The 54,186-nt window shown below is 65.8% G+C and carries 61 protein-coding genes and 1 pseudogene (2 of these 62 cut by a window edge); 31 read left to right on the top strand and 31 right to left on the bottom strand.

Features of this window, described 5'->3' with window-relative positions:
• The 5 genes from cobI to AIOL_RS20970 form a co-directional block, all read left to right on the top strand.
• On the top strand, positions 1-271 hold the final stretch of the coding sequence (cobI, locus tag AIOL_RS20990; protein WP_049644774.1) for a precorrin-2 C(20)-methyltransferase. The gene continues 431 nt to the left of window position 1, outside the view; the window shows 271 of its 702 coding nt (coding positions 432-702); its start codon lies beyond the left edge, outside the window; its stop codon occupies positions 269-271.
• Positions 262-2,067 carry a precorrin-3B C(17)-methyltransferase gene (cobJ, locus tag AIOL_RS20985; RefSeq protein ID WP_049644773.1) on the top strand — a complete coding sequence of 602 codons (1,806 nt, stop codon included), beginning with the start codon at positions 262-264 and terminating at the stop codon, positions 2,065-2,067. Before cobI ends, cobJ begins: the two co-directional genes overlap by 10 nt.
• The gene (locus tag AIOL_RS20980) at positions 2,064-2,576 is read left to right on the top strand and encodes a DUF6882 domain-containing protein (RefSeq protein ID WP_049644772.1); all 513 of its coding nucleotides are present in this window, start codon (positions 2,064-2,066) and stop codon (positions 2,574-2,576) included. Before cobJ ends, AIOL_RS20980 begins: the two co-directional genes overlap by 4 nt.
• Positions 2,573-3,343: a precorrin-4 C(11)-methyltransferase gene (gene cobM / locus AIOL_RS20975; RefSeq protein ID WP_049644771.1), complete on the top strand. Its 771-nt coding sequence runs from the start codon at positions 2,573-2,575 to the stop codon at positions 3,341-3,343. The genes AIOL_RS20980 and cobM overlap by 4 nt, the downstream gene beginning before the upstream one ends.
• A 101-nt stretch (positions 3,344-3,444) precedes the next feature.
• Complete coding sequence (locus AIOL_RS20970; RefSeq protein WP_049644770.1) at positions 3,445-3,792, top strand: hypothetical protein; 348 nt, start codon at positions 3,445-3,447, stop codon at positions 3,790-3,792.
• Between the two features lie 593 nt (positions 3,793-4,385).
• On the opposite strand, the gene tdh is transcribed toward AIOL_RS20970, so the two are convergent.
• From tdh to AIOL_RS20955, 3 genes are all read right to left on the bottom strand, one after another.
• A complete protein-coding gene (gene tdh, locus AIOL_RS20965; protein ID WP_200898797.1) occupies positions 4,386-5,417 on the bottom strand; it encodes an L-threonine 3-dehydrogenase in 1,032 nt (343 codons plus the stop codon).
• A gap of 8 nt (positions 5,418-5,425) precedes the next feature.
• Positions 5,426-6,616 (bottom strand): glycine C-acetyltransferase, encoded by a 1,191-nt coding sequence (locus tag AIOL_RS20960; RefSeq protein WP_049644768.1) that lies wholly within the window; start codon positions 6,614-6,616, stop codon positions 5,426-5,428.
• 116 nt (positions 6,617-6,732) lie between these two features.
• Positions 6,733-7,902, bottom strand: coding sequence for a MalY/PatB family protein (locus AIOL_RS20955; RefSeq protein ID WP_049644767.1), 1,170 nt, complete (start codon positions 7,900-7,902; stop codon positions 6,733-6,735).
• 99 nt (positions 7,903-8,001) lie between these two features.
• On the opposite strand from AIOL_RS20955, the gene def (AIOL_RS20950) reads away from it, so the two are divergent.
• From def (AIOL_RS20950) to AIOL_RS20910, 9 genes are all read left to right on the top strand, one after another.
• Positions 8,002-8,523 (top strand): peptide deformylase, encoded by a 522-nt coding sequence (def, locus tag AIOL_RS20950; protein WP_049644766.1) that lies wholly within the window; start codon positions 8,002-8,004, stop codon positions 8,521-8,523.
• Positions 8,520-9,023 carry a peptide deformylase gene (gene def / locus AIOL_RS20945; protein ID WP_049644765.1) on the top strand — a complete coding sequence of 168 codons (504 nt, stop codon included), beginning with the start codon at positions 8,520-8,522 and terminating at the stop codon, positions 9,021-9,023. The genes def (AIOL_RS20950) and def (AIOL_RS20945) overlap by 4 nt, the downstream gene beginning before the upstream one ends.
• Positions 9,020-9,526, top strand: coding sequence for a peptide deformylase (gene def, locus AIOL_RS20940; protein WP_049644764.1), 507 nt, complete (start codon positions 9,020-9,022; stop codon positions 9,524-9,526). The genes def (AIOL_RS20945) and def (AIOL_RS20940) overlap by 4 nt, the downstream gene beginning before the upstream one ends.
• A 153-nt stretch (positions 9,527-9,679) precedes the next feature.
• Complete coding sequence (fmt, locus tag AIOL_RS20935; RefSeq protein WP_049645592.1) at positions 9,680-10,591, top strand: methionyl-tRNA formyltransferase; 912 nt, start codon at positions 9,680-9,682, stop codon at positions 10,589-10,591.
• 3 nt (positions 10,592-10,594) lie between these two features.
• A complete protein-coding gene (locus tag AIOL_RS20930; protein ID WP_049644763.1) occupies positions 10,595-10,834 on the top strand; it encodes a hypothetical protein in 240 nt (79 codons plus the stop codon).
• 5 nt (positions 10,835-10,839) lie between these two features.
• A complete protein-coding gene (locus AIOL_RS20925) occupies positions 10,840-11,076 on the top strand; it encodes a GlsB/YeaQ/YmgE family stress response membrane protein (protein WP_049644762.1) in 237 nt (78 codons plus the stop codon).
• A gap of 11 nt (positions 11,077-11,087) precedes the next feature.
• Complete coding sequence (locus AIOL_RS20920; RefSeq protein WP_049644761.1) at positions 11,088-11,381, top strand: DUF1244 domain-containing protein; 294 nt, start codon at positions 11,088-11,090, stop codon at positions 11,379-11,381.
• Positions 11,382-11,467: 86 nt separating this feature from the next.
• The gene (locus AIOL_RS20915; RefSeq protein ID WP_152912623.1) at positions 11,468-11,788 is read left to right on the top strand and encodes a hypothetical protein; all 321 of its coding nucleotides are present in this window, start codon (positions 11,468-11,470) and stop codon (positions 11,786-11,788) included.
• Between the two features lie 28 nt (positions 11,789-11,816).
• The gene (locus tag AIOL_RS20910) at positions 11,817-11,996 is read left to right on the top strand and encodes a hypothetical protein (protein WP_049644759.1); all 180 of its coding nucleotides are present in this window, start codon (positions 11,817-11,819) and stop codon (positions 11,994-11,996) included.
• Positions 11,997-12,029: 33 nt separating this feature from the next.
• Here the strand turns inward: AIOL_RS20910 and rnhA are convergent, their stop codons facing one another.
• The 6 genes from rnhA to AIOL_RS20880 all read right to left on the bottom strand — a co-directional run bounded on the left by rnhA (position 12,030) and on the right by AIOL_RS20880 (position 16,096).
• Positions 12,030-12,509: a ribonuclease HI gene (gene rnhA / locus AIOL_RS20905; RefSeq protein WP_049644758.1), complete on the bottom strand. Its 480-nt coding sequence runs from the start codon at positions 12,507-12,509 to the stop codon at positions 12,030-12,032.
• A complete protein-coding gene (locus AIOL_RS20900) occupies positions 12,502-13,092 on the bottom strand; it encodes a class I SAM-dependent methyltransferase (RefSeq protein WP_049644757.1) in 591 nt (196 codons plus the stop codon). Before AIOL_RS20900 ends, rnhA begins: the two co-directional genes overlap by 8 nt.
• Positions 13,089-13,532, bottom strand: coding sequence for a DUF3429 domain-containing protein (locus AIOL_RS20895; RefSeq protein WP_049644756.1), 444 nt, complete (start codon positions 13,530-13,532; stop codon positions 13,089-13,091). Before AIOL_RS20895 ends, AIOL_RS20900 begins: the two co-directional genes overlap by 4 nt.
• Positions 13,529-14,143 carry a LysE family translocator gene (locus AIOL_RS20890; protein WP_049644755.1) on the bottom strand — a complete coding sequence of 205 codons (615 nt, stop codon included), beginning with the start codon at positions 14,141-14,143 and terminating at the stop codon, positions 13,529-13,531. The genes AIOL_RS20895 and AIOL_RS20890 overlap by 4 nt, the downstream gene beginning before the upstream one ends.
• A 77-nt stretch (positions 14,144-14,220) precedes the next feature.
• Positions 14,221-15,171, bottom strand: a complete 951-nt coding sequence (gene ispH, locus AIOL_RS20885) for a 4-hydroxy-3-methylbut-2-enyl diphosphate reductase (protein ID WP_049644754.1) — start codon at positions 15,169-15,171, stop codon at positions 14,221-14,223.
• A gap of 352 nt (positions 15,172-15,523) precedes the next feature.
• Positions 15,524-16,096: a LabA-like NYN domain-containing protein gene (locus AIOL_RS20880; RefSeq protein ID WP_049644753.1), complete on the bottom strand. Its 573-nt coding sequence runs from the start codon at positions 16,094-16,096 to the stop codon at positions 15,524-15,526.
• A 108-nt stretch (positions 16,097-16,204) separates the two neighbouring features.
• Between AIOL_RS20880 and folK the strand changes: the two genes are divergently transcribed.
• The 5 genes from folK (at position 16,205) to AIOL_RS20855 (ending at position 21,031) form a co-directional block, all read left to right on the top strand.
• Positions 16,205-16,813: a 2-amino-4-hydroxy-6-hydroxymethyldihydropteridine diphosphokinase gene (gene folK / locus AIOL_RS20875; protein WP_082152714.1), complete on the top strand. Its 609-nt coding sequence runs from the start codon at positions 16,205-16,207 to the stop codon at positions 16,811-16,813.
• A 92-nt stretch (positions 16,814-16,905) separates the two neighbouring features.
• A complete protein-coding gene (gene rpoZ / locus AIOL_RS20870) occupies positions 16,906-17,259 on the top strand; it encodes a DNA-directed RNA polymerase subunit omega (protein WP_049644752.1) in 354 nt (117 codons plus the stop codon).
• Positions 17,260-17,288: 29 nt separating this feature from the next.
• Positions 17,289-19,409, top strand: coding sequence for a RelA/SpoT family protein (locus AIOL_RS20865; protein ID WP_049645590.1), 2,121 nt, complete (start codon positions 17,289-17,291; stop codon positions 19,407-19,409).
• Between the two features lie 63 nt (positions 19,410-19,472).
• Entirely contained in the window at positions 19,473-20,072 is a 600-nt protein-coding gene (locus tag AIOL_RS20860; RefSeq protein ID WP_326973167.1) for a DUF2062 domain-containing protein, read from the top strand.
• A gap of 203 nt (positions 20,073-20,275) precedes the next feature.
• Entirely contained in the window at positions 20,276-21,031 is a 756-nt protein-coding gene (locus AIOL_RS20855) for a pyridoxine 5'-phosphate synthase (RefSeq protein WP_049644751.1), read from the top strand.
• Here the strand turns inward: AIOL_RS20855 and AIOL_RS20850 are convergent.
• The gene (locus AIOL_RS20850) at positions 21,028-21,480 is read right to left on the bottom strand and encodes an ORF6N domain-containing protein (RefSeq protein ID WP_053101330.1); all 453 of its coding nucleotides are present in this window, start codon (positions 21,478-21,480) and stop codon (positions 21,028-21,030) included. The genes AIOL_RS20855 and AIOL_RS20850 overlap by 4 nt on opposite strands.
• A complete protein-coding gene (locus tag AIOL_RS20845) occupies positions 21,467-21,781 on the bottom strand; it encodes a toll/interleukin-1 receptor domain-containing protein (RefSeq protein ID WP_235439115.1) in 315 nt (104 codons plus the stop codon). Before AIOL_RS20845 ends, AIOL_RS20850 begins: the two co-directional genes overlap by 14 nt.
• Before the next feature lie 168 nt (positions 21,782-21,949).
• Between AIOL_RS20845 and AIOL_RS20840 the strand changes: the two genes are divergently transcribed.
• Complete coding sequence (locus tag AIOL_RS20840) at positions 21,950-24,451, top strand: GcvT family protein (RefSeq protein WP_049644749.1); 2,502 nt, start codon at positions 21,950-21,952, stop codon at positions 24,449-24,451.
• A gap of 101 nt (positions 24,452-24,552) precedes the next feature.
• Here the strand turns inward: AIOL_RS20840 and AIOL_RS20835 are convergent, their stop codons facing one another.
• From AIOL_RS20835 to pyrF, 17 genes and pseudogenes are all read right to left on the bottom strand, one after another.
• On the bottom strand, positions 24,553-24,879 hold the full coding sequence (locus AIOL_RS20835) for a hypothetical protein (RefSeq protein ID WP_049644748.1): 327 nt from the start codon (positions 24,877-24,879) through the stop codon (positions 24,553-24,555).
• The gene (locus tag AIOL_RS20830; RefSeq protein ID WP_152912622.1) at positions 24,872-26,212 is read right to left on the bottom strand and encodes a Hint domain-containing protein; all 1,341 of its coding nucleotides are present in this window, start codon (positions 26,210-26,212) and stop codon (positions 24,872-24,874) included. Before AIOL_RS20830 ends, AIOL_RS20835 begins: the two co-directional genes overlap by 8 nt.
• Before the next feature lie 126 nt (positions 26,213-26,338).
• Positions 26,339-27,409 (bottom strand): NAD(P)/FAD-dependent oxidoreductase, encoded by a 1,071-nt coding sequence (locus AIOL_RS20825; protein WP_049645587.1) that lies wholly within the window; start codon positions 27,407-27,409, stop codon positions 26,339-26,341.
• 78 nt (positions 27,410-27,487) lie between these two features.
• On the bottom strand, positions 27,488-27,886 hold the full coding sequence (locus tag AIOL_RS20820) for a hypothetical protein (RefSeq protein WP_049644746.1): 399 nt from the start codon (positions 27,884-27,886) through the stop codon (positions 27,488-27,490).
• A 9-nt stretch (positions 27,887-27,895) separates the two neighbouring features.
• Positions 27,896-28,132: a hypothetical protein gene (locus AIOL_RS20815; protein WP_152912621.1), complete on the bottom strand. Its 237-nt coding sequence runs from the start codon at positions 28,130-28,132 to the stop codon at positions 27,896-27,898.
• A gap of 177 nt (positions 28,133-28,309) precedes the next feature.
• The gene (locus AIOL_RS20810) at positions 28,310-29,395 is read right to left on the bottom strand and encodes a BMP family ABC transporter substrate-binding protein (RefSeq protein WP_049644744.1); all 1,086 of its coding nucleotides are present in this window, start codon (positions 29,393-29,395) and stop codon (positions 28,310-28,312) included.
• Between the two features lie 47 nt (positions 29,396-29,442).
• Entirely contained in the window at positions 29,443-30,357 is a 915-nt protein-coding gene (locus AIOL_RS20805; protein ID WP_049644743.1) for an ABC transporter permease, read from the bottom strand.
• Positions 30,357-31,425, bottom strand: a pseudogene (locus AIOL_RS20800) (ABC transporter permease). Before AIOL_RS20800 ends, AIOL_RS20805 begins: the two are co-directional and overlap by 1 nt.
• A 141-nt stretch (positions 31,426-31,566) precedes the next feature.
• Positions 31,567-33,084, bottom strand: coding sequence for an ABC transporter ATP-binding protein (locus AIOL_RS20795; RefSeq protein ID WP_049644742.1), 1,518 nt, complete (start codon positions 33,082-33,084; stop codon positions 31,567-31,569).
• Positions 33,081-34,043 (bottom strand): xanthine dehydrogenase accessory protein XdhC, encoded by a 963-nt coding sequence (gene xdhC, locus AIOL_RS20790; RefSeq protein ID WP_049644741.1) that lies wholly within the window; start codon positions 34,041-34,043, stop codon positions 33,081-33,083. The genes AIOL_RS20795 and xdhC overlap by 4 nt, the downstream gene beginning before the upstream one ends.
• Complete coding sequence (gene xdhB, locus AIOL_RS20785; protein WP_049644740.1) at positions 34,040-36,385, bottom strand: xanthine dehydrogenase molybdopterin binding subunit; 2,346 nt, start codon at positions 36,383-36,385, stop codon at positions 34,040-34,042. Before xdhB ends, xdhC begins: the two co-directional genes overlap by 4 nt.
• The gene (gene xdhA, locus AIOL_RS20780) at positions 36,382-37,782 is read right to left on the bottom strand and encodes a xanthine dehydrogenase small subunit (protein ID WP_049644739.1); all 1,401 of its coding nucleotides are present in this window, start codon (positions 37,780-37,782) and stop codon (positions 36,382-36,384) included. Before xdhA ends, xdhB begins: the two co-directional genes overlap by 4 nt.
• A 193-nt stretch (positions 37,783-37,975) precedes the next feature.
• Entirely contained in the window at positions 37,976-38,620 is a 645-nt protein-coding gene (locus AIOL_RS20775) for an SDR family NAD(P)-dependent oxidoreductase (protein ID WP_049644738.1), read from the bottom strand.
• A gap of 5 nt (positions 38,621-38,625) precedes the next feature.
• A complete protein-coding gene (locus tag AIOL_RS20770; protein WP_049644737.1) occupies positions 38,626-39,546 on the bottom strand; it encodes a ribokinase in 921 nt (306 codons plus the stop codon).
• A gap of 1 nt (position 39,547) precedes the next feature.
• Positions 39,548-40,000, bottom strand: a complete 453-nt coding sequence (locus AIOL_RS20765; protein WP_049644736.1) for an RbsD/FucU family protein — start codon at positions 39,998-40,000, stop codon at positions 39,548-39,550.
• 60 nt (positions 40,001-40,060) lie between these two features.
• Positions 40,061-40,714, bottom strand: a complete 654-nt coding sequence (locus tag AIOL_RS20760) for an SGNH/GDSL hydrolase family protein (RefSeq protein WP_049644735.1) — start codon at positions 40,712-40,714, stop codon at positions 40,061-40,063.
• Between the two features lie 98 nt (positions 40,715-40,812).
• Entirely contained in the window at positions 40,813-41,529 is a 717-nt protein-coding gene (gene pyrF, locus AIOL_RS20755; RefSeq protein ID WP_049644734.1) for an orotidine-5'-phosphate decarboxylase, read from the bottom strand.
• A 177-nt stretch (positions 41,530-41,706) separates the two neighbouring features.
• Between pyrF and clpB the strand changes: the two genes are divergently transcribed.
• Positions 41,707-44,322, top strand: a complete 2,616-nt coding sequence (gene clpB / locus AIOL_RS20750; RefSeq protein WP_049644733.1) for an ATP-dependent chaperone ClpB — start codon at positions 41,707-41,709, stop codon at positions 44,320-44,322.
• Positions 44,323-44,375: 53 nt separating this feature from the next.
• On the opposite strand, the gene AIOL_RS20745 is transcribed toward clpB, so the two are convergent.
• Both AIOL_RS20745 and AIOL_RS24640 read right to left on the bottom strand, forming a co-directional pair.
• The gene (locus AIOL_RS20745) at positions 44,376-45,047 is read right to left on the bottom strand and encodes a flagellar hook capping FlgD N-terminal domain-containing protein (protein WP_049644732.1); all 672 of its coding nucleotides are present in this window, start codon (positions 45,045-45,047) and stop codon (positions 44,376-44,378) included.
• 15 nt (positions 45,048-45,062) lie between these two features.
• The gene (locus tag AIOL_RS24640; RefSeq protein ID WP_082152712.1) at positions 45,063-47,450 is read right to left on the bottom strand and encodes a flagellar hook-length control protein FliK; all 2,388 of its coding nucleotides are present in this window, start codon (positions 47,448-47,450) and stop codon (positions 45,063-45,065) included.
• A gap of 118 nt (positions 47,451-47,568) precedes the next feature.
• On the opposite strand from AIOL_RS24640, the gene AIOL_RS20735 reads away from it, so the two are divergent.
• The 6 genes from AIOL_RS20735 (at position 47,569) to AIOL_RS20710 (ending at position 51,412) form a co-directional block, all read left to right on the top strand.
• A complete protein-coding gene (locus AIOL_RS20735) occupies positions 47,569-47,889 on the top strand; it encodes a rod-binding protein (protein WP_082152711.1) in 321 nt (106 codons plus the stop codon).
• A complete protein-coding gene (locus tag AIOL_RS20730) occupies positions 47,876-48,229 on the top strand; it encodes a flagellar protein FlgN (protein WP_049644730.1) in 354 nt (117 codons plus the stop codon). Before AIOL_RS20735 ends, AIOL_RS20730 begins: the two co-directional genes overlap by 14 nt.
• Before the next feature lie 225 nt (positions 48,230-48,454).
• Entirely contained in the window at positions 48,455-49,726 is a 1,272-nt protein-coding gene (locus AIOL_RS20725) for a flagellin (protein ID WP_049644729.1), read from the top strand.
• 92 nt (positions 49,727-49,818) lie between these two features.
• Positions 49,819-50,196: a flagellar biosynthesis regulator FlaF gene (flaF, locus tag AIOL_RS20720; protein ID WP_049644728.1), complete on the top strand. Its 378-nt coding sequence runs from the start codon at positions 49,819-49,821 to the stop codon at positions 50,194-50,196.
• Positions 50,193-50,597 carry a flagellar biosynthesis repressor FlbT gene (gene flbT, locus AIOL_RS20715; protein WP_049644727.1) on the top strand — a complete coding sequence of 135 codons (405 nt, stop codon included), beginning with the start codon at positions 50,193-50,195 and terminating at the stop codon, positions 50,595-50,597. Before flaF ends, flbT begins: the two co-directional genes overlap by 4 nt.
• Positions 50,594-51,412 (top strand): DUF1217 domain-containing protein, encoded by an 819-nt coding sequence (locus AIOL_RS20710; protein ID WP_049644726.1) that lies wholly within the window; start codon positions 50,594-50,596, stop codon positions 51,410-51,412. Before flbT ends, AIOL_RS20710 begins: the two co-directional genes overlap by 4 nt.
• Before the next feature lie 2 nt (positions 51,413-51,414).
• On the opposite strand, the gene AIOL_RS20705 is transcribed toward AIOL_RS20710, so the two are convergent.
• Positions 51,415-52,731: a FliI/YscN family ATPase gene (locus tag AIOL_RS20705; protein WP_049644725.1), complete on the bottom strand. Its 1,317-nt coding sequence runs from the start codon at positions 52,729-52,731 to the stop codon at positions 51,415-51,417.
• 81 nt (positions 52,732-52,812) lie between these two features.
• On the opposite strand from AIOL_RS20705, the gene AIOL_RS20700 reads away from it, so the two are divergent.
• The 4 genes in view from AIOL_RS20700 to AIOL_RS20685 are tightly spaced (at most 12 nt apart) and all read left to right on the top strand, a layout consistent with a single transcriptional unit that may run on beyond the window.
• Positions 52,813-53,205 (top strand): FlgB family protein, encoded by a 393-nt coding sequence (locus AIOL_RS20700; RefSeq protein ID WP_152912620.1) that lies wholly within the window; start codon positions 52,813-52,815, stop codon positions 53,203-53,205.
• Between the two features lie 12 nt (positions 53,206-53,217).
• Positions 53,218-53,610, top strand: a complete 393-nt coding sequence (gene flgC / locus AIOL_RS25290; RefSeq protein ID WP_049644723.1) for a flagellar basal body rod protein FlgC — start codon at positions 53,218-53,220, stop codon at positions 53,608-53,610.
• Between the two features lie 9 nt (positions 53,611-53,619).
• Entirely contained in the window at positions 53,620-53,916 is a 297-nt protein-coding gene (gene fliE, locus AIOL_RS25285; protein WP_049644722.1) for a flagellar hook-basal body complex protein FliE, read from the top strand.
• Between the two features lie 4 nt (positions 53,917-53,920).
• On the top strand, positions 53,921-54,186 hold the 5' portion of the coding sequence (locus tag AIOL_RS20685; protein ID WP_049644721.1) for a flagellar biosynthetic protein FliQ. It continues 4 nt past the right edge of the window; the window shows 266 of its 270 coding nt (coding positions 1-266); the start codon lies at positions 53,921-53,923; the stop codon falls past the right edge of the window.

Raw genomic sequence — 54,186 nt, 5'->3', positions numbered from 1 at the left:
CGAGCGCGTGACCATACTGCCCGGGCCGCTGCCCGAGGCAGAGCTGCGCGCGCGCATCGAGGGCGCCGAGAGCGTCGCCGTGATGAAGGTCGGGCGGCACCTGGCCAAGATCCGCAGCGTGATCGCCGGGCTCGGGCTGCTGGACCAGGCGGTCTATGTCGAGCGCGCCTCGCTGCCCGAAGAGTGTGTGCTGCCCTTGGCAAAGGCGCCCGAGAAGGCGCCGTATTTCTCGATGATCCTGCTCACGAAAGGAGCCGATCCGTGGTTGTAGTACTGGCTTTGTCAAGGTCCGGAGAGGCCACGGCGCATCGCGTGGCGCAGGCGCTGGGCGCGCCGGTGCACGGTCGCGAGGGCCGCGTGGCGCAGGCGGACGCGTTCTTTGCCAACGCCTTGGACCACGCGCGCGACCTCTTCGCGGCGGGCACGCCGGTGGTGGGGGTCTGCGCGTCAGGCATCCTGATCCGGGCCGTGGCACCGCTGCTGAGCGACAAGACGACAGAGCCGCCGGTGCTCAGCGTCTCGGATGACGGGGCGGTCGTGGTGCCGCTCTTGGGCGGGCACCGGGGCGCGAACCGCTTGGCGGGCCAGATCGCCGACGCGCTGCAGGCCACCGCCGCGGTGACCACCGCGGGGGACGTGGCGCTTGGGGTCGCGCTGGACGAGCCACCCGCAGGGTGGCGCCTGGCGAACCCAGAACACGCGAAACCCGCCATGGCGGCGCTCTTGGCGGGCGACGGCGCGGCGCGGCGCGGTCCGGAAGCATCGCGCGCCGAATGGCTCGCCGCGCTTCCTCAGGGCGAGGGCGTGGAACTGCATTGCAGCATGGCCCCGGTCGAGACCGGGCCTGGGCTGCTGCATTTCGCGCCCCAGCGCGCCACACTGGGCGTGGGCTGCGCCCGCAACTGCCCGCCAGAAGAACTTTCGGCGTTGGCCCGCCGCATGATGGAAGAGGCAGAGCTGGCCCCGGGCGCGATACACTCGATCAACACGATCGACCTCAAGGCCGACGAGCCCGCGATCCTGGCATTGTCGCAAGAGCTTGGCGCGCCGATCCGCTACTTCACTGCTGCCGAGCTAGAGGCGCTGACCCCGCGGGTAGAGAACCCCTCGGACGTGGTCTTTGCCGAGGTAGGCACCCATTCGGTGGCAGAGGCGGCCTCTTTGGCGCAGTCCGAGGCCAGCACGCTGTGGCACCCGAAGGAGAAGACCGCCAACGCCACCTGCGCGATCTCCTGCGCGCCAGAGCCGTTGACGGAACTGAAAGGCCGCCGGCGCGGCAAGGTCTCGCTGGTGGGCATCGGCCCCGGTCAGGCCGCCTGGCGCACGCCCGAGGCCTCAAAACTGGTGCAGGAAGCCGACGAGCTGATCGGCTATGGCCTCTATATCGACCTGCTCGGACCGCTGGCCGCCGGCAAGCCGCGCCACGACTTCCCGCTGGGCGGTGAGGAGGATCGCTGCCGCTTTGCGCTGGAGCGCGCGGGAGAGGGGCGCAAGGTGGCGATCATCTGCTCAGGCGACGCAGGGATCTACGCCATGGGCGCGCTGGTGTTCGAGCTGATGGACCGGGGCGCCGACGAAAAGGGCGTGAGCGACGCCGCGCGGCGGGTCGAGGTCGTCTCTGCCCCCGGCGTTTCCGCCCTGCAGGGCGCCGCGGCACGGGCCGGTGCCCCTCTGGGGCACGATTTCTGCGCCATCTCGCTTTCGGACCTTCTGACCCCGCGCGCGGACATCCTGCGCCGCATCAAAGCCGCCGCCGAGGGCGATTTCGTGATCGCCTTCTACAACCCGGTCTCGAAGCGGCGCCGCGACCTCTTGGCCATCGCGCGGGACATGCTGCTGGAGCATCGCCCGGCAGACACGCCGGTTCTGCTGGCGTCGTCGCTGGGCCGCCCCGAGGAGGAGATCCGCTATCGCGCCCTCAGCGATCTGGAGGTCGACGAGGTCGACATGCTGACCGTGGTTCTGGTGGGCTCGTCGAACTCGAAACTGGCGCAGCTGGGCGAGGGCCCGCGCATGTACACGCCGCGCGGATATGCGCGCCGGATCGACGGGGACCTATCGGGATGAACGGCGTCCTGCTAGAATTCGCGGGCCGCATGGCGGACCAGGGCGCGACCATGCTGCCCGAGAGCTACGCGCAGCTTGTGGCCAACGCGCAGCTCTTTCTGGGGCCGCGGATGTCGGGCGCGTGCAAGGTGCTCGATTTCCGGCTGAACCTGCGCAAGGGGCGCGTGGTGCTGGCCTATGAGGACGGTGGCGAGGCCGCAGCGGACGCGCAAGTGATCGGGACGTACGCGAATGACGGCTCATTCATGTGGGGCTGGGGGCACCCGGAGGTGCCCGAGCCGATGCAGGCCGCCGCCTGGGCGGTGCAGCAGTTCGGCGACCGGCAAGAGATCGACGCGCTGCTGACCCGCGGCGGGCCCACAGACGCGGCGCGGCTGGCCGAATACCAGGCGATCTGCGCCTATATCTCGGACGCGGATGGGGTGTTCATCGGCGACCATGGCGGCGGCGGGCAGATCGCGTTCTGCTACTATTTTGGCGACCAGATCAAGAAAGCGATGCAGGTATGAAGGTCTATTTCATCGGGGCGGGCCCGGGCGACCCTGAATTGCTGACATTGAAGGCCGCGGATCGGATCGCGCGCTGCCCGGTCTGCCTCTATGCGGGGTCTTTGGTGCCGGCGGAGGTCGTGGCGCGCGCGCCCGAGGGCGCCTTGGTGCGCGACACCGCGCCCATGACTTTGGATGAAACCCATGCCGAGATACTCGCGGCGCGCGACCGGGGCGAGGACGTGGCCCGCGTGCATTCGGGCGATCCGTCGCTCTATGGCGCCACCGCCGAGCAGATCCGCCGCTTGGAGGCGGATGATATCGCGTATGAGATCATCCCCGGCGTGCCCGCCTATGCCGCCGCCGCAGCCGCCTTGGGGCAGGAGCTGACCATCCCGGAGGTCGCGCAAAGCATCGTACTGACGCGGGTCTCGGTGACCTCGACGTCAATGCCCGAGGGCGAAACGCTCGAGAACTTCGCCCGCACCGGCGCCACGCTGGCGATTCACCTCGGCGTGAAGGCCCTGCGCGACATCGAACGCACGCTGACGCCCTATTACGGGGCGGACTGCCCAGTGGTCGTTGCCTACCGCGTGGGCTGGCCGGATGAGATGTTCATCCGCGGCACATTGTCGGACATTCGCAAGAAGGTCCGCGCCGAAAAGATCACCCGCACCGCGCTCACTTTGGTCGGCCCCGCGCTGGGTAAGGTGCGCGATTTCCGCGACAGCGTTCTGTACGATCCGGCCTATCCGCATGTGTTGCGCCCAAGCGTCACCTCCGAGTAAGCTTGGCCCCTCGTCACAAAAAAGCCGTCTTGGATAACAATCCTTAACTTGACGGTGCGATGATTTGCGTCATCCTGTGCAGCGGTGAGGGGGAAACTAACATGTCAGAATTTCTGCCAAAAGAGGTGCGGGAAGGGCTGGAACTGGCCCGCAAAGCAGACCTAAAGCGTAGGAGCCGCCTGCGGGTGCAAGTGGGCGAAGATGCGTATCCGATTCTGCGCTCGTGGGAGACCGGCTTTGCATTGGATGCGGAGAACGCGCCGCATCTGCGCGGGTTGGTGGATCTCTATAACGGCGGCGTGCATCTCTATCAGTGCCTGATCGTGGCCAGCTCGGAAGAGGCCGGCGAGATGATCTATGAGTTCAAGCGCAACACTGCCGCCGTGGACAAAGCGCCCCTGGATTTCTACCGCGACGAGACCGCGCCCATTGCCTTGCTGGGGCGCTAAAGCGCGCGACCGAGGCCTGCATTTACTTGACTCGCTGGTGGCGCGGTAGGCTCCGCGCGGTAGGTTAATCGAACCCTAACTGGTCTGGAGTAGTTTCGGCACCGAAGCGCTTCAACCGCGCGGGATTGGCACCCCGCGCATCCACGACCCAAGGCGGCACCGCCGACCTTAACTCTGCCACGACAAGATGGGGCCATCGGGGCCCAGCCTCACGAAACCCGCGACATCGAAACAATCCGTGATGAGATTAACTTTTTCTCAACCCGGCCCGGGGCAAAATGCCAGGGCGGCGGGCGGGTCACCTATTTTGATAGGTTAAACCCCCATCCTCCCGCCCTTATTATCCGGGCCATCCCACTAAGATTCGGTGAACGCCGCTAAGCGCCTTGGCGCTACTGAAACATTTCTGATGCGCTGGTTGGCGCGAACCGGTGGGCGGAACGAACCGCTTGGCGGAACGAAACGGTGGGTGGTGCGAAACGGTGGGCGAGCCGCTGCGCGACCGAGGTCCTTGCCGTGGACCTACCGAAGGAAGTCAGCATCTGCGCGGTGCGCCCGCGGCGCCGGGTCGCCCCCCAAACGACCCAAAGATACTACGGCGCGTCCCAGTCCATCACCACCTTGCCCGCCTCGCCAGACAGCATGGCGGCGAAGCCCGCCTCGTACTCGTCGATCCCGATGCGGTGCGTGATCAGCGGGCTCAGGTCCAGCCCCGACTGCACCAGCGCAATCATCTTGTACCAGGTCTCGAATATCTCGCGGCCATAGATCCCCTTCACCTGCAGCATCTTAAAGATGATCTCGTTCCAATCCACGGCGAATTCCGTGGGCGCGATGCCCAAGAGGGCGATCTTGCCGCCGTTGTTCATTCGGGCGATCATCTGGCGCATGGCGGCGGCGGCGCCGGACATCTCTAGCCCGACGTCGAAGCCCTCGGTCATGCCGATGTCGCCCATCACGTCGCGCAAGGACTGATCGGACACATCCACCACATGCTGCACGCCCATGGCGCGCGCCAGGTCCAGCCGGTAGGGCGCGATGTCGGTGATCACCACCTTGCGCGCGCCCACGCGCTGCGCCACCAGCGCGCCCATGATCCCGATGGGCCCCGCGCCGGTGACCAGCACGTCCTCGCCCACAAGGTCAAAGCTCAGTGCCGTGTGCACCGCGTTCCCGAACGGGTCGAAGATGGCGGCGATCTCGTCGGGTATGTCGTCGGGGATCGGCACCACGTTGGCCTCGGGCAGGCAGAGATACTCTGCGAAGGACCCGGGCCGGTGCACCCCCACGCCCAACGTGTTGCGGCACAGATGCCCGCGCCCGGCGCGGCAGTTGCGGCAGATGCCGCAGGTGATGTGCCCCTCGCCCGAAACGCGCTGCCCGCGCTGGAACTTCACCGCCGCGGCGCCGGTCTCGACGATCTCGCCGCAGAACTCATGCCCCACCACCATGGGCACGGGCACGGTCTTGGCCGACCAGTCGTCCCATTTCCAGATATGCGCGTCGGTGCCGCAGATCGCGGATTTGCGCACCTTGATCAGCACCTCATCCGGGCCGGGCTGGGGCACCGGCACGCGCTGCATCCAGAGGCCCTCGCGGGCTTCGGCCTTCACCAGGGCGCGCATCTCGTTGCTCATTGGATCAGCCCCATCTCGCGGCCCACGGCGATGAAGGCGTCGATCGCCTGGTCAAGCTCGGCGCGGCTATGCGCCGCGGACATCTGCGTGCGGATGCGGTCCTGGCCGCGCGGCACCACGGGGAAGCTGAAGGGCGCGACATAGACCCCGCGCGCGTCCAGCCGGGCGGCCATGTCCTGCGCCAGCTTCGGGTCGCGCAGCATGACGGGGATGATCGGGTGCTCGCCGGGCAAGAGGTCGAACCCCGCCGCCCCCATGCGCGCGCGGAAATGCGCGGCGCTCGCCATCAGATTGTCGCGGCGCTCGGTTGAGGCCTCTAGCATCTCGATCACCTTGATCGACGTGGCCGTGATGACCGGCGCCAGCGTGTTCGAGAACAGATAGGGCCGCGAGCGCTGCCGCAGCCAGTCCACAACCTCGGCCCGCGCGCAGGTATAGCCGCCCGAGGCCCCACCCAGCGCCTTGCCCAGCGTGCCGGTCAGGATGTCCACCCGGCCCATCACGCCGCAATGCTCATGCGTGCCGCGCCCCGTCGCGCCCATAAAGCCCACCGCGTGGCTGTCATCGACCATCACCAGGGCGTCGTAGCGCTCCGCCAGGTCGCAGATCTCGTTCAGCCGCGCCACATAGCCGTCCATCGAGAACACGCCGTCCGTGGCGATCAGCCGAAAGCGGGCACCGGACGCGCGTCGAAGCTGCGCTTCAAGATCCTCCATATCGCTATTGGCATAGCGATAGCGCTGGGCCTTACACAGGCGCACCCCGTCGATGATCGAGGCATGGTTCAGCGCGTCCGAGATGATCGCGTCCTCCGGCCCCAGCAGCGTCTCAAACAACCCCGCATTGGCGTCAAAGCAGCTTGAGTAGAGGATCGTGTCCTCGAACCCCAGGAAGGCCGAGAGCCGCGCCTCAAGCTCTTTGTGCACGTCCTGCGTGCCGCAGATGAACCGCACCGAGGACATGCCGTAGCCCTGTTGCGAAAGCGCCTCTTGCCCCGCCGCGATCAGATCCGGGTTGTCGCTGAGCCCCAGGTAGTTATTTGCGCACAGGTTGATCACCCGCTGGCCGGTGGACAGCCCCACCGTGCCGGATTGCTTGGAGGTGATGACGCGCTCGGACTTATAAAGCCCGGCGGTCCTCAGGCCGTCGATTTCGTCCCGCAGATGACTGACAAAGCTATCGCTCATGGGCCCCTCTTTGAACTGGCGGCACGCCGCATGGTGTGCCCAGGCATTGCCCGGGCATCATGCAGGTCCGCGTGGGGAATTACCACATCGGCGGCGCTCCTCGCGCCGCCCGGTGGTTATTGCAGGTCGCCGAAGGCGTTTTGCAGGCGCGCGACCGCGTCCTCGATCACCGAGCGCGGCGCGCCGAGGTTGAAGCGCATGAAGCTCTCGCCGCCCTTGCCGAAGGTCGGGCCGTAATTGGCCGCGATCTGGGCGGTCTCGGTGACGCGGCGGGTGAACTCCTCGCGCTCCATGCCCGTCCCGGCGAAATCCACCCAGGCGAGGTATGTGCTCTCTAGCGCCATCGAATGCAGCCCCGGGATCGCGTTCACGCCCGCGTCGAACACGGCGCGGTTCCCGTCGATATAGGCCACCAGAGCGTCCACCCAGGCCGCGCCCTCGGGCGAATAGGCAGCCTCGACCATGTTCAGGCCAAAGCTGTTTGGGCCGATGCCCAGCCCGGCCATCCGCGCGGCGAAGCGCGCCCGTAGGGCGTCATCGGCGATGATCACGTTGCCGGTATGCGCGCCCGCGAGGTTAAAGGTCTTGGACGCGGCGGTCATCATCACCTGCCGGTCCTCGCAGCCAAGGATCTTCGCCATGGGGATGTGCTTGTGGCCGCCAAAGACTAGGTCGTTATGGATCTCGTCGCTGACCAGCACCAGGTCGTGGCGCTTGGCGAAGGCGGCGACGCCCTCCAGCTCTTGTTGGGTCCAGACCCGGCCGCCGGGGTTATGCGGCGAGCAGAGGATCAGCATCTTCTCGCTGCCGTCCATCTGCGCGTCCCAGGCGTCGAAGTCGAGCGCATAGCGCCCGTCGTTGTTTTGCATCTGGCATTCCACCACGCGCCGCCCCGCGGCGCCGATCACCCGCGCGAAGGCGTGATAGATCGGCGTGAACAGCACCACGCCGTCGCCGGGCTGGGTGAAGGCGTCCAGGCACAGCGCGGTGCCGTTCACCAACCCGTGGGTGGTGAAGATGTGGCTGGGGTCGACCTGCCAGCCGTGGCGGTTCGCCATCCACCAGCAGACCGCATCGCGATAGGATCCGTCCTCGCCGTAATAGCCGTAGGTGCCGTGCTCGACCATCTTGGCCAGGGCCGCCTGCACGCAGTCCGGCGACGAGAAATCCATATCCGCCACCCACATGGAAATACCCGTATCCGGAGACACGCCATAGAGCCGGTTCATCGAATCCCATTTGACGGAATGGGTGCCGCGGCGGTCGATAATCTTGTCGAAGTTCATGGGTCTTCCAGTTGCTGTGGTGTTAAGCATTGCTAGCGTACTCGCCGCCGAGCGCAAGCGGATTGCGCCCCGCGCGTCAAAGGCTTACATGAGCGCCCCATGAGCCTGCTGAACATCCTCATCCATCCCGACCCGCGCCTCAAGAAGATGTGCCCGCCCGTTGCTGACCTGACGCCCGAGCTGCGCAAGCTGGCGGATGATATGCTCGAGACGATGTATGCCGCACCCGGCATCGGGCTGGCCGCGCCGCAGGTGGGGCAGATGACCCGCTTGTTGGTGATGGATTGCGTCAAGGAAGACGACGCCCCCGCGCGGCCGATGGCTTTGTTCAACCCCGAGGTCACCTGGTCCTCGGAGGAGACCGGCGTCTACGAGGAGGGCTGCCTGTCGATCCCCGAGCAATTCGCCGAGGTGACCCGCCCCGCGCAGGTCCGGGTCGCCTGGACGGATGTGCACGGCAAGCGCCAGGAGGAAGAGTTCGACGGGCTCTGGGCCACCTGCGTGCAGCACGAGATCGACCACCTCAACGGCAAGCTCTTTATCGACTACCTCAAGCCGCTGAAGCGGCAGCTGATCACCCGCAAGATGGTCAAGCTCAAGAAAGAGCGGGCCCGGGGGTGAGCCTGCGCGAGATCCTGCACTGGCCGGATCCGCGCCTGGCCGAGATCTGCGACGCGGTGCCAGAGATCGGGGCGCATATTGCGGCGCTGGTCGCGGACATGTTCGAGACCATGTATGACGCCAATGGCCGCGGGCTGGCCGCGCCGCAGGTCGGCGAGCTGGTCCGCGTGTTCGTCATGGATGCGGGCTGGAAAGAGGGCACAAAGACCCCGATTGCGATGATCAACCCGCAGATCCTGACCTCAAGCGACGACAGCGTCGAGATCGAGGAGGGCTGCCTCTCGATCCCCGACTTCCCCTTGACCGTGCGTCGACCCGCTCGGGTCAAGATGCTGTGGCAGGACCTGCAGGGCGCGCCGCACCAGGCGTGGCTTGACGGCGCCGAGGCGCGCATCGCCCAGCACGAGCACGCGCATCTTCTGGGCCGGGTGATCTTTGACGAATTCGCCCCGGAGGAAGCCGGGCGGCTGCAAGCGCGATACCTGGAGCGCCGCACATGACCGCCCGCCTCTGCATCCCCTGGCCCGACAAACGGCTGCGCAGCGCCGCGGCGCCGGTGGAGGAGATCACCGACGAGATCCGCGCCATATGGGACGACATGATCGACACGATGGAGGCCATGCCCGGCGTCGGCCTCGCCGCGCCACAGATCGGCGTGATGCTGCGGCTGGCCGTGGTGGACGCCTCTGACACGCGCGGCAAAGCGGTGCGCATGGCCAATCCCGAGGTGATCGACGCCGGGCGCGAGCTGCGCGCGCATAACGAGGCCAGCCCTAACCTGCCCGGCGTCTCTGCGTCGCTCAAGCGCCCCGCCAAGGTCATGGTGCGCTTCCTCAACCCGCAAGGCATGATGGACCGCCGCGAATTCGAGGGGCTCTGGGCGACCTCGGTGCAGCACCAGATCGACCACCTGAACGGGCGAATGTATTTCGACAACCTGAGCAGTCTCAAACGCAAGATGCTGCTCAAGAAGGCCGAGAAGGCGCGGGCAAGTTCGAGCTGAGGCTGCGGGCTTTGAGCGGGCTCTTATCAAAAGGGGCCCTACCGGGCGCTCTTTCCTAAGCGAGACGCGAGGCGACGCCCCAACGCCAGCCGCGCGCTTTGGTTTGCGGTCGCGCCATTTTCCGTATTTATGGCCAAGAAGAAGGAGGACCGGATGCGCATCATCTTCATGGGCTCGCCAGAATTCTCGGTTCCGGTTTTGGACGCGCTTGTGGCGGCCGGGCACGAGATTGCCTGCGTCTACTGCCAGCCGCCGAGGCCCGCAGGGCGCGGCAAGAAGGACCGCCCCACGCCAGTGCAGGCGCGGGCCGAGACCTTGGGCCTGTCCGTGCGGCACCCGGTGTCCTTGAAAGGGGCCGAGGCGCAGGCAGACTTCGCCGAGTTGGCGGCGGATGTGGCCGTTGTGGTGGCCTATGGGCTGATCCTGCCGCAGGCGGTGCTGGACGCGCCCCGGCATGGCTGCCTGAACATCCACGCCTCGCTGCTGCCACGCTGGCGCGGCGCCGCGCCGATCCACCGCGCCATCCTGGCCGGTGACGCGGAGACCGGCGTGTGCATCATGCAGATGGAGGCCGGGCTGGACACCGGGCCGGTGCTGCTGCGCGAGGCCACCGCGATCACCGCCGAGGACACCACCGCCCGCCTGCATGACCGGCTATCGCAGATCGGGGCGGCGCTGATTGTGACGGCCCTGGGGAGGCTAGACGGGCTTGCGGCGCAGCCGCAGCCAGAGGCGGGCGTGACCTATGCCGCCAAGATCGACAAGGCAGAGGCCGAGATCGACTGGACCCGCCCCGCGGTAGAAATCGACCGGCAAATTCGCGGCCTCTCTCCCTTTCCGGGCGCCTGGACCCTATATAGGGGGGAGAGGGTCAAGCTTCTGGGCTCGGAACTGGCGAAAGGCGCCGGGTCGCCGGGCGAGGTGCTTGACGGCGCGCTGAGCATCGCCTGTGGTGCGGGTGCACTGCGCGTCACGCGCCTGCAGCGCGCGGGCAAGGGCGCGATGGACGCGCGCGAGGTGCTGCGCGGCTGGGAGATAAGTCCGGGCGACCGGGTAGGAGAGTAAGACATGGCCTTCATGGCGCTATTCGGCACCATCGTGATCGCAGGCATCGTCGGCTATGCCAGCGAGCGCAGCGGGTTCACGCATAACGGCGTGATCCCCTCGATGATCATCTGCATCGGCGGCGCGTTCCTGTTCTTTTTTGTGCGCGTGATGTTCGGCATCAGCTTTGGCAGCCATGGGGTGAACGCGCTGGTGTCCTCGATTGGCGCGCTGGTGATCGTGCCGACGCGGTATCGGAAGTAAACGCAATGCCCTTGGTCATGCTTATCGTTGTTGGCGCCGCCGCGGGGTATCTCGCCACGCGGCTAATGCGGATCGACACCAACGTGGTGGTGACGGTCTCGATCGGGGTGCTGGGCGCGCTGCTGGGCGGGCTGGTGCTGCGCTTCTTGCTGACGGTGACCGGCTGGATGGCCGGGTTCGTGGGCGCCGTGCTGGGCGCGATGCTGCTGATCTGGGCCTGGCGCACCTACGGGCCGAAATAGGAGAGACGAGAATGGACGAGCAAACACGCATCGAGATCGAGGCCGCGGCCTTCCGGCGCCTGCAAAAGCACCTCATGGAGGAGCGGCTAGACGTGCAGAACATCGACATGATGAACCTGACTGGTTTCTGCCGCAACTGCCTGAGCCGCTGGTACCAAGAGGCCGCCAACGCCCATGGCATTGAGATGGACAAAGACGCCGGGCGCGAGGCCTTCTATGGCATGCCGTTCGCGGAGTGGAAGGACAAGTACCAGACCGAGGCAACGGGCGACCAACAGGCCGCCTTTGCCAAAAGCCACCCCTAGGGCTAAGCGGATCTAGGCCGATGCCGCAGCTGCCATTGGCACTTGATCGAGGCTCTGGAGTAAAATTCTGCGAGAAGGAGTGATCCATGATTAGATTGGTTCTGGCGCTCACCCTGGCATTGACCGCGAGTGCCGCCCAGTCCGGGCCCAACAGCCAGCTAGAGCGGCTGGTGCAAGCCCGGCTGGCCCATTACGGCTTTAAGGACGTGGACGCGTCAGACTTTGCAACCCCCACCCTGGCGCGGCTGCACCTGACGCTTATCTCAAGCGGGTCCTTCCTTAAAAAGCGGCGCGAGGTGAAGAACATCCTGCGCACCGCAAAGTACAAATGTGAGGCACTTGAAGATGCGCATACTGGCAATCGGCTTGATATCAATCGCACTCGCCGCGACGACTGCGAGCGCTGACCCAGGCGATAGCCAATTGCGCCAGGCCGTGTCGCGCGACCTGCATCGCTATGTCCGGGACGTGACGGTCGATGACCTGCGGAACAGTCAAGTCGCGGCGATCTATGTGATCATGCACGGGCGGCACAGCGAGGGAGAAAAGCGGATGCTGATCCGCTCGACCGTGGGCGGGCGCAACACGCTGCGGGGCTTGCTGTTTAACCGGTAGGCGCGCGGCGCCCCCGGAAGGCCCAAGGCACGGCTATCCGGCCGCCTTCGAGGGCGCCTTTTTCGGCTTGAACGGCGCCATCCCGGCGCGCGCCAGGGCATCGGCGCGCTCGTTCTCCTCGTGGCCGGCATGGCCCTTGATCCACTTCCAGGTCACCTGATGGCGCAACCGCGCCGCGTCCAGAGCCTGCCACAGATCCGCATTCTTCACCGGCTTCTTGTTCGAGGTCCGCCAGCCGTTGCGCTTCCAGCCGTGGATCCATCCCGTCACGCCGTTCTTCACATAGGCGCTGTCGGTGACCACGGTAATGGTGCTGGGCCGCTCCAGCGCGTCGAGCGCCTTGATCGCCGCCATCAACTCCATGCGGTTATTGGTGGTATCGGCCTCGCCGCCCTTAAGCTCGCGCTCTTTCAGCACCGCGTCGCCGTCGCACGCGATCAGAAGCGCGCCCCAGCCGCCGGGACCGGGATTGCCGCTGCAAGCACCGTCCGTGTAGGCAAAAAGCTCAGCCATGGGCGTAGACCAGGATGAAGGGCCACATCACGCCATCGAGCCCCGGCTCCTCGCCATATTGCTTATCGGTTACGGTGAACCCTGCCTCTGTCATCAAGCCCTCCAGCTCGTCCTCGCTGTAATAGGCGTAGAAACGCCCGATGCCGTCGCGTTCCTCGCCCGCGCCAAGTTTCATCCCAAGGTACAATTGCCCGCCCGGCTTCAAGGCGCGATGCGCCGCCGCCAGGTGCCCCGGGAAATCCGCCTTCTGCGCGTGCAGCAGCGAGAAGCTGGCCCAGACGCCGTCATACTCCGCCTCTTCGTCCAGCGCCTCAAAGCTCTCGACGCGGACCTTGATCCCCACGGATTGCTCGACCAGCGCGGCGAACTCGGGCGAGGCGTCGGTGGCCACAACGTCAAACCCCATGTCGCGCAGCGCGGCGGCGGAGTTGCCCGCGCCACAGCCCCAGTCGAGCACCTTGCCGCCCGGCGGCAACGCCTCGGCGAAGGGCAGCAAGGGCTTGGGCTTGCCATCCGTCTTCACCAGCTCGGCATACTCCGCCGCCTTGGCGCCATAGACCTCCAGGGTCTCCTTATCGCTCATGCGAAGGCTCCTAGCAGGATTGAAGGCACCACCAGCGCGGTCAGCAGCACCCGCAGCCAGACCCACCAGGGCGGCGTCTGGCCCTTGCGCCAGGCGCGCAGGTCCAGCCCGAGCAGCACCAGGAAGCCCGCGGCGAGGTAGAACAGCGCCTCTTTGGGCTCGATCAGGCCGAAATAGACCGGAAAGATTGGCACCATGAACCCAAACAGCGCCGGCACGGTGCTCAGCGCATAGCCCATCGGGTCGTTGTCCTTGGCTGCGAAGGCCCAGATGCAGCCCGACATGAAGCCCAGGATCATCACCCCGTAAAGCGATAGCGTGGCATGGGCGAGCTGCTGGACCTCGCGCGATTCCGCGAATTGCGCCAAAAGGCCCGCGGCGAAGAACGGCAGCACCCCGGCAAGGCCTAGGATCAACGCGGTGCGCAGGATCCCCATCATGCGCGTTCGAACGCCAGGCGGGTTGCCAAGGCCGCAAAGATCGCCGCGAACCCTCGGTTCAGCCAGCGCAGGGCGCGCTCGCTGGACAGCAACCAATCCCGCGCCACTGCGGCGAACACGCCGTAAAGTACGAAGACCGCAAAGGTCATCGCCATGAACACGGCCCCAAGCATGACCATCTCGAACGTGGCGGTCGCCGGCTCCCCGCTGAGGAATGGCGGCAGAAGGGCCAGGAAAAACACCGAGAGCTTTGGGTTCAGGATATTGATCAGCGCGCCCCGGCGCGCGGTCCGCCAGGCGCTTTCGCGCGCGGTGTCGCGGCGCACAGCCAGCACGCCGTCCGATTTCAGCGCCTGCCAGGCGAGGTACAGAAGATAGGCGACGCCCGCGAATTTCACGACCTGAAAGAGCAGCGCAGAGGTGTGCAGCACCGCCGCCAGTCCAAGCGTCGCGGCCAGAAGGTGCGGCACGATCCCAAAGGTGCAGCCGACCGCCGCCCACACGGCCGGCCAGCGCCCGCGCCCCAGCCCGATGGCCAGCGTGTAGACCACCCCAGTGCCCGGCGCGACGACGACCACCAGCGCGGTGACCAAGAATTGCAAAGAGATCATTCAGGCGTCCTCGCGGGCTGACACTTACGCAATACTCTGACACCACGCCGCGCGCGTCCACCGGAAAGTCGCCAACCTTAGGCGGGTTGCCGCAGCACCCGAGGCACCTTGAATTCGACATTCTCCTGGGCGGTCTCGACCTGCTCGACGGTCACGTCATACCGGGCGCGGAAGGCGTCGATGACCTCGTTCACCAGAAGCTCCGGCGCCGAGGCGCCCGCGGTGATCCCGACGCTCTTGATCCCATCGAGCGCGCGCCAGTCGATCTCGGTGGCGCGCTGCACAAGCTGCGCATAGTTGCAGCCCGCCCGCGCGGCGACCTCGACAAGCCGCTTGGAATTCGACGAGTTCGGCGCGCCGACCACAAGCATGGCGTCGCACTTGGGCGCGGCGGCCTTCACCGCCTCCTGGCGGTTGGTGGTGGCGTAACAGATGTCTTCCTTATGCGGGCCGACGATCTTGGGGAACCGCGCCTGCAGTGCGGCGACGATCCCGGCGGTGTCATCCACGCTAAGGGTCGTCTGGGTCACATAGGCCAAGCGCTCGGGATCGCGGACCGACAGGTCCGCCACCCCCGCCTCGGTCTCGACCAGCAGGACCTCGCCCGCGGGCAGCTGCCCCATCGTGCCCAGGGTCTCGGGGTGGCCCGCGTGGCCGATCATCACCATCTGGAGCCCGTTCTTGTGGTGCCGCTCGGCCTCGATATGCACTTTGCTGACCAGCGGGCAGGTGGCGTCAACAAAGACCATCTCGCGGGTCTGCGCCGCGGCGGGCACGGATTTCGGCACGCCATGGGCCGAGAAGATCACCGGGCGGTCATCGGGGCATTCCTCTAGCTCCTCGACAAACACCGCGCCCTGCGCGCGCAGCCCGTCCACGACGAACTTGTTGTGCACGATCTCGTGGCGCACATAGACCGGCGCGCCCCATTTCTGCAGCGCCATCTCGACGATCTTGATGGCGCGGTCCACGCCCGCGCAGAACCCGCGCGGGGCGGCGAGATACAGGGTAAGCGGCGGCTGCGTCATCGGTGGCATCCTTTCGCCTCTGACGTAGGTGCTACGGTTCGCCGCGTCCAGGGGCGGATCGCCGCTTTGCGGGCTGGCGTTACCGAAAATCTGTCTGATCGGCACCGCAACGCCTGCGGCGGCTCGTGGCAGAACAGAGGGATGCGGCGGGCGCCTGCCGCAAGGCCGTCGCCAAATGGCCGCCCAGCGCGACGATGCCCGCGCCCCAAAAAAGAAGAAACCGCATCCCATCTCTGGGAGCGGCTCTTCCTATTCGCCTACAACGGCGCGGCTCACTCTGCTTCGGGTAAGGGAGTGACTCTCACCCGGTACTAGTTTGGTCTTGTAAGGACCGAGGGAAGTTCCCCTCAGCCTATTCGGTCTCTGCCAGTTCCAGATGCTCCGGCTCGCGCGGTTCGCGCGGCGGGCGCCCAATGACATCCTTCAGCTCGTCGAGCTCGATGAAGTTGTCGGCCTGGCGGCGTAGCTCGTCCGCGATCATCGGCGGCTGGCTGCGGATCGTTGACACAACCGACACCCGCACGCCTTTGCGCTGCAGCGCGTCCACGAGCGGGCGGAAGTCGCCGTCGCCGGAGAACAGCACGATATGGTCGACATGCGGCGCCAGTTCCATGGCGTCCACCGTCAACTCGATATCCATGTTGCCCTTCACCTTGCGGCGACCCTGGCTATCGACATACTCCTTGGCCGGTTTTGTCACCATGGAGAAGCCGTTATAATGCAGCCAGTCCACCAGCGGGCGGATTGGCGAGTAGTCGTCATTCTCCAGGAGAGCCGTGTAGTAAAAAGCGCGCAGCATCTTGCCGCGGCGCATGAACTCTTGACGCAGGAGTTTGTAGTCGATGTCGAACCCAAGCGCTTTCGCAGCCGCGTAGAGGTTCGATCCATCGATGAACAGCGCAAGCCGTTCGTCTCTGTAGAACATTTATAATCCTTCCGATAAACTGTCCCGCCATTCGAGTTGCCATGAGTGGGTGGCGGAGTGAGCCAAATTGCGCGGCGAGACATCGCGCTAAAATAATAGGAATCGTAAATGCCGCAAGCGACTTACTGTCACAATCAGGACAATAATCATAGATCAGACAACCAATATACCCTGATTGGGCTCGGGTCAAACCTATCAAGCCGCGTAGGGCCCTCGGAACTCACCGTTTCAACTGCGATAGAGCGAATCACCGATTCGCACCTAACGGTTGAATCCCGCAGCCGGCTCTTCGCCACGCCTTGTTTTCCGGCCGGCGCGGGGCCGGATTATGTCAACGCCGCCATCCGTGTTGCGGGCTGCGACGATCCGCGCAAAATCCTAAGCATCCTCCACGGCATCGAAGCGGAATTTGGGCGCGACCGCGCCGAGCGATGGGGGCAGCGCACCTTGGACCTGGACCTGATCGCCTGCGGCGACGCCGTGCTGCCCGACCATAGCACCTTCGAAACATGGCGCGCCTTGCCCCTAGAGGTGCAGGTCGGCGCCACCCCGGATCAGCTGATTTTGCCGCATCCGCGGCTGCAGGATCGCGCCTTCGTGCTGGTGCCGCTGGCCGATATCGCGCCCGACTGGCGCCACCCCGTTCTTGGGCGGACCGTCCAAGAGATGCTGGCTGAGCTGCCCGAGGCAGAAAAAACCGCCGTTCGCCCCTTATAAACGGGCCGTTTCGCCCCCATTTTGCTTGTCAACCTCAACGGAAGCGCATAAGACGGCGCTCTCAACCCCAGCCCTGAAGGATTGGAGCAGCCATGGCGCGTGTTACCGTCGAAGATTGCGTAGATAAGGTTCCGAACCGGTTCGAGCTTGTGATGCTCGCCAGCCACCGCGCCCGCGAGATCTCGAGCGGCACGCCGATCACCGTGGACCGCGACAACGACAAGAACCCCGTTGTGGCCCTGCGCGAGATCGCCGACGAGACGCAGTCGTCCGAGGAGCTGCGCGAGCGGATGATCGAGAGCCACCAGACTCAGATCGAGGTCGACGAGCCGGAAGAAGACGCCATGGCCCTGCTTATGGGCGCCGAGGCCGACAAGCCCGCACAGGATGACATGTCCGAAGAGAAGCTCCTTCGCGCGCTGATGGAAGCGCAGGAGCCTAACTAAGAGGCGGACATAAGATGGCCCTAGACCGTTTGATCGGCGTCGAAGACCTGATCGACCGGGTTCGCGGGTACAACCCCTCCACGGATGAGACCTTGCTAAGGGCCGCCTATGACTATGGCGGCCTTATGCATGCCGGGCAGCTGCGCCATTCCGGCGATCCCTACTTTATTCACCCCGTCGCGGTGGCCGAGATCCTGGCCGGCATGAACCTGGACGACCAGACGATTGTGACCGCGCTGCTGCACGACACGGTGGAAGACACCAAATCGACCTTCGCCGAGATCGAAGAGCGGTTTGGGCATGAGATCGCAGAGCTGGTGGACGGCGTCACCAAGCTGACGAACCTGCAGCTGTCGAGCTCCGAGAGCAAGCAGGCCGAGAACTTCCGCAAGCTCTTCATGGCGATGTCCAAGGACCTGCGGGTGATCCTGGTCAAGCTCGCCGACCGGCTGCACAATATGCGCACCATCAAGCATATGCGCCCCGAAAAGCAGGTGCAGAAGTCGCGCGAGACGATGGACATCTTCGCCCCCCTGGCGGGCCGCATGGGCATGCAATGGATGCGCGACGAGCTCGAGGACCTCTCCTTTGCGGTGCTGAACCCCGAGGGGCGCAACTCGATCATGCGGCGCTTTCTCAAGCTGCAGAAGGACACCGGCGACGCGATCGACAAGATCAACGTCGACATCAAGGCCGAGATGCGCAAGGCGGGCATCCCGGCGATTGTCCGGGGCCGCGCCAAAAAGCCCTTCTCGATCTGGCGCAAGATGCAGGAAAAGCAGCTTAGCTTTGCCCGGCTGTCCGACATCTATGGCTTCCGCGTCTTGGTCGAGACCGAGGAGGAATGCTACCGCGTGCTCGGCGCGATCCACCAGCGCTGGCGCGCCGTGCCGGGCCGGTTCAAGGACTATATCAGCCAGCCGAAATCCAACGGCTACCGCTCGATCCATACCACGGTCAGCGGGCGCGACGGCAAGCGGGTGGAGGTGCAGATCCGCACGCACCAGATGCATGATGTCGCCGAAAGCGGGGTGGCCGCGCATTGGTCTTACCGCGAAGGCGTGCGGGCGGAGAACCCCTTTGCGGTCGACCCCACGCAATGGGTCGCGACCCTCACAGAGCGGCTGTCGAAATCTGAGAGCCATGACGACTTCCTCGAGGCGGTCAAGCTCGAGATGTATGCCGACCAGGTGTTCTGCTTCACGCCCAAGGGCGAGGTGGTCAAGCTGCCGCGCGGCGCGACGCCGCTTGATTTCGCCTACGCGATCCACACCCGCATCGGCGACAGCTGCGTCGGCGCAAAGATCGACCACATGCGGGTGCCGCTTTGGACACGGGTGCGCAACGGCCAGCATATCGAGATCATGACCGCCGAGGGGCAGAAACCGCAGGCGACCTGGCTGGACATCGTGATCACCGGGCGGGCCAAGACCGCGATCCGGCGCAGCCTGCGCGAGGAGGACCGCGAACGCCTGGTGAAGCTGGGCGGCGAGCTGGCCCGGGTGGCCTTCGACCATGTCGGCAAGCGCGCCTCGGACAAGGCGCTCAGCACCGCGGCCAAGCAGCTTGGCCTGCCCGACGCGCAAGAGCTTCTGGCGCAGCTGGGGTCGGCTGAGATCAGCGCCCGCGAGGTCGTGGAGCTGCTCTACCCCAAACTTGGCGCCCAGAAGGGCGACGAGATCGACGCCGCCCGCGCCGTGGTCGGCCTGGCCAAGGACCAACGGTTCGAACAGGCCCAATGCTGCCAGCCTGTGCCCGGCGAGCGGATCGTCGGCATCAGCTATCGCGGCAAGGGCGTGCTGATCCACACCATCGACTGCCCGGTGCTGGAGGAGGTGCAGAACGAGCCAGAGCGCTGGCAGGACCTGCATTGGCACTCTGGGCCGCACCGCGCGGTGCACATGATCAGCCTGGACCTGACGATCTCGAACGACGCGGGCGTGCTGGGGCGCATCTGCACCTTGATTGGCGAGCAGCGCGCCAATATCTCGGATCTGCAATTTGTGGACCGGAAACCGGACTTTTATCGCCTTATTGTTGCGGTAGAACTGCGCGACGTGGAGCATCTGCACGCCGTGATGCTGGCCCTTGAGGCAGATAGCGACGTCGCCTCGATCGCCCGCTATCGCGACCAAGGCAAGAAACCATAAGGCATGTGAACGGGCGACGGGGTGGTGTTCAAAAGACGAGACGCAAGGAACTGGCTGCGGATAGTGGCTGAGTTCTTTTACCCGCGGGGCGGTTGGCGCCGCGCGGCGTCCTATATCGTCCACCGCCTGCGCCGGCTGCCGGACCCGCCGCACAAGATCGCGCGGGGAATAGCGGCGGGGGTCTTCGTCTGCTTCACGCCCTTCTTCGGCTTCCACTTCTTCCTGGCGGCGGGGCTGGCCTTTGTGATGCAAGGCAACATCCTGGCCTCGTTGCTGGCGACGTTTTTTGGCAACCCGCTGACATTCCCGATCATCGCGGCGATCAGCCTGGAGCTTGGGCAATGGATGCTGGGCACGCCCGGCGTGGGCCCGCTGCCCGATGTGTTTGCCGATTTCGGTCGCGCCTCGGCCGAGCTTTGGCATAATTTCCAAGCGCTCTTCACCTCGGAGTCCGCGCATTGGGACCGCTTGGGGCGGTTCTTTTGGCGGGTGATGTGGCCTTACACGGTCGGCGGCCTCGTGCCCGGCGTGATTGCTGGTGTCGCCGCCTATTTGCTGGCGCGGCCCGCGGTGGCAGCCTATCAGCGGCGGCGGATCTCTAGGCTCAAGGCGCGCTATGAGCGGCGGGCGAAGTCGCAGGACGGGCCCGGGCGAGGCCAGTAGGCCGCGCGCCATTCGCAGACCAGTCGCGGCGGTCCGTCGGACCCACCCGGATCCATGATCCGGGCCGAATCGCTAATTTTTGATGAAATTTCCGCAATCTCAGACCGGCCCCCACCCATGCGCATCCATTAGGTCCGCACTATTGCCCTAAAACACAGAAGCCTTAGACTGGCCGTCCCGAATCCCTGCCCCGGAGAGACCCCATGCATCCCATCGGCACGCTGCGTCTTGGTGTGAACATCGATCACGTCGCCACGGTCCGCAACGCCCGCGGCTCGGCCTATCCCGACCCGGTCCGCGCCGCCAAGATCGCCGAAGCAGCGGGCGCCGACGGCATCACCGCGCATCTGCGCGAGGACCGCCGGCACATCTCGGACGAGGATATCGAGCGCCTGGTCGAGCACCTCTCCGTGCCGCTGAACTTCGAAATGGCCGCCACGCCCGAGATGCAGGCCATCGCCCTGCGCCACAAGCCGCACGCCGTCTGCATCGTGCCCGAGAAACGCGAGGAGCGCACCACCGAGGGCGGGCTGGAGGTCGCGCGGGACGAGAACCACCTGGCGCATTTCATCGCGCCGCTCGCGGGCGCTGGCTGCCGCGTGTCGATCTTCATCGCCGCCGATCCGAAGCAGATCGAGGCCGCCGCCCGCATCGGCGCCGCCGTGGTCGAGCTGCACACCGGCGCCTATTGCGACCTGCATGCCGAGGCGCGCTTTGACGAGCGCGACGCCGAGCTGGAGCGCCTGCGCGAGATGTCCAGCTTTGCCCATTCGCTGGGGCTAGAGGTCCATGCCGGGCACGGGCTCACATATGATACTGTGCAGCCCGTGGCGGCCTTCCCCGAGGTGATGGAGCTCAATATCGGGCATTTCCTCATCGCGGAGTCGATCTTTCTGGGGCTCGAACCCGCGATCGCTCAGATGCGGCGCCTGATGGATGAGGCCCGCGAGCAGGGCTAGGACGTTCCGCTCTTTTGTCCGTCAAACGCGCCTAGGCGCCGTTTGAACGCGCGCTTCTCATCGCTATCCAGATCGGCCTCTCCGACGCCGTCATGGTTGTTGGGCGGCACCGGCAGCGCCTGGTGTCTTGCCGCCACGAATGTCTCGACGATCAGCTGCGAGGCCTCGACCGCCCTGGGGGTGCGCAGCACGGTGGCCAGCATCGTGGCGCCCTTCTTGGTATAGACCCAGGGCGGGCTCCGGCGCCCGCCGCGCCCCTTCTTTGCGGTCACAATTTGGGACCGCAAAACGCCCCATTCCGCCTCGGTTAGCTGAAACGCGTAGTCCTCGGGGAACCGCGCCTTGTTGCGATCCCGGGCCTGGTTGAGCTGTTTGGTGGTGCGGCCATAGAAGGCGGCGAGCGTCTCATCCCGCAGCACGGATTGGCCGCGAAACTCAAAAAGGTCCACCTCGACATGCTCGGCGGTGATCTGCGCGCCCGGCGGCTATAGGAGGCAATTCGACCTCCTTAATGAATTTCGAGTTCAAGAACCTGGCTGAGATCAGCAGCACGGCAATATCGGCCGCGTCCAGCGCCGCATGTATCTTGTCACGCCAATCCGCGCCGGTTTCGATGTCTTGGTCGGACCACGGGTCAACCCCGAGGCCCTTCAGGGTCGCCAGCTGCTCGATCAGTTCGTCAAGCGTGTCGGCATCCGTCCGCGCGTAACACAAGAACACATTGGGCATCGGGAATCGCTTTGCGGTCACAATCTGTGACCACAAACAAGCCCGCAACCAGAGAGCGTGTCAACAAAGGCAGGCATTCGCCCGCATCGACCAGGTCGGTTTTGGCCCCCATTGCGTCGGCTTGCCGGGACCGCGCGCGCCCCTAATCTGGTCATTAGGCGCAGGCTTATCTGAGGGAGTCGCAGGCCCATGAAAACGCATGTCAAAGCACTGGTCGTCGGCGGGGGCGCCGTGGGCGCCGGGATCGCCTATCACCTGGCCAAGTTCGGCTGGGAGGATGTTATGCTGGTCGAACGCGACGAGCTAACGAGCGGCTCCACCTGGCACGCCGCGGGCCTGCTGCCCCTGTTCAACATGGGCTACGCCACCACGCACATCCACGACTACTCGGTGAAGTTCTATAAGACGCTCGAGGAAGAGACCGGGCTGAACGCGGGCTTCTCGGTGGTGGGCAACCTGCGCATGGCGCAGACCCAGGAGCGCATGGACGAGTACATGCTTTACGCCTCGACCGCCGAGACCGTGGGCATCCCCTACGAGTTCCTCAGCCCCAACCAGATCAAAGAGCGCTGGCCGCTGATCAAGACCGAGGACCTGCAGGGCGCGCTTTACCACCCCACCGACGGCTACATTAACCCCGCCGATGTCACCATGGCGATGGCCAAGGGCGCCCGCCAGCGCGGCGTGCTGATCGAGCGCAAGTGGCAGGTGGACGGCTACGCCTGGACCGGCGCGCACTGGGACGTGACCCTGACCAAGATGGTCGAGAAGGGCGGCAACCTGGTGCCCTCCGACGAGCAGGTCGTGGTCCATGCAGAACACGTGGTCACCGCCACCGGCAACCACGCGCAGCGCACGGCCAAGCTTTTGGGGATAAAGATGCCCGCCATCCCGGTCGAGCATACCTTTATTGTCACCGACGCGGACCCTGCGCTGCAGGAGTTCCGCAAGACTAACCCCGAGCACCCTGTTATCCGCGACGCCGACGCGCAGTCCTATGTGCGCGAGGAGCGCGGCGGCTGGATCCTGGGCACCTACGAGCGCAACGCGCCCGCGCGGTTCGAATACAGCGTGCCCGACAGCTTCCGCGCCGACCTGTTCCAGCTCGACCTGGAGCGGATCGAAGAGCAATACATGGCGATGATCCACCGGATGCCCTCGACCGAAGAGATCGGGCTGAAGGACGATTTCAACGGCCCGATCTGCTACACGCCCGACGGCAACCCCCTGGTCGGCCCCGCGCCGGGGCTGCGCAACATGTGGCTGGCCGAGGGGTTCTCTTTCGGGATCACCGCCGCTGGCGGCACCGGCTATTACATGGCGCAGATGATGGTCGAGGGCGAGGCCGAGATCGACATGGCCAGCCTGGACCCCAAGCGCTACGGCAACTGGATGACCACCGAGTTCGCCGCGCGCAAGAACGAGGAGTGCTACGAGCACGTCTACATCCTGCACCACCCCGATGAGGAGCGCGAAGCCTGCCGCCCGCTGCGCACCGCGCCCGCCTATGACCGGCAGAAGGCGCTGGGGGCGCAGTTTGGCTTCGTGAATGGCTGGGAGCGGCCGAACTATTACGGGCCTCTGGATGCGCCGTCGAGCTTTGACCATGACGGGCGCAGCTTCCGCCGCGGCGCGTGGTGGGCGCTCGCCAAATCCGAGGCCGAGGCGATCCGCGAGGGCGCGGGGCTGATCGACGCCACCGCCTTTACCAAGCATGTGGTGCGCGGGCCGGGCGCGACCGCGTTCCTGGACCACTTCACCTGCAACAAGCTGCCCAAGGTGGGCCGGATCAACCTGACCTACGCGCTGACCGGCGCGGGCACCACCCGGACCGAGTACACCATCGTGCGGCGCGGCGAGAATGATTACTACCTCGTCAGCGCGGGCGCCTGGACGGCCTATGACGCCGACTACCTGATGAAATCCGCCGAGGACTTCATGGGCGCGGGCGGCGGCTATGTGGACATCCACGACGTGACCTCGCAATGGGGCGTCTTCGCCATCGCCGGGCCGAAGTCGCGCGATGTGCTGGGCGAGATCGTCAAGGATGCCGACCCCGCCACCGTGCTGGGCAACAAGCGCTTCCCCTGGCTTTCGATGCGCGAGATCGAGCTGGGCATGTGCCCCGTGATGGCGATCCGGGTGGCTTACACCGGCGAGCTGGGCTGGGAGCTGCACCACCCGATCGAGATGCAGACCTATCTGTGGGATCAGCTGATGGCGGCGGGCGAGAAGCACGGCATGAAGCTCTGCGGCGCGCGGGCGCAGAACTGGCTGCGCCAGGAGAAGAGCTATCGTGCCTTCGGCACCGAGCTGGGGCGCGACGCGACCCCGCTGGAGGCTGGGCTAGACCGCTTCGTGGACCTGTCCAAGGAGTTCCATGGCAAGGATGCGATGGTCGAGACCGGCATCCGCGCCAAATGCGTGACCCTTCTGATCGATGGGCCGAAGGATGCCGACCCCTGGGGCCGCGAGGCGCTCTATGACGGCGACACCAAGGTGGGCCGCCTGACCTCGGGCGGGTATTCCGTGGCCTTCGGCAAGCAGATCGGGATGGGTTATGTCGCGCCAGAGCTGGCCGTGACTGGCCAGAAGCTGAAGGTGAAGATGCTCAACCAGCTTTGGGACGCCGAGGTGACCGAGGACAGCCCCTATGATCCGACCAACGCGGTGATCCGCAAGGACGGCTAACCGTTGTTAAATTGAGTGCCTGCGGCACGCTCTTTTGAGCTCCTCCTCGGCTTCGCCTGCGGGGGAGCGATTGGCGCCACGATTGAATGGGGCACTTGGTCTCAGGTGGCCCGCTTGCGGCGCCACCAGCGCAGCCAGATCGCGCCGCGGCGGCGCAGCCGTATGATCGCCCCGCCGATCCAGGGCCGCAGGAACGGCAGGTCCAGCGCCAGTAGCAACAGCCCCAGCGGCAGCATCCACAAGCCCAGCACCGGCAGGAACGCAAAGACGCCGCCCAGGATCAGGAATATGGCAATCGGCACGCGCACGATGCCCCAGCCCCGCGCCCGCAGCGCGGACAGCGGCGCCCGCATAGCCGGGGCCAACGCCTCGATCCAGCGGAACTGGCGCTCTATGCGCCGCACATTGCGCTTTTCCTCGTCACCCATGCGCCCTTAGCTGGGTCTGCCTTGCAGAAACGTCAAGGGGCAGCCGTGGCTCTAAGGGCAATTCGGCAAGCCTCCTGGCCTTGGACACGGTCAGGCAGGGCAGCACGGGGCGGCGGTAGTCCAACCCGCGGTCATGGATCAGCGATTGCACCTTGCGCGCCTGGCTCAGCCCCAAGAACGACATCGCCGAGACGCCGGGATAGAAGCTCTCAACCCAGGCCCCATTGGCGCGGACCAGGCTGTGGCGCTCTAGCAAGAGGCTGAAATAGGTCGCCGACCGCACGCCATGGCAGCTGCGGACACCGGGCAGGCCCAGCAGCCCCTTCGCCGGCGCAAGAACCGCCGCACCGGTGGCGTCCCGCATCAGCATCCGGTGCTGCGGCGAGACCCGCAGCGCGCGTTTAGGCTGGTCCGGACCTAGCGCTCCAATTTTGAATTCAATCGGCTGGTGACGCGCGTTGCCCGGCGCAAAATCCATCCGCTGCCGCCCGATCCAGCAGATCTCCACCGCATCGCCGCGCGCGTCCCGCACCTTATCGCCCAGGCGCAGCGCCTCGACCGCGACCTCGCCCCGGGGCGTTGCGATCCGCGTGCCCTGCGCGAAGCAAACCGGCCCAGTGCCCGCAAAGCTGTCAAAGTCGCTGAAGCTAAACGTGCTGCCACCCGGCAGCGTCACGGTGCCGTCTAGGTTCCAGCCAGAGGGCAGGCTGTCGACCCCCACCGTGTAGTCCGTGCCCCCAATTGAGATCACGCTTCCATCCGGGAGCGATAACGTGTCGGACCCAATGCTTGCGTTGATGGAGGAGCCGCTGCCAAACTCTGTGCTGCCCGTGATCTCAATAACGTTGGTGCCACCGCCGATGTTGAAGGTCGTGCCGCTGGCAAAACTCACATCCTCAAGCGTGATAATGCTATCGCCGAAGCCCGTGCTCATCGATGTGCTCGTCACATCCACGCCCGAAAGGTGAACGTCGAGCGTGCCACTGCCCCAAACGACCGGTCCACCTATCGTGCCCCCGGACCATGTCAGCTGTAAATCCGTACCGCCGAAGTCGAAGGTTCCAATCGTATCCACATTCGTCAGGTTCAGGGTCACATCGCTCATCTGGCCCGTGAGCCCGGAGATGGTCGAATCCGAGGCCGTGATGTCCATCGTGCCCAGGCCTCGGTCGATCACCCCGATCATAGAATTCGTGATCGTGACGGTCGAATTGCCACCGCCAAGGTTGATGTCGTCAATCGGAGACCCCTGCGGGGCACCGTTCAGCGTGCCCAGGTTGTTGGACACGTCTATCGTGTCATTGCCAAAGGTCGTCCCATAGAGATCGGGCATCGCGCACTCCGCCAGGCCGCCACGCGGGCTGCCAGCCGAGGTCACCACAAAAACCCGAAGATTCTGTTATCAATTGCACTAGCGCGTCATGGCCGCGGCGCAGCAGTGCCTGCGCAACGCGGTATTTTACCTCTGGAAGCGCGCCGGAGAGAGCGCCTGCACCACCGATGGGTCAAGCTCTGCTGCACGACCGCCCAGCACATCCGCCGCAAGCTGGCTATAGGCTGGGCAGGATTGGATGCCATAGCCGCCCTGCCCGGCCACCCAGACAAAGGTCTCCTCTGCGGGATCGCGCCCGATGACCAGCGAGCGGTCGGGCGAGAAGGTCCGCAGCCCCGCCCAGGTCATCTCGACGCGCGTGACCGGCTCGGTCACATGCGCCTCGTAGCGGGCGATCCCCTCGGCCAGCACCATGTCGTCGGCCCAGGCGTCCTGCGGCGGCACGGGGTCCTCGTCGGCGGGCGAGATCAGCCACTTGCCCGCGTCCGGCTTGGCGTACCAGGTCTCGCCCGGACCAAAGAGCACCGGCCAGCCGCCGACGTCCTGCCCGCCCGGCGCGGGCACCCGCGCCATCGAGCGGCGGCAGGGGGTCACGCCCAGCGGCGCGATCCCAGCCAGCTTGGCGATCTCATCGACCCAGGCCCCGGCGGCGTTCACCAGGATGCGCGCCTCATAGGTGGCACCTGGCGCGATCGCGGCCCAGCCCAACTCGGTGCGCGCAATCGCCGAGACCGGCGCCTTCGTCACGATCTCGGCGCGGTTCCCCCGTGCGGTGCGCGCGAAGCCCTGCAGCAGCGTGTCGGTGTCGATCTCCAGCGCGTCATGGTGGTACCCCGCGCGCGTGATCTCGTCGGCGATAATGGGAACCATCGCGCGGGCCTCGGCGAGGGTGACCTCGTCCATGCCCAATTCGGCGATGGTCTCGCCCGTGGCGGCGTCCTCATGGGGCAGCCCCACGCATAGGAAGCCGCGTGGGCTCAGCACGCCCGCCGCCTCGTGATAGGCGCGGCTGGCGCGGTTCAGCGCGATGGTCGAGGGCGAGCCGTAATTCTCCTCGAACATGGCCGCCGAGCGCCCCGAGGCGTGGTAGCCCAGCGCGTCCTCGGCCTCTAGCAGCACGACCGAGCCCAGCTCGGACAGGCGCGCGGCGGTGGATAGCCCCGCCATGCCGCCGCCAATGATCAGAAAGTCCTTCATGCGGATCAGCTTGTCGGGATTAGCCACAAATGAAAAGCCCAGAAGCGACCGGCCAAACACGGGGCCGGTCGCAGTGCTTTATTCGGCGGCCACTGGCTCCGCCGGGAGCCGCACCACAAGGTCGCAGCTTCTGCAGGCCTCGGCGCCGGTCTGGTGGTACCACCGGCAGTCGCCGCGGATGGTGCAGGGCGGCAGAGTCTTGGCCCTGACATCCTGGGGCAGCGTCGCGATATGGTCCAGAACGCGGTCGATCAGCCCGCAGGCCTGGCCCGTCCAATGGCCGCAGCCGCCCTGCGCGCAAGGCGCCGCAAAGCGCATCCGCGCCTCGGGCTCGCCCTGGCGCTTGGCGCGCGCAATGAAATCGGCGTCGACCTCCAAGGGCGTGCGCAGCGGCTTCACGCGGCCATCGGCCCCAAGGGTTCCGATAAGCTTGGCACCGGGCGCCGCCCGGGCGCTGGGGCAGGTGAGATCCGCCATCGCAGCGCCCTAGCGCAGCTCTTGGAACGCCGATTCCAGACGCTTCTGCGAGCGCAGCACGTCGTCGAATTCCGGGCCGATGATGATACCCCAGGGGAAGGGCCGCGGAAACCGGATCGCCAGCGGCTTCTCCATGCGCAGATCCGCGACATGGGACAGCGCGACCTTCTGCAGCTCGGCGTTCAGGGCCTCGGCGGCGGCGTTGCTCATCTCCATGTCACCGAGGTCGATTACGAATCTAGGCATAGCTTTCTCCTTAATAAATTATGTCCTGCGCTAAATTAATGCGCGACTCTTTCATAGCATATACACGCGAATGGGGATTGGTCCGGAATTCCGGACCCGGCTGAAAACAGCAAAGACCCGCCGATCCCGGCGGGTCTCCTTCTTTTTGACGGGCAGTGGGCCTGCGGCCCACGACCCTTAGTTCGGCACGTCGCCGGTCAGGCCTTCGACGTAGAAGTTCATACCGGCCAGGCCGTCATCGCCAAAGTCCGCCGCGGTCTCGCCCTCGGCCAACCAGACAGAGCCGTCCTGCTTGTTGATCGGCCCGGTGAAGGCGTGATAGCTGCCATCGGCCAGCGCGGCCTTCAGCGCCAGCGCCTCGGCCTTCACTTCGGCGGGCACGACGTCCGAGATCTCGCCAATCTCCACCATGCCAGGCCCGATGCCGTCCCAGGTGTCCGTGCTCTCCCAGGTGCCATCCATCACGGCGCCCACGCGGGCGACGTAGTAGGGCGCCCAGTCGTCGATGATCGAGCTGATGCGCGGCGCGGGCGCGAAGGCGGCCATGTCAGAGGCCTGCCCGAACGAGTAGATGCCCGCCTCTTTCGCCACCGCCTGCGGGGCGGTCGAATCGGTGTGCTGCATGATCACGTCGGCGCCCTGGTCGATCAGCGCCTGCGCGGCGTCGCCCTCTTTGCCGGGATCGAACCAGGTGTAGACCCAGACCACCGAGAACTCGACATCCGGGTTGGCCTTCTTGGCGTGGATATAGGCCGAGTTGATGCCCCGCACGACCTCTGGGATCGGGAAGGACGCGATATAGCCGATCTTGTTGGTCTTGGTCATCTTGCCCGCGATGTGCCCGATGACGGCGCGGCCCTCGTAGAAGCGGGCCGAGTAGGTCGAGACGTTGTCGGCGCGCTTATAGCCGGTGGCATGCTCGAACTTCACGTCCGGGAACTTGGCCGCCACGTTGATCGTGGGGTCCATGTAGCCGAACGAGGTGGTGAAGATCAGGTCCGCGCCCTGCAGCGCCATCTGGGTGATCGCGCGCTCGGCATCCGCGCCCTCGGGCACGGTCTCCTGGTACATGGTCTCGACCTTGTCGCCATAGGCCTCCTCGACCGCGAGCAGGCCCTGGTGGTGCTCGTAGGTCCAGCCCAGATCGCCGATCGGGCCGACATAGATGAAGCCGACCTTTGTGGGCTCGTGCCCGTCGGCGGCGGCGAAGCCCGCCGTGCCGAGCGCCAGCGCGCCGGCGGCCAGAATTGATTTCAAGTTCATTTGGTTCTCCCCAAGTGTGGCGGCCCTACCGGCCGCAATCCTAGCCCCTATCCAGAGGCGTGAAAACTTCGACCAAGCGCGGCGGGCGCGTTCAGCGCGGCCCGGCCCCGCCCGGATGACATGATGACCAGCACCAGGATGGTTATCAGATACGGGCTCATCGACAAATACTCTACCGGCACCGCAAGCCCCGCGACCTGCAAATTCAGCTGCAAAACGGTGACCCCGCCGAAGAGATAGGCACCGACCAAAACCCACACCGGCTTCCAGGAGCCGAAGACCACGATGGCGAGCGCGATCCAGCCCGCGCCCGCGGTCATGCCCTCGGTCCACTGGCTGACGCGCATCAGGCTCAGATAGGCCCCGCCCAGCCCCGCGCAGGCCCCGCCGAAGGCAATCGCGGCGACGCGCACATGGATGACCTTGTAGCCCAGCGCATGCGCCGCGTCGTGGCTCTCGCCCACCGCGCGCAGGATCAGCCCGGCGCGGGTGAACTTCAGGAAGGCCCAGACCGCCGCCACCAGCACCAGCGCGAAGATCACCATCACGTCCAGCCGCCCCAGGTCGTCGCCCAGGAAGGACAGCCGCAGCCCCGCGGTGGAGGGCGGGCGCAGCTGCAGGTACTCGGTGCCCAGCAGGGCCGACAGCCCCAGCCCGAACAGCGTCAGCCCCAGCCCCGTCGCCACCTGGTTGGTCATCAGGTACTGCGTCAGCGCCGCGAAGATCAGGCTCAGCAAAGCGCCCCCCACCGCCGCGCCCACGAAGCCCAGCAGCGGCGAGCCCGTGTTGATCGCGAAGATGTACCCGCAGACCGCGCCCACGACCATCATGCCCTCGACGCCCAGGTTCAGCACGCCCGCCTTCTCGACCACCAGCTCGCCCACAGCCGCCAGCAGGATCGGCGTCGCCGCGATCATCAGCGAAGCGAGCAGGATCGCCGGGTTGATGTTAGAAAAGTCCATTACGCCGCCCCCCGCTGGCCAAGCCGCACCCGGTAATTCGCCAGCACGTCCACCGCCAAGAGGAAGAACAGCAGCATCCCCTGGAAGGCCTGGATCGCGCTCGCGGGTAGTTGCAGCGAGGTCTGCGCCGCCTCGCCGCCGATGAAGGTCAGCGCTAGGAGGAGCCCCGCCAGCAGGATCCCAATCGGGTTCAGCCGCCCCAGGAAGGCCACGATGATCGCGGTGAACCCGTAGCCCGAGTTAAAGTCGATGGTGATCTGCCCGGCGGGCCCGGCGACCTCAAAGAGCCCCGCCAGCCCGGCCAGCCCGCCGCTGATCCCCAGGCAGACGACCACCAGAAGCTTGGGCTTGACCCCCGCGAACCGCGCCGCGCGCGGGCTCTCGCCGGTCAGGCGGATCTGGAAGCCCAGCATATGGCGGCTCAGCATGATATAGGCGAAGATCACCGCGATCAGCGCGGCCACCACGCCCATATGCATGCCGGTGCCTGCGATTAGCTCGGGGTTCGCGGCGGCCTCGTATTGGCTCAGGTTCCGGCTGCCCGGGAACCCCGCCCCGTCGGGGTTGCGCAGCGCGCCCAGCGCCATCGACGCCAGAAGCTGCTCGGCCACATAGACCAGCAACAGCGAGACCAGGATCTCGTTGGTGTTGAACCGCGTCTTCAGGATCGCCGGGATCATCGCCCAGGGCGCCCGCGATCACCATCAGCGGGAAGATGATCCACAGATCGGCGGGGTAAAAGGCCAGCCCCACCGCGGCGCCGCAGATCGCGCCCAGGATATACTGCCCCTCTGCGCCGATGTTCCAGATGCCCGCGCGGAAGCCCAGGCTCAGCCCGATGGCGATCAGGATCAGCGGCCCCGCTTTGACCAGAAGCTGCCCGCGATAGTACCAGGCGAACTCGCCCAGCAGCGGGTCGTAAAAGATCGTCTTGATCGCCAGCACGGGGTTCTTGCCCAGCGCCGCGAACATCAGCCCGCCCGCCAGCATGGTCAGCGCCACCGCCAGAACGGGCGCCGCCGCGGACCAGACCCGGCTGGGCTGGGGGCGTTTCTCAAGCCGGATCACGCGGCGCACCCGTCTCTGGCCTGGGTTTTGGCGGCGGCACCCCATGCTTCTCCGGTTTGGAAATATCCCGGGGGGAGCGCGAGGGGGGCAGAGCCCCTCTCGCCCACCGCGACGCGCAATGCGCGGCGCAATACCTTCGCGTTACCCATGCGCGGCCTCCAGATCATGCGCGCCGCCCATCATTTGGCCGATCTCCTCAGCGGTCAGACCGAGCGCGGCGCGCGGCGGGGTCAGGCGGCCCTCGTTCAGCGCGGCGAAGCGGTCGGATATCTCCATCAGCTCGTCCAGGTCCTGGCTGATCACCACCACGGCGCAGCCCTCGGCGGCGAGGTCCAGCAGGGCCTGCCGGATCGCCGCGGCGGCCGAGGCGTCCACGCCCCAAGTCGGCTGGTTCACCACCAGGCAGGTGGGGCGCTGTAGGATCTCGCGCCCGATGACGAATTTCTGCAGGTTTCCGCCCGACAGCGACCGCGCGGCGTTGCCCGGCCCCGGCGTGCGCACGTCAAAGCCCGCGATGATCTTCTCGGCGAACTCCCGCGCCTTGCCCCAGCGCAATAAGCCCCGGTCCACCAGGTCCTCGCGGATCGCGCCGGTCATCAGCGCGTTCTCGGTCAGCGTCATATCCGGCGCGGCGGCGTGCCCCAGGCGTTCCTCGGGCGCGGCCAGCAGGCCCAGCTTGCGGCGCGCGTTGGGGCCCAGATGCCCGACGGATTCCCCGTTCAGGATCACCGAGGCCGGCCCCGTGGTCACCTCTCCGGACAGGGCCGCCAGCAGCTCGTCCTGCCCGTTGCCCGCGACACCGCCGATCCCCAGCACCTCGCCCTCATGCACAAAGAGCTTCACGGATTTCAGGCTGGTCCCAAAGGGCGTCGTAGAGGGCATGGAGAGCCCGCGCAGGCTCAGCACGACCTTGCCGGCCTCCTTGGTCTCTCTTGTGGGGGTGTGCAGGGTCGAGCCCACCATCATCTCGGCCATCGAGCGCGCGCTTTCCTGCCGCGGATCGCAGGTCGCCACGACCTTGCCCAGCCGCAGGATGGTCGCCCCGTCGCAGAGCGCGCGGATCTCCTCCAGCTTATGGCTGATATACAGGATCGCCGTCCCCTCGGACTGCAGCTTGCGCAGGGTGCCGAACAGGATCTCGACCTCCTGCGGGGTCAGCACCGAGGTCGGCTCGTCCATGATCAGCAGCTTGGGGTCCTGCAGCAGGCAGCGGATGATCTCGACGCGCTGGCGCTCGCCCGCCGACAGATCGCCGACCAGCCGGCCCGGGTCCAGTGGCAGGCCATAGGCCTCGCTGACCTCGCGGATGCGGGCGGCAAGCTGCCCCATCTTGGGCGGGTTCTCCATGCCCAGGGCGACGTTCTCGGCCACGTTGAGCGCCTCAAAGAGCGAGAAGTGCTGGAACACCATGGCCACGCCAGCGGCGCGGGCGGCATGGGGCGTGGCGGGGGCGAAGGGCTGGCCATTGAACAGCATCGCGCCCGCATCCGGGCGCACCAGCCCGTAGATCATCTTGACCAGGGTGGACTTTCCCGCGCCGTTCTCGCCCAGCAGGGCATGCACCTCGCCCGGGGCCACGCTGAAGGACACCGCGTCATTGGCCACCACGCCGGGATAGGCCTTGGTCAGCCCCTCGATCGCCAGAAGCGTTGCGGTCATAGTTCCATCCCCGTCCCTAGGCTGCCCGGCAGGCGCCTGAGATCAAGTAGCCTCGCCGCGACCCCGATGGCAATCGCGTGCGGGTCTTTTCCAAGCTCTTTTGCGCCAATCGGGCACTCTATGCGATCAATTTGGGCCTCCGCGTGGCCCAGCTCGCGCAGGCGCTTGCGGAACCGCGCCCATTTCGTGGCCGAGCCGATCAGCCCGGCATATTCAAACGGGCGCTGCAGCACGGTGTGGCAGAGCTCTAGGTCGTAGTCATGCTCGGGCGTCATGATGAAATGCGCCGCCTCGGGCGGGGCCTTGGCCATCACGGCCGTGGGCGGGACCTGGTCCGCGCGGTGCACGCTTTCGGGCAGCGCCGCCATCAGATCGGGCCGCACATCCGCCACCCAGGTCTCGAACTGCGGCAGGGGCGCCAGCACCCGCGCCAGCGCCTGGCCCACGTGGCCCGCGCCGTAGATATAGACCGGCTGGCGGTCCTCCCAGACCTGCTCGACCAGCCAGCCCTCGACAAGCTGGGTCTTGATCGCGCCGGACATCTCCGACGACATCGCAAGCTTGCGCCGCAGCTTCTGAGGCAGGGGCGCGTCGCCCTCGACGCGGCGCAGGAAGATCCCGGCAAAGGGCCAATCGGCGGCGTCGATCTCGTCGCGCGCCCGCGCGGCGTCCCAGGCCTCGGTCACCAGGGTCACCGCCCCGCCGCAGCATTGCCCCAGATCCGGGCCCAGGGCGTGGCGCGTCACTATGGTGGCGCGATCCTTCAGGATCTCCCGCGCGCGCTTGGTCGCCGCATGCTCCAGATGCCCGCCGCCGATCGTGCCCTGCTGCCCGTCCCGCCAGACATACATCGCCGTGCCGGTATCGCGCGGGGCCGAGCCCTTATGCTCGGCGATCACGACGCGCGCGACGCTGCCATGGGCGGCGATCAGGTCCGCAAGGCGCGACAGGTCGATCATGCCTGCACCCTCTGCACGGCGCGGAACACGCGCTCCGCCGTGGCGGGGGCGTCCAGCGCGGGGTAGGGTCCTTGTTGCCCTATCGCTTCGCTGCTTGAGGGCCCGCCGCAGGCCGCCACCGCGTCCGACAGCGCCATCAGCGCCGAGATGCCCAGCATCAGCGGCGGCTCGCCCACCGCCTTGGAGCGATAGATCGTCTCCTCGCGGTTCTGCGCGTCCCACAGCGCCACGTTGAACACGTCCGGGCGGTCGCCGCAGGCGGGGATCTTGTAGGTCGAGGGCGCGTGCGTGCGCAGCCTTCCCTTGCCGTCCCACACCAGCTCCTCGGTGGTCAGCCAGCCCGCGCCCTGCACATAGCCGCCCTCCACCTGGCCGATATCCAACGCCGGGTTCAGCGAGGCCCCCGCGTCATGCAGGATGTCGGCGCGCAGGATGCGGTTCTCGCCCGTGAGCGTGTCGATCACCACCTCGGTCACCGCCGCGCCATAGGCGAAGTAGAAGAACGGCCGCCCCCGGCCCTTCACCCGGTCCCAGGTGATCTTGGGCGTCTTGTAGAACCCCGTGGCCGAGAGGCTGACCCGCCCCTGGTAGCATTCCTGCGCGGCCTCGGCGAAGGGCAGCTTGGTGCTGCCGATGCGCACCTCGCCACCCTCGAATTCGACCTCCTCGGGCTTGGTCTGGTGCAGCTCGGCCAGATGCTCGGCCATGCGGTCGCGGATCGTCTCGCAGGCGGCCTTGACGGCCATGCCGTTCAGGTCCGACCCGCTTGAGGCCGCCGTGGCCGAGGTGTTGGGCACCTTGGCGGTGTCCGTCGCGGTGATCTTCACCGCCTCCAGCCCCACGCCAAACGCCTGCGCCGCCACCTGCGCCACCTTCTGGAACAGCCCCTGCCCCATCTCGGTGCCGCCGTGGTTCATGTGGATGGACCCGTCCTGGTAGACATGCACCAGCGCGCCCGCCTGGTTCAGATGCGTCAGCGTGAAGGAGATGCCGAACTTCACCGGCGTCAGCGCGATGCCCTTCTTCAGGATCGGGTTGGCGGCGTTCCACTCTGCAATCGCCGCGCGCCGCGGGGCGTAGTCCGAGGATGCCAGCAGCGCCTCCACCATCCCGTGCAGCTCGAAATCCTCGACCGGCTGGCCATAGGGCGTCTCCTGCGGCTTCACCTTGTCAGAAATACGCATGCCCGCCCCATCCGCGGGCGCGGCGTAGAAGTTGAGGCGCCGGACATCCACCGGGTCCTTTCCCAACGCGTGCGCGATGTGGTCCATGACGCGCTCGATCCCGACCATGCCCTGAGGCCCGCCAAAGCCGCGGAAGGCGGTGGCGGACTGGGTGTGGGTCTTCAGGCGGTGGCTCTCGATCCTGACCGCGGGCAGATAATAGGCGTTGTCGGCATGCAGCATCGCCCGGTCGCAGACGGGCAGCGACAGGTCCTGCGCCCAGCCGCAGCGGGCGTATTGCGTGAAGTCCACGGCAAGAACCCGGCCCTCGTCGTCAAAGCCCGCGCGATAGGCGATCCGGAAGTCATGCCGCTTGCCGGTGATCACCATGTCGTCATCGCGGTCATAGCGCATCTTGCAGGGGCGGCCCGTGGCGCGGGCGGCCACGGCGCAGGCCACAGCCAGGGCGTTGCCCTGGCTCTCCTTGCCGCCAAAGCCGCCGCCCATGCGGCGGGTCTCGACGCGCACGGCGTGCATCGGCAGGGCCAGGGCCTCGGCGACCTTGTGCTGGATCTCGGTGGGGTGCTGGGTGGAGCTGTGCACCACCATGTCGCCGCCCTCCTGCGGCAAGGCCAACGCGGCCTGCCCTTCGAGGTAGAAGTGCTCCTGCCCGCCGATCTCGATCTGCCCCTGGACCTGCCGAGGCGCGCCCGCAAGGGCTGACGAGGCATCCCCTTGCTGCCAAATGACAGCCCCGCCTTCGAACCGGCTATCCGCGGCCAGCGCGTCGTCAATCGTCAGGATCGCGGGCAGCTCCTCATAGGACACCACGCCCAGCCGGGCGGCCTTGCGCGCGGCCAGGTGGGTCTCGGCGACCACCAGGAACAGCGGCTGGCCCAGATAGAACACCTCGCCCTCCGCCAGCAGGGGCTCGTCATGCACGGAGGGCGAGACGTCGTTGGCCGCCGGCAGGTCCCCTGCCACCAGAACCGCGACCACCCCGGGGGCAGCGCGCACGGCGGCGATGTCCATCGCCGCGATCCTGCCGCGGGCGATCTCGCAGAGCCCGAAGGCCAGCGACAGCGTGCCCTTGGGCGCGGGGATGTCGTCGACATAGCGCGCCTGGCCGGTGACATGCAGCCGCGCGGCGTCATGGGCGGTGGCCTGGCCCACGCTCACGGGGTGACCTCCAGCACGCTGGCCTGCGCGCCCACGTCCTCCAGGAAGTAGCGCACCAGCATGTTGCGCGCGGCCTCCAGCCGGTAATCGGCGCTGGCGCGCATGTCCGAGAGCGGCGTGAAGTCCTGGTCCAGCGCCCCAAGTGCCGTACCAACGGTCTCCTCGGTCCATTGCTGGCCGAGGATCGCGGCCTCCAAGGCCGCCGCCCGTTTCGGGATCCCGGCCATGCCGCCGAAGGCGATGCGCGCCGCGCGCACCTCGCCACCCTCCACGGTGACGTTGAAGCAGCCCAGGACCGCCGAGATGTCCTGATCGAACCGCTTGCTCAGCTTGTAGCATTTCAGCCGGTCGGGCTGGCGCTTAAAACTCACCGCCTCGACGAACTCCCCCGGCGCGCGGTCCTGCTTGCCATAGGCGAGGAAGAAATCCTCCAGCGGCAGCGTGCGGGTCTCATCGCCCCGGCGCAGATGCAGCGTGGCGCCCAGCGCGATCAGCGCGGGCGGGCTGTCGCCGATGGGCGAGCCGTTGGCGATGTTGCCGCCCACCGTGGCGGCGCTGCGCACCTGCTCGGAGCCGTACCTCCGAAGCATCTCGGCGAAATGCGGGTGATGCGGCGCGATAGCCTCGCGCAGATCAGCGACGGTGGCCATGGCGCCGATCTTGATCTGGCTCTTCATCGCGGTGATTTTCTTCAGCGCCGAGATGCCGCCCAGAAATGCCACAGGTTCCAGCGAGCGCAGACCCTTGGTGACCCAGAGCCCGACATCCGTGGCACCCGCGATCAGCGTCGCGTCGGGGTGCTCCTGATACCACGCCGCCAGCGCGCCAATGGTGCGCGGCATCACGTAGGGTGGGTGGTTCTGCCGCGTAGCGGCAGGTTCGCCCACCGCCCCTTTAAGTGGCGTCAGATCCTCGGCCATCCATTCCGGCACCGGCTGCGTGGCGGCGGCCTCGGCGGCGCGGATGATCGGCGCATATCCGGTGCAGCGACAAAGATTGCCCGCCAGCCGGTCGTCGTGATCCTCGGCGCCGGCTGCGTGCGCCACAGCCATCGCGCAGACAAAGCCCGGCGTGCAGAAGCCGCATTGCGACCCGTGATGCGCGACCATGGCCTCCTGCACAGGGTGCAGCGCGCCGTCCGGGCCCGCGATGCCCTCCACGGTGCGCACTGCTTTGCCATGCAGCTGCGGCAGGAACAGGATGCAGGCGTTCAGCGCCTTCGGCCCCTCCGCGTCCGTCACCATCACCGTGCAGGCGCCGCAATCGCCCTCGTTGCAGCCTTCCTTGGTGCCGCACAGCCCGCGCTCCTCGCGCAGCCAGTCCAGCAATGTCCGCGTGGGGTTCACATCGTCGAGATGAACGGGCGCCCCGTTCAGCAAAAACGCGATGTCCGGCATAGACTCAAAGCCGCCGCTTTCTGTTTGACCTGGGATTTCCCTCGGTGCCCGACCCGATGCGACGTAAAGCCGGGGCGTTATCAGGCGTTGATGAAAGCGGGTTTCCGGCAGCGTTGCAAGCAATTTAAGGACAGGCCCGGTCTTTGCATACACGTGGGCCGGGAAATGCACTTAGTTTGGGCGGGCTAAGGGCTTAAAAGCCGCGCTCTTGGCCATCGTAGCGAAAGAACTTGCCGGTGTCGGCCAGGGTCAGCCGCTCCGCCAGCGCCAGTATGCCCGCCGCGACCTCCTCTGGCGAGAGGTCCGCCGCAGCGCCGCCCATATCCGTGCGCACCCAGCCCGGGTCGACCAGGGCCACGGCGATGCCGTCGGGATCCAGATCCGTGGCGAGGCCCTGCATCAGCTTATTCACCGCCGCTTTCGAGGCGCGATAGGCGATCCGGTCGGACTTGGCGTAGCCCATATAGGACATCTGCGAAGAGACGGTCAGAATCCGCGCGCCCCTTGCCTGCCGCAAGCTGGGCAGCGCCGCCTGCGCCACCGCCAGGGGCGAGAGCGTGTTGATCGCCAGCGTCTTGGCGAAGCCCCGGAAATCCATGTCCAGCGTGGACTGCCGCGCCGGGCCGATCACGCCCGCGTTGTTGATCAGCACATCTACCGGGCCCTCGAGCCCGGCCAGCGCGTCGACCACCGCCTCTGGGTCGTCAAGCTCCAGCGCGAAATCCGCGCCCTCGCCGGTGCGGGTGGTGGTGAGAACCTCGTGCCCTTCGGCCTCGGCGGCCCGCCGCAGCGCCAGGCCAATCCCGCGATTGGCGCCTGTGATCAGATATCTTGCCATATGCCTCAGCCTTGTTTCGCCAGAAGCGCGTCGATCTCGGCGCGCGCGGGCATGGAGGGTGCCGTGCCGGGGCGGGTCACCGATATGGCCGCGGTCGCGCAGCCGAACCGGACCGCCTCTAGCGGCGCCCTGCCTTCAGCCAGTGCCGCCGCAAACCCGCCGTTGAACGCGTCCCCCGCGCCGGTGGTCTCGACCACCGCGCCCGCGTCCATCGCGGGCACATGCACCGATTCCGTCGCGCTGTGATAGAGCGCGCCGTTCTCGCCCAAGGTGATGATGGCGCAGCTGACGTCTTTGGCCAGCAGATGCTCGGCGGCCTCGCGCGCCTCGTCCAGCGTGCTCACCGGCAGGCCGGTGATGCTCTCGGTCTCGCTCTCATTCGGGGTCACGTAGTCGCAAAGCGCCAGCATCTCGTCGGCGATCTCTGCGGCCGGTGCGGGGTTGAGGATCGTCGTGGCCCCGCCCGCCCGCGCGATCTCCAGGGCGCGCTGCGCGGCCTGCATGGGCTGCTCGAGCTGGGTCATGAACACATCCGCGCCGCCGATCAGGTCGCCGCGGGCCTCGATATCGGCGGCCGAGATCGTGCCCGCCACGCCGGGGCAGATGATGATCGCGTTGTCGCCCGTGGCCTCCTCGACAAAGATATAGGCCGCACCCGTGGCCATGTCTTCGTGCTGGGTGACCGCCGGGGTCACCCCCGCCGCGCCCCAGACCTTCAGCGCCATATCCGCGAAGGGGTCGATCCCAAGCTTGGAGATGAAATGCGCCTCCCCGCCCGCCTTGGCGCAGGCCACCGCCTGGTTCGAGCCCTTGCCGCCCGGGCCAAGCGCAAAGCTGTTGCCCATGATCGTCTCGCCCATCCTGGGCGCCCGGTCGGCGCGATAGGTGGTGTCGGCCACGAAGACCCCAAGGATCACAACTGGCATGTCATTCCTCCGGCGGGATCACGCCCTTGCGCAGCATGAAGCAGCCGTAAAAGCGCCGCTCGCCGGTCTGGATCACCGCGTAGCTTTGCTTGGCCAGGTCGTAGAAGGCGAAGCGCTCGATGCTGACCATCTGGCGCACGGCGCCCTCGGCGGCGTTTATCGCGGCTTGCACCTCGGCCTGCACGGGCTGGATGTCGTCCGGCGCGCCGACGACCTCCATGCGGCCTGCGAAGTCGTCGACGAAGCTGTCCAACGGCAGCACCGACAGCACGGCCTCCACGGCCTCTGCCGCTGTCAGGTTCTCCATCCGCAGAAGCTCGCCCAGCGCGGTCTCGCGGGCGACCGAACCGCTGGGGAAGTTCGTGTCCGCGATGATCAGCACGTCGCCATGCCCCATGTCGCGCAGCGCATAGAGCACGTCCGCGTTCAACCGCGGGTCAATTCCTTTGAGCATAAATTCCTCCCGTTTGCCGCCTACCGTAGGGTGGGTGGTTCCGCTCTGGCAAGAGCGGGTTCACCCACCGCCCAGCATAGAGAGCGCCTTGGCGGCGATGGCGCGCCCTATGGCGGCCTGCGCCTCGGCGGTCAGATGCACGCCGTCTACCGGGTCCACCTGCGCGACGGGCGCTAGGTCGAGGAATCCCGCGCCCTGGCGCTCGGCGATTTTCTCCAGGTATCCTGGCAGGGCGCGCGACTTCTCGGCGCCGCCGGCGAAAAGCTCTCCTAGATAGCCGACCTCCTCGATGGGCACCGGCGCCACCAGCAGGACCTTGGGCGCGCGGTCATTCGGTCCGGTATCCGAGCCTATGGCCAGCTTTGCCAGCCGTTCGATGGCCAATGCGATGTCGATGGGCGGGGCGCCGAACCGTGCCTTAAGGTCGTTGGTGCCCAGCATGATCACCAGCAGGTCGATGGGCCGATGCGACTCCAAGAGCGCCAGCAAGGTGCGTTCCCCGTTGCGGTGCTTGCCCTCGATGGGGTCGTCATAGGCGGCGTTGCGGCCGGACTGGCCCTCGGGGATGACATCGTAACCGTCGCCCAGAATCCCGGCCATGACGCTGGGCCAGCGCTGCGCCTTGGGGAACCGCCTCCGGTCGTTCCAATCGACCATGGCGATGGTGCCGTGGGTGTTGCTGTCGCCGAAGCATAGGATCGTCTTGTCGCTCATTGTGGTCTCATCGCTTTGAATTCGCCGCAAGCCTAGGGGGTTTCGCAGACCGACGGAATACCGACGTTTTGCCGACGCAAAACCGACGCTGAAATTTGCTAGTGTCGGGGTCTGTTGACTGGCGCCCGCGGCAACTCGTCCAGGATCGCTTGTGCTGCGGCGCGCGGGTCCGGCGCGCGCCAGATCGGGCGGCCCACAACGATGTGGTCTGCCCCGGCGGCGATGGCGCTATGTGGGGTTGCGACGCGCTTTTGATCGCCGATTTCTGCGCCTTCTGGCCGCACACCCGGGGTCACGATCAACCGCCCCTTGGCTTCGGGCAACGCCCGAATCTCCACCACCTCTTGCGGCGAGGCGATCACCCCATCCGCACCGGCCTCCAGCGCCCGCCGGGCGCGCTCCACGGTGATCTCATGGATGTCCCCGGGCACGATCATGCCCGCGTCCAGATCGGCGCGATCCAGCGAGGTCAGCACCGTAACACCCAAGATTTTCATGGGCTTACCCGACGCGCCCTCCTTGGCGGCGCGCACTACATGCGGGTCGCCATGCACCGTCAGAAAGTCCAGGTCGAACTGCGCCAGCCCGCGCACCGCGGCCTCGACCGTGGCGGGGATGTCAAACAGCTTCATGTCCAGGAAGATGCGCTTGCCGTGCTCGTCCTTCAGCTCGTTGGCCAGCGCCAGCCCGCCCCCGGTCAGCATGCCCAGCCCGATCTTGTAGAACCCCACCGCGTCGCCCAGCCGCTCTGCAAAGGCCAGCCCTTCCAAGGCGTTAGGCAGGTCTATCGCGGCGATCAGGCGGTCGTCGGGCATGCGGGCTCCATATTTTTAAGGCGGTCGCGCGGTGTATGGCGACTGCGCGCGCGCCGGTCAACCGAACATCTTGCAACCGCCGGTTAACGCCCCCATCTCTATGCTAAGGCTTGACACTGCCGCGGGCTGCCTTGCGGGCGCGGCGCCGGACAAGCGCTTGTAAAGAAGGAGAGAACCATGGACTTAGAGAAGTTCACGGAGCGGTCGCGCGGTTTCCTGCAGGCGGCCCAAACGATCGCCCTGCGTGAGGGGCACCCACAGCTAACCCCCGAGCATCTGCTAAAGGCCCTGATGGATGACGACCAGGGGCTGTCGGCGAACCTGATCAAACGCGCCGGTGGCGCACCCGGGCGGGTGCGCGAGGCCGTCGACACCGCCGTTGAGAAGCTGCCCAAAGTGTCCGGCGACAGCGGCCAGCCGATGATGGAGCGCCAGCTTGCGAAGGTCTTGGACGAGGCCGAGAAATTGGCCCGCAAGGCCGGTGACAGCTTTGTGCCCGTCGAGCGCATTCTGACCGCCTTGGCCGTGGTCCGCTCCAAGGCCAAGGACGCCCTGGACGCGGGTGCCGTGACCGCGCAGGCCCTCAATTCCGCGATCAACGACATCCGCAAGGGCCGCACCGCCGATAGCGCCAGCGCCGAGGACGGCTATGACGCGCTAAACAAATACGCCGCCGACCTGACCGAGGCCGCGCAGGCGGGCCGCATCGACCCCATTATTGGCCGCGACGAAGAGATCCGCCGCGCCATGCAGGTGCTGTCGCGCCGCACCAAAAACAACCCCGTTCTGATCGGCGACCCCGGCGTGGGCAAGACCGCCATTGCCGAGGGCCTGGCCATTCGGATCGTCAATGGCGACGTGCCAGAGTCCCTTAAAAACAAAAAGCTTATGGCGCTCGACATGGGCGCGCTGATCGCGGGCGCCAAGTATCGCGGCGAGTTCGAGGAACGCCTCAAGGCCGTGCTGAAAGAGATCGAGGCCGCCGCGGGCGAGGTCATTCTCTTCATCGACGAGATGCACACGCTGGTCGGCGCCGGCAAGGCGGATGGCGCGATGGACGCCGCCAACCTGATCAAGCCCGCTCTGGCGCGGGGCGAGTTGCACTGCGTCGGCGCCACCACGTTGGACGAGTACCGCAAATATGTCGAGAAAGACGCCGCCCTCGCCCGCCGGTTCCAGCCCCTTCTGGTCGAGGAGCCAACGGTCGAGGACACGGTCAGCATCCTGCGCGGCATCAAGGAAAAATACGAGCTGCATCATGGCGTTAGGATCGCCGACGCCGCGCTGGTCTCGGCCGCAACGCTGAGCCATCGCTACATCACCGACCGCTTCCTGCCGGATAAGGCCATCGACTTGATGGACGAGGCCGCAAGCCGCCTGCGCATGGAGGTCGACAGCAAGCCCGAGGAGTTGGACGCGCTCGACCGCGAGATCCTGCAAAAGCAGATCGAGGCCGAGGCGCTGAAGAAAGAGGATGACAAGGCCTCGAAGGATCGGCTGGAAAAGCTTGAAAAAGAGCTGTCCGACCTGCAGCAACGCTCTGCTGAGCTGACCGCAAAATGGCAGTCCGAGCGCGACAAGCTGGAGTCCGCCCGCGGGCTGAAGGAGCAGCTTGAGCGCGCGCGCGCCGAGCTGGAGGCCGCCAAGCGCGACGGCGATCTGGGCCGTGCGGGCGAGCTGAGCTATGGCATCATCCCGCAGCTGGAAAAGCAACTCTCCGAGGCCGAGAACGGCGAAAGCGACATCGTGGTCGAAGAGGCCGTGCGGCCTGAACAGATCGCCCAGGTCGTGGAGCGCTGGACGGGCATCCCGACCTCCAAAATGCTGGAGGGCGAGCGCGAGAAGCTGCTGCAGATGGAAGACGAGCTGGGCAAGCGGGTCATCGGCCAGCGCGCCGCGGTCAAGGCCGTGTCAAACGCCGTGCGCCGCGCCCGCGCCGGGCTGCAGGACGAGAACCGTCCGCTTGGCTCGTTCCTGTTCCTGGGGCCCACCGGCGTCGGCAAGACCGAGCTGACCAAGGCATTGGCCGAGTACCTCTTTGACGACGACAAGGCGATGGTCCGCATCGACATGTCCGAGTTCATGGAAAAGCACGCCGTCGCGCGGCTGATCGGCGCGCCTCCGGGCTATGTGGGTTACGACGAGGGCGGCGTGCTGACCGAGGCGGTGCGGCGGCGGCCCTATCAGGTGGTGCTGTTCGACGAGGTCGAAAAGGCGCACCCGGATGTCTTCAACGTGCTGCTGCAAGTGCTGGATGACGGCGTGCTGACCGACGGCCAGGGCCACAAAGTCGACTTTAAGCAGACGCTGATCATCCTGACGTCGAACCTGGGCTCGCAGGCGCTTAGCCAGCTGCCTGAGGGCGCCGATTCGGCGCAGGCCCGGCGCGATGTCATGGACGCGGTGCGCGCGCATTTCCGGCCCGAATTCCTGAACCGCCTGGACGAGACGATCATCTGCGATCGCCTCAACCGCGGCGACATGGACGGGATCGTTAAGATCCAGCTTGGGCTTTTGGAGAAGCGCCTTGCGCGGCGCCAGATCGGGATCGAGCTGGACGAGGGCGCGATGCAATGGCTCGCGGACGAGGGTTATGACCTGGTCTTTGGCGCGCGGCCTTTGAAGCGCGTGATCCAGCGGGCGTTGCAGGATCAGCTGGCAGAGATGCTATTGGCCGGGGACATCCTGGACGGCGACATCGTGCAGGTCACGGCGGGTGCTGAGGGGCTGATCGTGGGCGACCGCATCGCGCGCTCTGATCGGCAGCCGCCTGAGGACGCCGTTCTACACTAAGCGTTGGTGCTTGGCGGCGGGGCACCCCTCCTCGCCGCCAAGCCAGCCCAAAGCTAGAGCAACTGCAGGGGCTCGCGCAGTGCTCCGATATCGTTCACCGAGACCTCAACCTCTCCGGCCGTGATCAAAACGGTTTGGCCGTTCTGCTGCCTGGCCTCCACGATCATGGTGTAGACATCGACCGGCGCCGACGAGAGCAGCTCGTCGTTGCGGTAGCTCTCGACCTCGAAAGAATAAAGCCCCGTTGGCGCAGCACCGCCGTCAAACTGACCGTTCCATTGCAGCAAATCGTCGGAGACATTCATCGCAAGCCGGTCGATTTCGTCACCGGCCTCGTTGCGGACCACCAAGACCGCGGCATCCGCAGTCCTCTCGGGCTCGGGCGCGATCGTAATGGGCGCCCCGCTAAAGAAAGCCGCCACCGGCGCGCGCGCCTCCATCCCGACCCAGCCCGCATATTGCGCCATCCCGGTCAGCGTCATCTGGCCCGCCAGGTCCTGTAGCAAGTCGTTCGTGAGAACCTGCTGCTCGACGCCCGAGAAGGTCGCGAGTTGCACCGCGAAATCCTCTGACTTCACCGGTTCCAACGGGTCCTGGTTCTCCAGTTGCACGGTAAGCATGCGCAGGAAGGTCTCGAAATCCGACGATATCCCCGACGTAGCGGAGCCGCTGGAAGAGGAGGCCGAGCTTGCGCCATTGGCCGTGGTGTTTGGGTTGATCTCCATGCTCGCCTCGTTGCGCTAAAGTCGAATGTCCACGCCGCCCTCAACCGAGGTGCGGCCCTGCCAAACATCCTCATCATCGGGCTGCTCCTCTGACACGGCGCCGCCCGCGCCGAACGCCAAATCTTGCTCGGCGTCGCTGTCCTGCCTGGGCTGGCCCTCGCCGAAGTCGAACGAGATGTCGCGATAGCCAAGCTGGCGGAATTCCTGGCTGAGGATATCAAGGTTGCGCCGCATCAGATCCGCGGTCTCGCCACGCTCCGCCAGCAAAGAAACGCTGACCGCGCCATCGCTAAGGGCCAGGGTCATGCGGATCCGCCCCAACTCTTCTGGCCGCAGAGAGATCTCGACCGTCCCCTCGCGCATTGGCTGAGCATGGGACAAAAGCTGTTGGGCGGTGTGCTGCGCCATGCGCGCATCGGGCAGGGTGCGCGGCGCCTCAACCGTCGCCTGAGTCGTTTGCGTGGTGGTACCGGCAACCAACGGGACGTCTCCGCGGGGGGCGTCCTTCATCGCGCCCAGCTCGCCCTCAAACCGGTCAAAACCCGCGCCCGCTGGCGTCGGCGCCAACGCCACCAGTGGCTGCTGGACGATGTAGGGCGTGGGAATTGTCGGCGTCGCTTGGTTTGCACTCGGCGCCGAGGGCGCGGATGGCACGTCCACCCGGTTCCTGGCCGCACTGATCCGCTCGCCTTGTGGGCTGCGCAGATCACTTTGCGCAGGTGACGCAATCCCAGGCCCGTAGGCGCGCCGAACTTGATATGCCGACGAAGGCCCCAAAGGCAGACCTATGCCAACCGGGTTCGGTTGCCCGATGCCGGCAGCAGAGGGCGCGACGTGGGTTTCACGCGCCTCAGCCCGCCCGGTGCTTGGCAGTGGCGGCTCGGGCGCGGTGTCCGCCGCGCTCACCGGCCGCCCTTGGACGGCCGTATTCGGCGCCTCCGCAGGCGTGCCGGTGCCAAAGGCAGCGCGCGCCGGGGCGCCGTCCGTCGCGCCATAGGCCGGTTGCCCAACTGCGCCCCGGTTGCCGGCCACATCCCCTTCGGAACCGGTTGATCCGGGCGAAAGATTGGTGGGCAGTCTTTGCTCGTCCTGCGCGCGCAACTGCGCAAGTTCTGCGGCGCGCTGCACGGGCGTCTGGCTGAATTCTGTCGGAGCGGTCGCATTCTGGACGCCTCCGACGATTGTTCGAGCAACGCTCGACGCAGCGTCGGATTTGCTGTCCGAAAGGCGCCCCGCCCCGTTAGAGGCTTGCGGCAATTGCCCGAATTCTGGCGACGTCGTCGGGCTTGGCAACGCCCGGGACTGGACCTTTACCGTATAGCCCGCATCCGGCACGCGCATCACGGTGGACCTGTCGGGCATCGCGGCGCCATCCGTGCGGGCCGCGCGTTGGTCCTGCGGCGTTTCGGCGCCCTTGGGCGGCTCTTTACCCGCCACACCGGGCGCCTCGGTGTTCGATACCGGGCGCGCCTGCTGATGATTGGTGACAGGTACTGCCAAGCGCTCGCGGTTTGGCGCGGTCGCGGCGCCCCCTGAGATAGAGGCATCCGTTTGCGTGCGACTTGATGTTCCAGCCGCCTGGCTCGCTGCCTTAGGCTCAGTCGGACTTGCTTGCCCGACCAGAGGCGCGCCCGTTGCGGCCTTAGCCGCAGCGCCAGCATTGACTTGCGGCGCCTCGCCGCGAGTGATCGGGGGGGGAGCGCCACGCGTTTCTTGGTTGTGCGTAGCAGTTGCCGCAGAGTCTCGCGCGTTGCCGGGCGTTGGAATCGGAGCCTCTGAACGCGCAACGTCCACTGCCGGTTTTGCCGATAAGGCACGTGTGTCTTGCGCCGCGACGTTGGTGTCAGGGGTCGCAGAGCGGGCGCGCGATTCGATTGCGGCGTCCGCGGTCGCGATTTTCGTCTCTGTAGCAGAGCCAGGCGCGACATTAGCATCAATCCGAGCGGTTTTACTGGAATTGCTGTGCGATACATCCTGCGGGGCCCCGCCGAGGGCCGATCGCGTATGCGCCTCCTGCGCCACCAAATGCGCGGGGAGAGCAGGCTTGCCGGACGGCGCATCCTTCAAGCCGAATTCCTGACCACTGTTGTTCAGATCGCCCCGTTGCGCATCAGCTTTAACGACTGAATTTTCCAGAAGTTTCTCTGGATCCACCGGCTGCGACCCTATCTTCAGCTCGCGCGGGGTAAGATCGCTTTGCTCTGCCGAGTCGGCCGTCACGGGCCCGCGAATCATCTTGTCAGGAAGGGCCGCTTCCTCGTTGTCCGCGCCGCCTTCGGACGATGCGAACTCAAGAAACTCGTCCTCAAAGGAACCTTCGCCGCTGGTTTCATTTGGGATGTCAATTCGCGCAGAAACCTCTGTTTTTGCTGCGATCTGACCGAAGTATGGGATTGTTTGCATGCTGCACACCGGGGTTTCTGCCGCCTTTGTGCTAGGTATCTCCGACAAGAGTTACCGTATCTTTACCAGTTCCGCGCAAGAACCCATGCAATTAGTTCGAATTGTGCGGAGTGTCGTGATGGACGCAGTGACAAATCCCCTGGCCGGTCCCGGCCAACAATCAGCGCAGCGTGGGGACCTTCGCCAGACCGCCACAGAGAGCGGCGACGCCAAGCTGCGCGCGATTGCGGAACAGCTAGAGGCGTCCTTTCTTGCCGAGATGCTGAAGCACGCCGGTGCCGGCGCCTCGCGCGAATCCTTCGGAGGCGGCGCTGGCGAGGATCAATTCGGATCCTTCCTGCGCCAAGCCCATGCCGAAGAAATCGCCAAGGCCGGCGGGATCGGCCTGGCCGAGCATCTGTTCGAAGCCCTAAAGGAGAGAAACGATGGGATTCTTTGACGTGCAAGACACGCATGAGGCGCTAGAGGATCTCCTGACCCGGGAACGCGCCGCTATATTGAGTGGCGAGTACGAACGGCTCGAAGGGCTCGCCGTTGAAAAAGAGCGGCTGGTGAACGCGCTGGCCAAGACCCGCGTGGATCCCGATGTTTTGACGCGACTGCGCGAACAGACAGAGCGCAACGGCATTCTATATGACGCCATGCGGGCCGGGATTGGATCGGCGCTGGACAGGCTGCGCGCGATGCGCGAACCGCGCCCCGGGCTAAGCACCTATGATCAATCCGGGCAAAAAACAGAGATGGCGACGCCAAGCTCAAAGGAGGTACGCCGCGCCTAACACCTTATGTTAACTATGAGTTTTAGGCAATTCGGCACATCATCGCCACACGGCCTTCACACTCTTTTTCCTTTTTCGGTGGAGAACCGGGCCTGCACCCTGGGGGTGGCGCGCCACGGGATAACACCGTGGTCAGCACTTGTCAGAATGGCAATCGCACCCGCCCAAACGGGCGATTTCTACCTAATCGGCGCAAAATGCGTCGGCTGACAAAAGGAAAACCGAATGTCCAGCATTCTTACGAACAACAGCGCGATGGTCGCGCTGCAGACCCTGAAGGGTATCAACTCCAACCTCGCCAAGACCCAAGAGATGATCTCGACCGGTAAGGCCGTCGGCTCTGCCAAAGACAACTCCGCAGTATGGTCGATCTCCAAGGTTATGGAGTCGGACGTGCAGGGCTTCAAGGCCATCTCGGACAGCCTCGCGCTCGGTGAATCCACCGTCGCTGTTGCTCGTCAGGCCTCGGAGACTGTGACTGACCTGCTCACGCAGATGAAGGACAAGATCGTCGCGGCGCAGGCCGACAACGTTGACCGCTCCAAGATCCAGGACGACGTTGAAGCTCTGCGTGGCCAGATCAAGTCCGTTGTGGGCGCTGCCCAGTTCAACGGCCTGAACCTGGTGGATGGTTCGTCGACCGAGTTTAACTCGAACGGCAATCTGGGCGCGGATATCCTGTCATCCCTCGACCGCGACAACTCTGGTGGTGTGACCGTTTCGAATATCGGTGTGGACGCGCAGAACCTGTCGACCACGGCTGGCACCTCGGTCACTGCCGTGACCGCTGACACCGCCACTCTGACCGAAAACGGTGGCCTCGACGACGAGGTGATCGTTGCCCTTGGCGCGGCGTTCTTGGATACTTTGGGAACGGCAGTTGGCACGACGGCTCAGAAAGCCTCTGAGGCTGGTGTCGACACTGCTGTAACGACCGGTCTGGTCGAAGGCGACGTTATCCGCCTAAAGATCGGTGACACCGAAGGCTCCTACGTTGTGCAGCAGAACGACACCAACGATGCCGTTCTGGCCGGCCTGAAGAACGGCCTGCAGCAGTCCGGGCTTAACACCTCTGACTTCACACTCGACTTGGGCGTCACCGGTCAGTTGACGGTGACCAACAACACCAGCCAGGCTGGTATTGGCGTGACCCTGACCCAAGAGCGTGGCTCTGGCGCGCTCGCGCAGCTTGAGACCATGGATGTGAGCACCTCCGCCGGCGCGACCACGGCACTCGGCAATATCGAGAGCATGATCCAGTCGGCCACCGCATCTGCTGCGGCGTTCGGCTCGGTTGCTGGTCGGATCGAGACGCAGTCGGACTTCATCGGCAAGCTGACCGACTCGCTGAAATCGGGCATTGGCGCGCTGGTGGACGCCGACATGGAAGAAGCCTCGGCACGTTTGCAGGCGCTTCAGGTTCAGCAGCAGCTGGGCATCCAGGCGCTGTCCATCGCGAACCAGTCGCCGCAGTCGATCCTGTCGCTGTTCCGGTAAGCTAATGGTCCGGGGCGCGCTCCCCTCGCGCGCGCCCCGGATCCGCCGTTTTCACACCACCAAACCCCATTCCCCTCTCGGAAGGATCCGACGTGAACGCTCTCGATCTGGCCCGAACGGCCTATTCTTCCGCAGCCGCCCCAATCCGCACGCATCAAAGCACCGAATTCGACGTCTTCGCGCAAATCACTGGCCGGATCAAATCCGCCATGGCGCGCGGTAAGCTCGGGTTCGCGGATCTCGCGGCCGCACTTGACGACAACCGAAAACTCTGGGTCCTGCTCGCCTCGGACGTGGCCGACCCAGGCAACGCCCTGCCGCGGCAGCTTCGCGCGCAGATCGTGTACCTGGCGGAGTTCTCGATGCTCCACACGACCAAGGTGCTCGACGGCAAGGCCAGCGCCGAAGTTCTGGTCGACATCAACACATCAATCATGCGCGGTCTGCGCCAGCAGGAGTCCGCAAGATGAGTGGCTTGATCCTAAAACTTGGTCCCAAGGAACGCGTTCTGATAAACGGCGCGGTGATTGAGAACGGCGATCGCCGGTCGCGATTCTCCATTGTGACGCCAAACGCGAACATCCTGCGCCTGCGGGACGCCATCCACCCCGAGGAGGTCACGACCCCCGTTCGACGCGTGTGCTACATCGCGCAGCTGGTCTTGTCGGGCGACGTTGAACCGGACGAGGCGAAACATCAGATCCTGCGCGGCATCGAGCAGCTCAGCCAAGCCATGTCTGATCCCGATAGCCGCAAACAACTCACCGCCGCGACCGAGGCGGTGATGGAAAAGCAGTTCTACCAGGCCCTCAAGGCGCTGCGCGACCTGCTCCCGCGCGAGGACCGCCTCTTGGCGGGCCGGATGCAATGACCTACCAGCCGGTCGTCCCGCTCAGCGGCTTCGCCGGCTGGACTTTCCTCCAGCGCACCCGCGAGAGCCAGCAGGAAGCGTTCGAAAACTCGCAGTTGATCCAGCGCAACACGACCTATTTCGAAGAGAATATCGGCGAAATCAAAACCGCTGAGGCGCTGGTCGATGACCGGCGCCTCCTGGAGGTGGCCCTTGGCGCGTTTGGCCTGGACGAGGACATCAACAACAAGTTCTTCATCCAAAAGATCCTTGAGGATGGCACGTTAGACCCTGACTCGCTGGGCAATCGGCTCTCGGACAAGCGCTATTTTGCCATGGCCGAGGCGTTCGGTTTCGGCGACTTCCCAATCCCGAACACAGAGCTGTCGGATTTCCCGCAGGAGATCACATCGCTCTATAAGGAACGCCAATTTGAAGTGGCAGTCGGCAATGCCGACACCAATATGCGCTTGGCCCTCTCCCTCGATCGCGAGCTGGACACGCTTCTGGAGGAAAGCACCACCGATGACGGGCGCTGGTTCCTGGTCATGGGTCAGCCCCCGGTGCGGCAGGTCTTTGAGACCGCCTTGGGCTTGCCCAGCTCCTTTGGAAGCTTGGACATCGATCTGCAGTTGACCGGGTTCAGAGACGCCGCCTCGCAGCGTTTCGGCGATGCCGAGGTAAGCCAATTCGCCGATCCGGAAAAGCGCGAGGAGCTGATCCGCCTGTTCCTTGTGCGGTCCGAGATCGCCGCCGGCACGGCAAGTATCACCGGCGCCTCAGCCGCGCTGACCCTGCTACAGAACGCCAATATCGGTGGCGGGCTCTTCGGCTAGGCCTAATCCCCGACGCATTGCGCAAGGGATTGAAAACTGGCCGTGATCCCCACATCCTCGCGCATGGTGATGAAGGTATCGAGCTTGGGGAAGGCCGCGATGGCCGCGTCGATATTCGCGTCCGTGCCCATCGTGTATAGCCCCGCCTGCACCATCATCTCGGACCGGTCATAGGTGCCAAGCAGGCTGCGCGCGGACGAGATGATTGCGTTCTCCGGCTCGGTCGCCGCGCCCGGCAGGGACCGCGACACCGACCGCAGCAAATCAATCGCCGGGAACCGACCGCGTTCGGCAATCTTTCGATCCAAGACCACATGCCCGTCCAGGACCCCGCGCAGCGTGTCCGCGACGGGCTCTTCCATATCGGATCCGGCCACCAGCACGCTGAACACCGCCGTGATGTCGCCGGTCTGATCGGTGCCGGGGCCCGCCCGCTCGCAAAGGGCGGTGATCAACGGCATGGTCGACGGCGGGTAGCCGCGCAGCCCGGCGGCCTCGCCCGCGGCCAAGGCGATCTCGCGATGCGCATCGGCGAACCGCGTGACGCTATCCGCCAAAAGCAGCACCTGCTTGCCCTCGTCGCGGAAATGCTCGGCCACAGCCATCGCCGTCCAGGCGCAGCGCCGGCGTACCATCGGCGCGGTATCGGACGTGGCGGCGATCACGACAGAGCGCTGCATGCCCTCGGCCCCCAGGACACGCTCGACAAACTCGCGCACCTCTCGCCCGCGCTCGCCAATTAGGGCGATCACAACCACATCGGCCTGCACGCCCAGCGCGAAGCGCGCAAGCAGCGTCGACTTGCCAATCCCCGAGCCCGAGAACAGGCCAATGCGCTGCCCACGCACCAGCGGCAACAGCGTGTTGAACACCTTCATGCCGGTTTCCAGCCGGGCCCCCAGACCGCGCCGCTCGGTCGGGTTGATGGGCGCCCCCCGCAGCGGGTAGATCTTTGGCCCCCGCAGGATCGGCCCGTCATCCAGCGCGTTGCCATAGGGGTCGATCACCCGCCCGATCCAGCTTGAATGGGGGGCGACGCCCTGCTGCGGGGTCATCACCACCCGGTCGCCAATTTGCAGGCCATCAACCTGCCCGTTCGGCAAGACCAGCGCTTCCTCGGTCGAGAGCGAAATGATCTCGCCCTGCACCGGCCTTTCCGCGGTCTCGTTCAGCCACACCAGATCGCCAAGCGCCGCAACGTCCGAGAGCCCCGCGACGGTGATCGTGCCCGACTTGATCGCGATGACCCGCCCCACCGGCCGCACCGGCGCGATCGCGCGCACCTCCGACATCAATACGTCCAAGCCAATGCTGTTCATCTGCCCTCCAAAAGATTTGCGACAACTTTTTCTAAACGAATCAGAGTTAAAGCTTGATTGAGGCAGAAAGGGAGAAACCCTTTGTTTGGACGGCTAGAGATCTTTCAAACCGCCATTGGTATGGCGAAACACGCGAGTGCGCGGCAGGCGAAGATCGCCGCGAATCTCGCAAACGCGGACACCCCGGGCTACCGCGCCCAGGACGTCAAACCTTTTTCCGAGACCTATCAAGCAGGGTCCTCGTCGGACGGGCTACGCGCCACCCGGCCTGGGCATCATTTGGGGCCGGTGACCGGCCAGGGCGCAATCGAGGCTTTTTATCGCCCAGACGGGCAGAGCCCCGGCGGCAACTCGGTTTCCATCGAGCGAGAGATGGTCGAGGCCGTGCGCGCGCAAAGCGCGCATAACCGCGCCATCACCATCTATCAAAGCGCGCTTGGCATTATGCGCAGCTCTGTTCGCACCGGTCGATAGGGAACCTGACAGATGAATGATATTCTAAGGACCCTAGAGGCCTCGGCCAGCGGTATGCAGGCGCAATCCGCGCGGCTGCGCCATGTGTCAGAAAACATCGCGAACGCAGACACGCCCGGCTACAGGCGCAAAACGATCTCTTTTAATGAGACGATGGAAGCCGGGCGTATGACCGGCAAAGTGGAAACGGGGCAGGTGCAGCTGGACCAGCGCGACCTGCCAGAGATTTTCGACCCCAGCCATCCTATGGCGGGCGAAAGCGGCAACTATTTCGGTTCGAATGTCGATCTGGTTGTCGAAATAGCGGACGCGCGCGAAGCGCAGCGAAGCTACGAGGCGAACCTCAAAATGTTCGAGCAGGCCCGGCAAATGTCCACCCGCTTGCTCGAACTTCTACGCAGATAGGAGTCATAGATGAACATCCGGTCCACCCTGGCCGCTGAGGCCTATATCAACACCCGTCCCGCCACGCAGCCGCAGCCCCTGCCCGAGGCGCAGCCGGTCGACACCGGCTTTTCCAAGCTGGCGGAGGATTTCGTCACCACCTTGCAAGAGGGCGAGGCTACCGCGAAGGCGGCCATGACCGGCGATGCGGACCCGCACGCTTTGGTGCAGGCCCTCGCTCAGACCGAACTGGCGGTCGAGACCGCCGTGACCCTGCGCGACAAGGTGGTCGAGGCCTACCAAGAAATCCTGCGGATGCCGGTCTAACGCCATGATGGATGAGCTCGTCTTCTACGACACGATGCGCCAGGGCCTGTGGAGCGCCGTTATGATCTCGACGCCAATTCTGGTGGTGGCGCTGATCGCGGGCCTGATAATTGGCCTGTTCCAGGCGCTGACCTCGGTGCAGGAGATGACGCTCACTTTCGTCCCAAAGCTCGCCGCAATTGTGGCGGTTTTCTGGGTCACCATGGGCTTTATGACCGAGACGCTTACCAGCTTTTTTAGGGGTCAACTGATCCCCCTCATCGCGGGCGG

Origin of the sequence: Candidatus Rhodobacter oscarellae (assembly GCF_001078595.1) — a bacterium.
Taxonomy (GTDB): Bacteria; Pseudomonadota; Alphaproteobacteria; order Rhodobacterales; family Rhodobacteraceae; genus Rhodobacter_B; species Rhodobacter_B oscarellae.
The sequence above is the reverse complement of the archived record's forward strand: the minus strand, read 5'-3'. Positions and strand labels throughout refer to the sequence as shown.

What these genes read in the sequence shown, in the direction of transcription:
- AIOL_RS20960 (WP_049644768.1), bottom strand. Translation starts at nt 6,616, where the DNA reads ATGAGCGATAGCTTTGTCAGTCATCTGCGGGACGAAATCGACGGCCTG.
- AIOL_RS20855 (WP_049644751.1), top strand. Translation starts at nt 20,276, where the DNA reads ATGCATCCCATCGGCACGCTGCGTCTTGGTGTGAACATCGATCACGTC.
- AIOL_RS24640 (WP_082152712.1), bottom strand. Translation starts at nt 47,450, where the DNA reads ATGCAAACAATCCCATACTTCGGTCAGATCGCAGCAAAAACAGAGGTT.
- AIOL_RS20820 (WP_049644746.1), bottom strand. Translation starts at nt 27,886, where the DNA reads ATGGCGGATCTCACCTGCCCCAGCGCCCGGGCGGCGCCCGGTGCCAAG.
- AIOL_RS20900 (WP_049644757.1), bottom strand. Translation starts at nt 13,092, where the DNA reads ATGAGCGATAAGGAGACCCTGGAGGTCTATGGCGCCAAGGCGGCGGAG.
- AIOL_RS20915 (WP_152912623.1), top strand. Translation starts at nt 11,468, where the DNA reads ATGATTAGATTGGTTCTGGCGCTCACCCTGGCATTGACCGCGAGTGCC.
- AIOL_RS20765 (WP_049644736.1), bottom strand. Translation starts at nt 40,000, where the DNA reads ATGCTCAAAGGAATTGACCCGCGGTTGAACGCGGACGTGCTCTATGCG.
- def (WP_049644764.1), top strand. Translation starts at nt 9,020, where the DNA reads ATGACCGCCCGCCTCTGCATCCCCTGGCCCGACAAACGGCTGCGCAGC.
- AIOL_RS20955 (WP_049644767.1), bottom strand. Translation starts at nt 7,902, where the DNA reads ATGAACTTCGACAAGATTATCGACCGCCGCGGCACCCATTCCGTCAAA.
- fmt (WP_049645592.1), top strand. Translation starts at nt 9,680, where the DNA reads ATGCGCATCATCTTCATGGGCTCGCCAGAATTCTCGGTTCCGGTTTTG.
- AIOL_RS20710 (WP_049644726.1), top strand. Translation starts at nt 50,594, where the DNA reads ATGACCTACCAGCCGGTCGTCCCGCTCAGCGGCTTCGCCGGCTGGACT.
- AIOL_RS20920 (WP_049644761.1), top strand. Translation starts at nt 11,088, where the DNA reads ATGGACGAGCAAACACGCATCGAGATCGAGGCCGCGGCCTTCCGGCGC.
- AIOL_RS20895 (WP_049644756.1), bottom strand. Translation starts at nt 13,532, where the DNA reads ATGATGGGGATCCTGCGCACCGCGTTGATCCTAGGCCTTGCCGGGGTG.
- AIOL_RS20735 (WP_082152711.1), top strand. Translation starts at nt 47,569, where the DNA reads ATGGACGCAGTGACAAATCCCCTGGCCGGTCCCGGCCAACAATCAGCG.
- AIOL_RS20745 (WP_049644732.1), bottom strand. Translation starts at nt 45,047, where the DNA reads ATGGAGATCAACCCAAACACCACGGCCAATGGCGCAAGCTCGGCCTCC.
- AIOL_RS20760 (WP_049644735.1), bottom strand. Translation starts at nt 40,714, where the DNA reads ATGAGCGACAAGACGATCCTATGCTTCGGCGACAGCAACACCCACGGC.
- AIOL_RS20815 (WP_152912621.1), bottom strand. Translation starts at nt 28,132, where the DNA reads ATGCCTAGATTCGTAATCGACCTCGGTGACATGGAGATGAGCAACGCC.
- AIOL_RS20810 (WP_049644744.1), bottom strand. Translation starts at nt 29,395, where the DNA reads ATGAACTTGAAATCAATTCTGGCCGCCGGCGCGCTGGCGCTCGGCACG.
- AIOL_RS20795 (WP_049644742.1), bottom strand. Translation starts at nt 33,084, where the DNA reads ATGACCGCAACGCTTCTGGCGATCGAGGGGCTGACCAAGGCCTATCCC.
- AIOL_RS20890 (WP_049644755.1), bottom strand. Translation starts at nt 14,143, where the DNA reads ATGATCTCTTTGCAATTCTTGGTCACCGCGCTGGTGGTCGTCGTCGCG.
- rpoZ (WP_049644752.1), top strand. Translation starts at nt 16,906, where the DNA reads ATGGCGCGTGTTACCGTCGAAGATTGCGTAGATAAGGTTCCGAACCGG.
- cobM (WP_049644771.1), top strand. Translation starts at nt 2,573, where the DNA reads ATGAAGGTCTATTTCATCGGGGCGGGCCCGGGCGACCCTGAATTGCTG.
- AIOL_RS20705 (WP_049644725.1), bottom strand. Translation starts at nt 52,731, where the DNA reads ATGAACAGCATTGGCTTGGACGTATTGATGTCGGAGGTGCGCGCGATC.
- AIOL_RS20840 (WP_049644749.1), top strand. Translation starts at nt 21,950, where the DNA reads ATGAAAACGCATGTCAAAGCACTGGTCGTCGGCGGGGGCGCCGTGGGC.
- AIOL_RS20825 (WP_049645587.1), bottom strand. Translation starts at nt 27,409, where the DNA reads ATGAAGGACTTTCTGATCATTGGCGGCGGCATGGCGGGGCTATCCACC.
- AIOL_RS20835 (WP_049644748.1), bottom strand. Translation starts at nt 24,879, where the DNA reads ATGGGTGACGAGGAAAAGCGCAATGTGCGGCGCATAGAGCGCCAGTTC.
- clpB (WP_049644733.1), top strand. Translation starts at nt 41,707, where the DNA reads ATGGACTTAGAGAAGTTCACGGAGCGGTCGCGCGGTTTCCTGCAGGCG.
- AIOL_RS20925 (WP_049644762.1), top strand. Translation starts at nt 10,840, where the DNA reads ATGCCCTTGGTCATGCTTATCGTTGTTGGCGCCGCCGCGGGGTATCTC.
- AIOL_RS20770 (WP_049644737.1), bottom strand. Translation starts at nt 39,546, where the DNA reads ATGCCAGTTGTGATCCTTGGGGTCTTCGTGGCCGACACCACCTATCGC.
- flgC (WP_049644723.1), top strand. Translation starts at nt 53,218, where the DNA reads ATGAATGATATTCTAAGGACCCTAGAGGCCTCGGCCAGCGGTATGCAG.
- AIOL_RS20880 (WP_049644753.1), bottom strand. Translation starts at nt 16,096, where the DNA reads ATGTTCTACAGAGACGAACGGCTTGCGCTGTTCATCGATGGATCGAAC.
- pyrF (WP_049644734.1), bottom strand. Translation starts at nt 41,529, where the DNA reads ATGCCCGACGACCGCCTGATCGCCGCGATAGACCTGCCTAACGCCTTG.
- AIOL_RS20980 (WP_049644772.1), top strand. Translation starts at nt 2,064, where the DNA reads ATGAACGGCGTCCTGCTAGAATTCGCGGGCCGCATGGCGGACCAGGGC.
- rnhA (WP_049644758.1), bottom strand. Translation starts at nt 12,509, where the DNA reads ATGGCTGAGCTTTTTGCCTACACGGACGGTGCTTGCAGCGGCAATCCC.
- def (WP_049644766.1), top strand. Translation starts at nt 8,002, where the DNA reads ATGAGCCTGCTGAACATCCTCATCCATCCCGACCCGCGCCTCAAGAAG.
- folK (WP_082152714.1), top strand. Translation starts at nt 16,205, where the DNA reads ATGCCGCAAGCGACTTACTGTCACAATCAGGACAATAATCATAGATCA.
- ispH (WP_049644754.1), bottom strand. Translation starts at nt 15,171, where the DNA reads ATGACGCAGCCGCCGCTTACCCTGTATCTCGCCGCCCCGCGCGGGTTC.
- tdh (WP_200898797.1), bottom strand. Translation starts at nt 5,417, where the DNA reads ATGCGCGCCCTGGTGAAGGCCGAAGCCCGCGAGGGCCTCTGGATGCAG.
- AIOL_RS20805 (WP_049644743.1), bottom strand. Translation starts at nt 30,357, where the DNA reads ATGGACTTTTCTAACATCAACCCGGCGATCCTGCTCGCTTCGCTGATG.
- AIOL_RS20970 (WP_049644770.1), top strand. Translation starts at nt 3,445, where the DNA reads ATGTCAGAATTTCTGCCAAAAGAGGTGCGGGAAGGGCTGGAACTGGCC.
- AIOL_RS20930 (WP_049644763.1), top strand. Translation starts at nt 10,595, where the DNA reads ATGGCCTTCATGGCGCTATTCGGCACCATCGTGATCGCAGGCATCGTC.
- AIOL_RS20725 (WP_049644729.1), top strand. Translation starts at nt 48,455, where the DNA reads ATGTCCAGCATTCTTACGAACAACAGCGCGATGGTCGCGCTGCAGACC.
- AIOL_RS20830 (WP_152912622.1), bottom strand. Translation starts at nt 26,212, where the DNA reads ATGCCCGATCTCTATGGGACGACCTTTGGCAATGACACGATAGACGTG.
- AIOL_RS20775 (WP_049644738.1), bottom strand. Translation starts at nt 38,620, where the DNA reads ATGGCAAGATATCTGATCACAGGCGCCAATCGCGGGATTGGCCTGGCG.
- flbT (WP_049644727.1), top strand. Translation starts at nt 50,193, where the DNA reads ATGAGTGGCTTGATCCTAAAACTTGGTCCCAAGGAACGCGTTCTGATA.
- AIOL_RS20730 (WP_049644730.1), top strand. Translation starts at nt 47,876, where the DNA reads ATGGGATTCTTTGACGTGCAAGACACGCATGAGGCGCTAGAGGATCTC.
- xdhA (WP_049644739.1), bottom strand. Translation starts at nt 37,782, where the DNA reads ATGCCGGACATCGCGTTTTTGCTGAACGGGGCGCCCGTTCATCTCGAC.
- xdhC (WP_049644741.1), bottom strand. Translation starts at nt 34,043, where the DNA reads ATGATCGACCTGTCGCGCCTTGCGGACCTGATCGCCGCCCATGGCAGC.
- fliE (WP_049644722.1), top strand. Translation starts at nt 53,620, where the DNA reads ATGAACATCCGGTCCACCCTGGCCGCTGAGGCCTATATCAACACCCGT.